Origin of the sequence: Pseudomonas sp. R1-15 (assembly GCF_051132085.1) — a bacterium.
Classification (GTDB): Bacteria; Pseudomonadota; Gammaproteobacteria; order Pseudomonadales; family Pseudomonadaceae; genus Aquipseudomonas.
The window spans coordinates 2591413-2649083 of sequence record NZ_CP071660.1 but is presented as its reverse complement, the minus strand read 5'-3'; the positions used below and the strand labels follow the sequence as shown (position 1 = coordinate 2649083).

General features: G+C 63.3%; 27 protein-coding genes and 1 pseudogene (2 of these 28 only partly in view). 10 read left to right on the top strand and 18 right to left on the bottom strand.

Going from position 1 to position 57671, the window contains the following annotated elements; translation table 11 throughout:
- From J3P97_RS12015 to leuD, 3 genes are all read left to right on the top strand, one after another.
- Window positions 1-809 carry the 3' portion of a sugar ABC transporter permease gene (locus J3P97_RS12015; protein WP_434568680.1) on the top strand. Its footprint begins 328 nt before the window's first position, so only the last 809 of its 1137 coding nucleotides appear in the window; its start codon lies off the left edge, out of view; its stop codon occupies window positions 807-809.
- Window positions 810-934: 125 nt separating this feature from the next.
- Entirely contained in the window at window positions 935-2356 is a 1422-nt protein-coding gene (gene leuC / locus J3P97_RS12010; protein WP_434674258.1) for a 3-isopropylmalate dehydratase large subunit, read from the top strand.
- Window positions 2357-2358: 2 nt separating this feature from the next.
- Window positions 2359-2964, top strand: a complete 606-nt coding sequence (gene leuD / locus J3P97_RS12005) for a 3-isopropylmalate dehydratase small subunit (protein WP_434674257.1) — start codon at window positions 2359-2361, stop codon at window positions 2962-2964.
- 510 nt (window positions 2965-3474) lie between these two features.
- Here leuD and J3P97_RS12000 read toward each other — a convergent pair.
- The 3 genes from J3P97_RS12000 to treA all read right to left on the bottom strand — a co-directional run bounded on the left by J3P97_RS12000 (window position 3475) and on the right by treA (window position 7730).
- Window positions 3475-4422: an IS110 family transposase gene (locus J3P97_RS12000; RefSeq protein WP_434623735.1), complete on the bottom strand. Its 948-nt coding sequence runs from the start codon at window positions 4420-4422 to the stop codon at window positions 3475-3477.
- Window positions 4423-5124: 702 nt separating this feature from the next.
- Entirely contained in the window at window positions 5125-6048 is a 924-nt protein-coding gene (locus J3P97_RS11995; protein WP_434651952.1) for a LysR substrate-binding domain-containing protein, read from the bottom strand.
- A gap of 62 nt (window positions 6049-6110) precedes the next feature.
- Window positions 6111-7730 (bottom strand): alpha,alpha-trehalase TreA, encoded by a 1620-nt coding sequence (treA, locus tag J3P97_RS11990; protein ID WP_434674256.1) that lies wholly within the window; start codon window positions 7728-7730, stop codon window positions 6111-6113.
- 133 nt (window positions 7731-7863) lie between these two features.
- Here treA and J3P97_RS11985 point away from each other — a divergent pair, with 133 nt between their 5' ends.
- Complete coding sequence (locus J3P97_RS11985; RefSeq protein ID WP_434674255.1) at window positions 7864-9165, top strand: SDR family oxidoreductase; 1302 nt, start codon at window positions 7864-7866, stop codon at window positions 9163-9165.
- Between the two features lie 21 nt (window positions 9166-9186).
- On the opposite strand, the gene J3P97_RS11980 is transcribed toward J3P97_RS11985, so the two are convergent.
- On the bottom strand, window positions 9187-11187 hold the full coding sequence (locus J3P97_RS11980) for a sigma-54-dependent Fis family transcriptional regulator (protein ID WP_434674254.1): 2001 nt from the start codon (window positions 11185-11187) through the stop codon (window positions 9187-9189).
- A gap of 195 nt (window positions 11188-11382) precedes the next feature.
- Between J3P97_RS11980 and J3P97_RS11975 the strand changes: the two genes are divergently transcribed.
- The 3 genes from J3P97_RS11975 to J3P97_RS11965 all read left to right on the top strand — a co-directional run bounded on the left by J3P97_RS11975 (window position 11383) and on the right by J3P97_RS11965 (window position 14201).
- On the top strand, window positions 11383-12405 hold the full coding sequence (locus J3P97_RS11975) for a Gfo/Idh/MocA family oxidoreductase (protein ID WP_434674253.1): 1023 nt from the start codon (window positions 11383-11385) through the stop codon (window positions 12403-12405).
- The gene (locus tag J3P97_RS11970) at window positions 12402-13193 is read left to right on the top strand and encodes a TIM barrel protein (protein ID WP_434674252.1); all 792 of its coding nucleotides are present in this window, start codon (window positions 12402-12404) and stop codon (window positions 13191-13193) included. Before J3P97_RS11975 ends, J3P97_RS11970 begins: the two co-directional genes overlap by 4 nt.
- An 81-nt stretch (window positions 13194-13274) precedes the next feature.
- Window positions 13275-14201, top strand: a complete 927-nt coding sequence (locus tag J3P97_RS11965) for a sugar ABC transporter substrate-binding protein (RefSeq protein WP_434674251.1) — start codon at window positions 13275-13277, stop codon at window positions 14199-14201.
- Between the two features lie 158 nt (window positions 14202-14359).
- Here the strand turns inward: J3P97_RS11965 and J3P97_RS11960 are convergent, their stop codons facing one another.
- Both J3P97_RS11960 and J3P97_RS11955 read right to left on the bottom strand, forming a co-directional pair.
- Complete coding sequence (locus J3P97_RS11960) at window positions 14360-15790, bottom strand: diaminobutyrate--2-oxoglutarate transaminase (protein ID WP_434674250.1); 1431 nt, start codon at window positions 15788-15790, stop codon at window positions 14360-14362.
- 35 nt (window positions 15791-15825) lie between these two features.
- A complete protein-coding gene (locus J3P97_RS11955) occupies window positions 15826-16041 on the bottom strand; it encodes an MbtH family protein (RefSeq protein ID WP_434674249.1) in 216 nt (71 codons plus the stop codon).
- Window positions 16042-16238: 197 nt separating this feature from the next.
- Between J3P97_RS11955 and fhuF the strand changes: the two genes are divergently transcribed.
- Window positions 16239-16976: a siderophore-iron reductase FhuF gene (gene fhuF / locus J3P97_RS11950; protein WP_434651971.1), complete on the top strand. Its 738-nt coding sequence runs from the start codon at window positions 16239-16241 to the stop codon at window positions 16974-16976.
- A gap of 9 nt (window positions 16977-16985) precedes the next feature.
- Here fhuF and J3P97_RS11945 read toward each other — a convergent pair whose 3' ends face one another.
- The 10 genes from J3P97_RS11945 to J3P97_RS11900 form a co-directional block, all read right to left on the bottom strand.
- Window positions 16986-18629 (bottom strand): cyclic peptide export ABC transporter, encoded by a 1644-nt coding sequence (locus tag J3P97_RS11945; RefSeq protein WP_434674248.1) that lies wholly within the window; start codon window positions 18627-18629, stop codon window positions 16986-16988.
- On the bottom strand, window positions 18626-22408 hold the full coding sequence (locus J3P97_RS11940) for a non-ribosomal peptide synthetase (RefSeq protein ID WP_434674247.1): 3783 nt from the start codon (window positions 22406-22408) through the stop codon (window positions 18626-18628). Before J3P97_RS11940 ends, J3P97_RS11945 begins: the two co-directional genes overlap by 4 nt.
- Window positions 22405-31437 carry an amino acid adenylation domain-containing protein gene (locus J3P97_RS11935; RefSeq protein ID WP_434674246.1) on the bottom strand — a complete coding sequence of 3011 codons (9033 nt, stop codon included), beginning with the start codon at window positions 31435-31437 and terminating at the stop codon, window positions 22405-22407. The genes J3P97_RS11940 and J3P97_RS11935 overlap by 4 nt, the downstream gene beginning before the upstream one ends.
- 11 nt (window positions 31438-31448) lie before the next feature.
- On the bottom strand, window positions 31449-40913 hold the full coding sequence (locus J3P97_RS11930; protein ID WP_434674245.1) for an amino acid adenylation domain-containing protein: 9465 nt from the start codon (window positions 40911-40913) through the stop codon (window positions 31449-31451).
- Between the two features lie 43 nt (window positions 40914-40956).
- Window positions 40957-45771 carry an amino acid adenylation domain-containing protein gene (locus J3P97_RS11925; protein WP_434674244.1) on the bottom strand — a complete coding sequence of 1605 codons (4815 nt, stop codon included), beginning with the start codon at window positions 45769-45771 and terminating at the stop codon, window positions 40957-40959.
- Between the two features lie 70 nt (window positions 45772-45841).
- Window positions 45842-46795, bottom strand: coding sequence for a TauD/TfdA family dioxygenase (locus tag J3P97_RS11920; RefSeq protein WP_434674545.1), 954 nt, complete (start codon window positions 46793-46795; stop codon window positions 45842-45844).
- Between the two features lie 156 nt (window positions 46796-46951).
- Window positions 46952-47890: an ABC transporter substrate-binding protein gene (locus tag J3P97_RS11915; protein ID WP_434674243.1), complete on the bottom strand. Its 939-nt coding sequence runs from the start codon at window positions 47888-47890 to the stop codon at window positions 46952-46954.
- Window positions 47891-47945: 55 nt separating this feature from the next.
- A complete protein-coding gene (locus J3P97_RS11910) occupies window positions 47946-48995 on the bottom strand; it encodes a FecCD family ABC transporter permease (RefSeq protein ID WP_434604611.1) in 1050 nt (349 codons plus the stop codon).
- Window positions 48992-49975, bottom strand: coding sequence for a FecCD family ABC transporter permease (locus tag J3P97_RS11905; RefSeq protein WP_434568700.1), 984 nt, complete (start codon window positions 49973-49975; stop codon window positions 48992-48994). Before J3P97_RS11905 ends, J3P97_RS11910 begins: the two co-directional genes overlap by 4 nt.
- Window positions 49972-50775 (bottom strand): ABC transporter ATP-binding protein, encoded by an 804-nt coding sequence (locus J3P97_RS11900; RefSeq protein ID WP_434604609.1) that lies wholly within the window; start codon window positions 50773-50775, stop codon window positions 49972-49974. Before J3P97_RS11900 ends, J3P97_RS11905 begins: the two co-directional genes overlap by 4 nt.
- A gap of 290 nt (window positions 50776-51065) precedes the next feature.
- Here J3P97_RS11900 and J3P97_RS11895 point away from each other — a divergent pair, with 290 nt between their 5' ends.
- Window positions 51066-53279: a TonB-dependent siderophore receptor gene (locus tag J3P97_RS11895; RefSeq protein ID WP_434674242.1), complete on the top strand. Its 2214-nt coding sequence runs from the start codon at window positions 51066-51068 to the stop codon at window positions 53277-53279.
- A gap of 193 nt (window positions 53280-53472) precedes the next feature.
- A pseudogene (locus J3P97_RS11890) lies at window positions 53473-54685 on the top strand (multidrug effflux MFS transporter).
- Window positions 54686-54692: 7 nt separating this feature from the next.
- Here J3P97_RS11890 and fabF read toward each other — a convergent pair.
- Together fabF and J3P97_RS11880 are read right to left on the bottom strand one after the other, a co-directional pair.
- Window positions 54693-55979, bottom strand: coding sequence for a beta-ketoacyl-ACP synthase II (fabF, locus tag J3P97_RS11885; RefSeq protein ID WP_434604605.1), 1287 nt, complete (start codon window positions 55977-55979; stop codon window positions 54693-54695).
- On the bottom strand, window positions 55976-57671 hold the 3' portion of the coding sequence (locus tag J3P97_RS11880) for an efflux RND transporter permease subunit (protein WP_434674241.1). Its footprint extends 1367 nt past the window's final position; only the last 1696 of its 3063 coding nucleotides appear in the window; the start codon falls outside the window, past its right edge — the gene reads right to left on this strand; its stop codon occupies window positions 55976-55978. Before J3P97_RS11880 ends, fabF begins: the two co-directional genes overlap by 4 nt.

Genomic DNA, 57671 nt, shown 5'->3' with positions numbered 1-57671 from the left:
CCAACGGCTACATGACTGCCTACCTGCGCATTCCCTCGTTCATTGTCGGCTTGGGCGGCATGCTGGCGTTTCGCGGAATTCTGCTGGGCATCACCGGCGGGACCACGATCGCCCCGGTATCGCCGGAGCTGGTTTATGTCGGCCAGGGTTATCTGCCCCATGCGGTCGGCACAGGCCTTGGCGTGGTGCTGTTTGCCCTGACGTTGTTCCTGACCTGGAAACAACGCCGCAATCGCGCCTTGCACGGCCTGGCCGCCCATTCACTGGTGCGCGACGTGGTGCGGGTGGTGTTGATCGGCGCAGTGCTCGCCGGCTTCGTCTACACGCTGAACAGCTACGACGGGATTCCGGTTCCGGTGCTGCTGCTGTTGGTCCTGCTGGGGGTGTTCAGCTACGTGACCAGCCAGACCGTGTTCGGCCGGCGTGTCTATTCCGTGGGCAGCAACATGGAAGCCACCCGCCTGTCCGGCATCAACGTGCAAGCGGTGAAGCTCTGGATCTTCGGCATCATGGGCGTGATGTGCGCCCTCGCCGGCATGGTCAATACCGCGCGCCTGGCGGCCGGCTCCCCCTCGGCCGGCAACATGGGCGAACTGGACGCCATCGCTGCCTGTTTCATCGGCGGCACCTCCATGCGCGGCGGCTCCGGGACGGTCTACGGTGCGCTGCTCGGCGCGCTGGTCATCACCAGCCTGGACAACGGCATGTCGATGCTCGACGTCGACAGCTACTGGCAGATGATTGTCAAAGGCAGCATCCTGGTCCTGGCCGTATGGGTAGACGTCAGCACCCGCACTGGACGACGTTGATGGCCGCCCCTTGGGTGATTGATCACGACTCGTGTGCAACGCCTTCACTTTTGCGTGCTTGATGCTTTCAGGGCGGGGCATATGCTGTTCACAGCAAGCCCCGCCAGGACAAGAAGCGCGCGAAAATGAACAGCCCGAGAACGCTTTATCAGAAACATATCGACAGCCATACCGTTTGCCCGCTGGATGATCAGGGCCATGTGCTGCTGTACATCGACCGTCAGGTCGCCAACGAATACACCAGCCCGCAAGCGTTCAGCGGCCTGCGCGAAGCCCACCGCAACGTCTGGCGCCCCAGCGCAACCCTCGCGGTGGTTGACCACGTCAACCCGACCACGCCCGAGCGTATCGCGGCCATGCCGGACGCGGGCGGCGCCCGGCAGGTGTCCTACTTTGCCGAAAACTGCCGAGACTTCGGCATCGAACTGTTCGATGTGCTCGACAAGCGCCAGGGCATCGAGCACGTCGTCGCTCCCGAGCAAGGCTTCATCCTGCCGGGCATGGTCATCGCCGCTGGCGACAGCCATACCACCACCTACGGTGCGCTCGGGGCGTTCGGTTTCGGCATCGGCACTTCTGAAATCGAACATTTGCTGGCCACCCAGACGCTGGTCTACAAGCGCCTGAAAACCCTGCGCGTCACGGTCGATGGCGCCCTCGGCGCGGGCGTCACCGCCAAGGACGTCATCATGGCGCTGATCGAAAAAATCGGCGCCTCGGGCGCTACGGGCTACGCAATCGAATTCACCGGCCCGGTCATCAGCGCACTGAGCGTCGAAGCGCGGATGACCATCTGCAACATGGCCGTGGAAGCGGGTGCGAGAGGCGCGTTCATGGCGCCGGATGACAAAGTCTTCGCCTACCTGCAAGGCAAACCCCGTGCGCCTCGAGGCGAGCTGTGGGAACAGGCCGTGGCCAAGTGGCGAGACTTGCGCAGCGATGAGGGCGCGGTATTCGATCGGGAAGTGAGCCTCGATGTCGCTGCGCTGGAGCCGATGGTGACCTGGGGCACCAGCCCCGACCAGGCAGCGCCGATTGGCGGCCAGGTACCGGATCCGGCGGCGCAGCCCGACCCGATCCTGCGCCAGGGCCTGCAGCGGGCGCTGGACTACATGGGGCTGAGGCCAGGGATGCCCCTTGGCGAAGTGCAGATCAGCCATGCCTTCATCGGCTCCTGCACCAATGCGCGCATCGAAGACCTGCGCGACGCGGCACGGGTCGTCCGCGGCAAGCGGGTCGCGGCCCATGTGCGGGCGATGATCGTGCCCGGCTCCACCGCGGTGCGCGACCAGGCCGAAGAGGAAGGACTGGCTGCGATCTTCCGTGACGCCGGTTTCGAATGGCGCCAGTCCGGCTGCTCGATGTGCCTGGCGATGAACGACGACGTGCTTGCACCAGGCGATCGCTGCGCATCCAGCACCAATCGCAATTTCGAAGGACGCCAGGGCGCAGGCGCGCGCACTCACCTGATGAGTCCGGCCATGGTGGCCGCCGCCGCGATAACCGGTCACCTGACCGACGTCCGCTCACTGCTCCCGGAGGCCTGAAGATGCAACCCTTTGACACCGTAACCGGCATCGCCGCCCCGCTGCTCGCCGCCAACATCGACACCGACGTCATCATGCCCAAGCAGTTCCTCAAGGGCATTGACCGCCAGGGGCTGGACCGGGGCCTGTTCTTTGACCTGAGATGGCGCGAGCCTGGCGTTGCCAATCCGGATTTCGTGCTCAATCAACCTGGCTGGCGCGATGCGACGTTCCTGGTGGTGGGCGAAAACTTCGGCTGTGGCTCAAGCCGTGAGCATGCGGTCTGGGGCTTGAAGCAGGTAGGGATCAGGGCGCTGATCGGTACGAGTTTCGCCGGGATCTTCTACGACAATTGCCAGCGAAACGGGGTGCTGCTGATTGAGCTTGCCGAGGTCCAGTGGAAAAAGATTGCCGAACTCGTTGGCCGTGCGGATACGGCCGCTATCACCGTCAACCTTCCCGAGCAGCGCATTGAGCTGGCGGACGGCAGCGTTATGCCGTTCGAGATCGACAGACTGCGCAAGGAGTCGTTGCTGCTGGGGTTGGATGCCATTGGCGCAACGCTCCAGCGTGCCGAGCAGATTCGCCGGTTCGAGCGTCGGCACCTGGCCGAGAATCCCTGGTTGTAGGGGTTGGGTTTGACCTGGTTTGGTAGGTTCGGGCTTCCCCTGTGGGCTGTGAAATCTGCGCCTGTCGAAAATCCAATGTGGGAGCGAGCCTGCTCGCGAAGGCGGCGTGTCAGCCACTGAATGTTGGATGGTCTGGCCCCTTCGCGAGCAGGCTCGCTCCCACAGGGGGTCCGTGTATACGTGAGGTCTGTGTCTGTCGAAAATCCAATGTGGGAGCGAGCTTGCTCGCGATGGCGGCGTGTCAGCCACTGAAGATGTTGGATGGGCTGGCCCTATCGCGAGCAAGCTCGCTCCCACAGGGGTTCCGTGTATACCGTGAGATCTGTGTCTGTCGAATATTGCAATGTGGGAGCGAGCCTGCTCGCGATGGCGGCGTGTCAGCCACTGAAGATGTTGGATGGGCTGGCCCCATCGCGAGCAAGCTCGCTCCCACAGAGGTTCCGTGTATACCGTGAGGTCTGTACCTGTCGAAAATCCAATGTGGGAGATTCTATGGTGCGGGACTAGCCCCTAAATGCCTTTTGGTAAGTATTCGCTCTGGTTCTTCAACAGAGCGAATACCACTCGGGCAAGCTTGCGGGCCAGCGCTACCAATGCCTCGGTTGTGCTGAGCCCTCGGGACCTCAAACCCTCGTAAAATCCCTTCCACGCCGCCGTGCGACTCGCCGACATCGCGGCGTTGTGCATCAATCGGCGTGCCTCCGGATCACCTCGCTTAGACAGGCAGCGGCGTCCCTTCTTTTTTCCCGAGTCCGATATGCGCAGGTCCAGACCCAGAAAAGCGATGAAGGCATCGGCATTTCTGAAATCTCCACGTTGAAACGACGTGAGCAAACGGGCACCGCTTAACAGACCGATGCCTTCGACTTTCATGCAGCGCTTGAGCTGACTGCCCAAACCGGCTGCATCCAACTGCGTCTGGATTGTTTTCTCAAGCAAAATCTCGAGTCTTTGCATTGCCTTTATCTGGTTCTCAAAGGCCGTTTTGAGCAACGGTTCGTTTGACCAGCTTTGCTTGAGGCTGACACGCGCCTGAACCAAGGCTGCCCGTCGCCGGAAAAGGCTTATAAGCCTGCAATACAGGGGCGATGGCGGGGACCAAGGGTGCAACTGGTGGCCTTCGTTGTTCAAGTAGCGAGCCAACAACCGAGCATCCAGCGCATCGGTTTTAGCGCGCACTTTCACACCTTTGCGGTAATGACTGAGTTCGTAACCGCCGATCATATAAATCACACAGCCATGCGCATAAGCCAGATCGGCGAAGTCCTGGTGATAGATATTAGTGGCTTCGATGGCGACATCCACTGGCGCAGGTAATGCCTTGAGCCACTTTTTGATATCAGCTTTGGTGTTGGGGATCGTTTCGAGTCGATCGGATTGGGCGTGATAAATCACCAACTCATCTTTGGCGACATCCACACCTACGATCGGCTGGGCGGTGGCGACGGGCATTGCCATTGAAAATCCTCCGGGCTAAGGTTTGAACACTTGAAGGGTTCACCCAGAGGCGCAGGCTTGTTCCTATCGTCGGTCTAGGCCAGATGCATTCTTTATCGGCGCTTGGGTGAAAGGAGGAGGGGTGAAATCTCCCACGGTCTGTACTGCGGCTAACAGTCAGAATCGAGCCTAGTCCCTCCTCCTCCCTTCAAGTCCTACCATACAAGCGAGCTTGCTCGCGAAGGCGGCGTGTCAGCCACTGAAGATGTTGGATGAGCCGGCCCCATCGCGAGCAAGCTCGCTCCCACAGGGTTCCATGTATACCGTGAGATCTGTGTCTGTCGAATATTGCAATGTGGGAGCGAGCCTGCTCGCGAAGGCGGCGTGTCAGCCACTGAATGTTGGATGGTCTGGCCCCTTCGCGAGCAGGCTCGCTCCCACAGGGGGTCCGTGTATATCGTGAGGTCTGTGTCTGACGAATATTACAGTGTGGGAGCGAGCTTGCTCGCGAAGGCGGCGTGTCAGCCACTGAAGATGTTGGATGGGCTGGCCCCTTCGCGAGCAGGCTCGCGCCCACAGGGGGTCCGTGTATACGTGAGGTCTGTGTCTGTCGAATATTACAGTGTGGGAGCGAGCCTGCTCGCGAAGGCGGCGTGTCGGCCGCTGAAGATGTTGGATGAGCCGGCCCCTTCGCGAGCAGGCTCGCTCCCACAGAGGACGCCGCTACGTCTGACCAACCGACAAATCCCGGAAGCACTCCTCGAGAAACTCGACACATACCCGCAATTTGGCCGACTGACTGAGCCGGGTCGGGTATACGGCCCAGACATTGGCGCTTTGCGAATAGTCTGGCAGCACCTGGACCAGCCGCCCCTGCTCCAGCAGCGGCTTGACGTCCCACATCGAGCGCAGCAGGATCCCGCCGCCGCTCAACGCCCACTCCAGGACGATCTCGCCACTGTTGGATGATAACGGGCCGCCGACGCGTACCGTTGCCTCCTCGCCATCCCGGGTCAGCGTCCATAGGCCGAACGCGTTATTGCGCTCTTTGAGCACCAGGCAATCATGGGCGTCAAGCTCTTCCAGCAAATGCGGGATGCCCCGCCGTTGCAGATACTCCGGGCTTGCGCAGAGTATCCGCCGATTGCTCGCCAGCTTGCGCCCCAGGTGTTGGTCCGGCAGGTCATCACCGACGCGGATCTCCAGGTCGAAGCCTTCGCCGACGATATCGACGACGCGATCGAATACGTCCAGGCGGATGTCGAGCCGGGGGTACGCCTGCGACAGTTTGCCGATGGCCGGTGCGACGTGGTTGCGGCCAAAACCGAAACTGCTGCAGATGTGCAGAGCCCCGCTGGGCTGATGTCGCGCCTGGGCGATTTCACCGACAAACTCCTCGAAATCCCCCAATAGCTTTTCGGCCCAGACCCGCACGCGCTCGCCATCGTCGGTCAGGGCGATGCGCCGGGTGGTACGGTGCAGCAAGCGGGTGGCGAGCGTCGCTTCCAGCACCGAAATGCGCTTGCTGATATAGGCCGGCGAATAGCCCAGCGCTTGCGCGGCACTGGCAAAGCCGTTTTTTCGAACGACGGTGAGAAAGACCTTCAGGTCCTCCGGTAATGGAAACTGATCACGACTCGTGTTCATAAGCCCCACGGCAGCGCTATTCTTCGCAGATTTTGCGAAGAATAGCATCGATCCCGCCCGGCTCAACCGCCGTATTTATTCATCAGCTTCAGCGTTACCCCGTTCGTCCAGCCGAAGCCGTCCTGCAGTTCGTATTCGCCGCCCCCACCGCCGTCGCCCTGTCCGGACACGTCGTACTTCTCGACCAATTTGTCCTCTTTGAGATAAAGGTCTTGGACCTGCTTCAGAAAGCGGTTGCCAACATCCCGGGCCAGTTCCGTTTGTCCGTAGCGGTCCAATCCTTCGACCGCCACCCATTGCAACGGCGCCCAGCCATTGGGCTCGTCCCACTGCTGGCCGTTATTGACCTGGGTGGTGGCGATGCCGCCCGGACGCAACAAACCTCGACGCACCGCATCGGCGGCACGATCGGCGCGTTCGGCAGAGGCCAGGCCGGTGTAGAGCGGGAACAGCGTTGCGGCAGTCAATCCCGGCCGTTGCCGGTTCTGCTGCCAGTCGTAGTCCACGTAATAACCACCCTCGGCGTTCCACAAGTGCGTCTCGATGGCGCGCTGGCGTTGCTCGGCACGCTGCCCATAGGCCTGGACGCAAGGCGTGTTCGCCACCGTCTCACAGGCCTTGGCGATGGTGCGCTCCAGGTGGAACATCAGGCTGTTCAGGTCCACCGGCACAATCGACGTGGTTCGGATGGTCGCCAGGTTCTTGCCGTCCCCCAGCCAGCGGGAGCTGAAATCCCAGCCGCTTTCGGCCCCGGCGCGCAAGTCGCGCCAGACCTCCTCCTTGGGTCGCTGTGGCGCCTGTTCGGCGGTCTTCGTGTCTTGCAGCCATGACTCCTGCCGAGGCGTAGCGTTGGCATCCCAATAACGGTTGAGCACACTGCCATCGGCGAGCTTGACGACATGCTGCACCGCCTCACCGGCCTTGAGGGCCTGCGCCCCGTCCATCCAGTAGGCATATTCCTTTTGCAGCTGGGGAAGGTAGCGCCCGTAGGCCTGCTCGCCTTCGATGTGCGCCTGCAACTCGACCATGTAAGCAAAGAACGGTGGCTGCGAGCGGCTCAGGTAGTAGCTGCGGTTGCCATTGGGGATATGGCCGTAGGTGTCGATCATGTAGGCAAAATTGTCGGTCATCTGGCGAACCTGCGCCTTGTCGCCGCTTTGCTCCAGACCGAGCATGGTGAAATACGAGTCCCAGTAATACATTTCGCGGAAACGTCCGCCTGGAACTACATACGGTTGCGGCAACGGCAGCAGGCTGCTGTAGGGCGGCACGTGGGTGTAGGTTCGGCTGAGCACGGGCCAGAGATTATCGATGTGCTCCTTGATCGGCGCACCCGGTTCGGGGGCAGGACTTTCAGCCTGGCCGGATTCGATGAAGTTGTCCTTTATGAAGGCATCGAGATCGAAATCGGCGCCCTCCCGACGGGCCAGGTAATCGGCACGGATCTTCGCCGGGTCACGCTTGGGCAACGCATCGACGAAATGCTTCTGGTCGGTGAACACCTGCTGACGCTGCACGGCTTCGAACAGTTCGGGGTACATCTGGTCGGGCGGCTGATTGGCCCGGTCCCGGGCGTCGGCATAACTCCACATGGCGGCAGGTTGGCTTGAACAGGCCGTGCACAGCACGACAGCGAGAGACAGGCTGGGGAAATACAGCGGTCGCATCGGCGGCTCCATCATTTGTCGTTCCTGACCAACGAGTGACAGAACGAGGTGGAGCGCGGTTCACTCGAAATGCCTTTCCTCACCTCGACGGAACCCCTGCCTGACCCCTGCTCTCTATCGCAGGACCAACAGGACGGAGGTGTTGATCATGATTGCCCCAGCAACCGGCATGCGGCACGGTGAGCGTTACGCCGTTGAAAGCATCGAGCGCGCGCCTCACTTCCCGGGTTTTTTCCTTGATGGAAAGTATTACCTGGGCCCTGAATTGAATACGGCAGTGGGCTGGCTGGAAGGCCAGACCTTCCTCTACGACCAGCTCGACCCCGAGGGCGAGCCGGTGTACCCCGGCAGAGTGGCCGGCACCATCGAGGACCTGACGCTGATAATGGCCGATGGCGTGCGCCTCAAGCTGACCCCCTTGCAGCCCGACATCGACCGGCCCACGGGCCCCGCCGCTACCGCCGCTCAGACAAAGTCGTATCCCTTGGCGGAAAAACTCGTGGTTATCACCGGAGCGTCCAGCGGAATCGGCCGTGCCACCGCCCTGGCGTTTGCCCGGCAACGGGCGCGCCTGGTGCTGGCGGCACGTGATCGGGAGGCGCTCGCCGAAGTTGTCGACGAATGCCAGGCCCAGGGCGTCGCCGCATTGGCGGTGTGCACCGATGTCACCCGCAGCGAACAGATGCAGGCGCTAGCCGCCGAGGCCGCCGCGTTTGGCGACGGCCGCATCGACATCTGGATCAACAATGCCGGCGTCGGCGCGGTGGGCAGTTTCGAGCAAACGCCGCTTGAGGTACATGAACAGGTTCTGCAAACCGACCTGCTCGGCTACCTGCGGGGCGCCTATGTGGCATGGCCCTATTTCAAGGCGCAGAAGCGCGGGATCCTGATCAACACCCTGTCGCTGGGCAGTTGGGTCGCCCAGCCCTATGCCGCTGCCTACTCGGCAAGCAAATACGGCTTGCGCGGCTTGTCCGAAGCCTTGCGCGGTGAACTCGGCGAATACCGGGACATCCATGTCTGCGACATCTACCCCGCCGTCATCGACACGCCGGGCTTTCGCGACGGCGCCAATTACACCGGCCATGCGCTCAAGCCACCGCCTCCCGTCTACGACCCGCAGCGGGTTGCCGAAGCGATGGTCAGCTGTGCGCTCAACCCCAAGCCCAGCACCACCGTGGGCAGCGCGGCGGTACTGGCGAGAGTCGCCCATGTCCTCTTGCCCGGCTTCCCGCAACTGTCCGGTTGGTTGACGCGTCTGGCCCTGAACCGCAGTCCGGCGTTGGCTTCATCCTCGGGCAACCTGTTCAACCCGCCCAGCGGGCCGCGTAAAATCGAAGGCGGCTGGCGCAAGCCTGCGCGACGGCCATCGCCCGTGCTGGTGGCGGGCGCGGCGCTGTTGCTTGGCGGGTGCCTGGTGGCATTGGGTCGAGAGCGTGACCGCAGGTGACCGCACAGCGAGGCGATCGGGTCAGTCCTGCGCCGAGCGGAACGCTTCGACGTTGAGCCCGAACCGGCTCATCTTGTTGTACAGCCCGCCCCGGGACACATTCAACTGGCGGGCGGCCAGGCGGATATTGCCGCGCGTGTCCCGCAGGGCGGCGATGATCGCATTCATTTCGTGGGTATCCAGATCGACGGCCGCCCTGGGTTCCGGAGTAGCCTCGCGGGCCGAGGGCCGTCCGCCCTGCCTGACTTCCAGGGCCAGGTCATTGGCTTGGATGAGTTCGGTGGTTGCCAGGTTGGTCGCGCGCTCAATGACGTTTTCCAGCTCACGGACGTTCCCCGGCCAATGATAGGCATCGAGAACCTCCAGCGCCTGTGGTGACAGGTCTCGTATCGGCTTTCGCAGCGACCGGGCACACCGCGCAAGAAAATGTCGCGCCAGCAAGGGCACATCCTCCCGCCGCATCCGCAGCGGCGGCACCGTCAGGCTCAGCACATTGAGGCGGTAATAAAGGTCCTCGCGAAAGGCCCCGTCGGCGACGGCCTGGCTCAGGTTGCGGTGAGTGGCGGCAATGATCCGCACGTTGACCCGCAGCGATTTTTTCGCCCCCACCCGCGTCACTTCGCCTTCCTGCAGGACGCGCAGCAGGCTGACCTGCGCATCAAAGGCCATATCACCGATCTCGTCGAGGAAGATCGTCCCGCCATCGGCCAGTTCGAATCTGCCCGCCGAGCCACCGCGAGCCGATCCGGTGAACGCACCTTCGACATGGCCGAACAGTTCGCTCTGCACCAGATCCCGGGGAATGGCCCCGCAATTGACCGCCACGAACGGACCGCCACTGCGTTCGCTGGCGTTATGGATGGCCTGGGCAAACAGCTCCTTTCCGGTGCCACTCTCACCGAGAATCAGCGTGGTCGAGTCACTGCGACTGGCGATCCGGCCCAGTTGCAAGGCGTCCTGAATGGCCCGTGAACGACCCTGGATGATTTCGAAGGTGTAGCTGGCCTGGGTGCCGATGAGGCGCCGGGTAATCTCACGGATGCGCCGATTCTCGCGCAGCGAAACGATACGACCGCCCTGCTCCAGAGGGCAGACAGATACCAGGCAGGCCAGATGACTGCGGTCATGCAGCTCGAAGGTGCAATCCAGGTCCCTTGCCCCTTCGCCATCCCTGCGCAGGATCTCGCCGCTTTGCTCGGTCTGCCCAAGGCTCTGGAACGGCTTGCCCAACCAGTCACGATCGACGCGGAACAATTGCCGGGCGTAATGGTTGAGGGCCTTGATGCAACCCGTTTCATCGAGTACCACCAAGCCCTCGTTGAGCACTTCAAGGACTGTCTGTTGTTCTTCCAGCAGTGCCTGCAGCGCCATTTGCCGGGAGACCGCTTCAGCCGCGGCCTGGACGGTGCCCAGGGTATGGAAGTGAAACCAGCCGGGCTCGGCGGTCAGGGTCAGCATCGCCAGGGTCCGGCCATGAGCATCGCGGATAGGCGCGGCGGCACAATGCATACGCCGCTGGCGCAGGCCTATGCCGAAATTTTCCTCGGCCAGCACATACACCAGCCGGTCCTCGACCAGCGCCAGCCCGGTGCAATTGGTGCCCTGCACCGATTCGAGCAACCGGCTGCCGATGGGCGTGAGGTCCAGCCCGCAGAAATACAGGGTCGTGCCTTCGGCATCGGTCAGGTTGATATGCCCGTTGGGGTTGTAGGCGAGCAAGCCGCGCATGACCTGTGCGGCGGCGGCAATCAACAGGCGATTCGCCGTCAGCGTGGCGGTCAGCTCGGCGGGCGCGACAAAACGGTACTCGCCGTCCTCCGGATCCAGCCCGGCATCGACGCTGCGCCGCCAGGAATTCCAGATCACTTGCCTGACACCGGCGGGACGCTCGGTGCTGGCGTTCAGGCATGCTCGCCAGGCCTCTTCCAGCGCAGCGTTTGATCCTCCATTCAACGACGCGGGGCCGAGGGCGGTCAGATAGTCACGGTCTTCAACGCTCAGGGCCATGGGTTGTGCATTCATTGTCGGCTCTATGTTCAGGTTTTCGACATGTCAGTGTAGACATGTCCACGAAATGAACATCCCTCTTTCAAGATCGCAGAAAAAAACCTTTAAATTCAGCTCGTTGAATATTGGCACAGCAGTTGCTCCCCGCTGTATAGCGACACCGGCGTTCCAGCCAGCGAGTCGCGAACAACAATAAAAGGGAGTCATTTCATGAGCACCTCGAAAACCATTCGCCTGGGTCTTATCGGCGCTGGCCGCATGGGCAGTTTTCACGGCCTGACCGCCGCCCGGCACATCCCCGGCGCCTGCCTCGCCGCCATCGCCGACCCTACTCCCGGCCAGGCCGCGCGCCTGGCGGCGGAGCTGGATGTGCGCAAGACCTACGCCGACCCGCAGCAACTGCTGGACGACCCGGACATCGACGCCGTGCTGATCGCCGCCCCGGCACGCAGCCATGCCGAGCTGGTGATCAGCGCGGCCCGGGCCGGCAAAGGGGTGTTCTGTGAAAAACCCATGGCGATCACGCTGGACGAAGCCGACCGCGCCATAGCCGCCACTGCCGATGCCCGGGTGACGCTCCAGGTCGGTTTCAACCGGCGCTTCGCCAGGAGTTTCCGCACAGCTCATCTGGACGTGGTCGCCGGCCGGATCGGCACACCCCAACTGCTGCGCTCGCTGACCCGCGACCCGGCGCTGAACAACCCCGCCGCCTCGCCGCAATGGGTGATCTTCCTGGAAACGCTGATCCATGACTTCGATACCCTGCGCTACCTGAATCCGGGCGCCGAGGCGGTCGAGGTGTTCGTGATGGCCGATGCCTTGATTGCACCCGCCTACAAAGAGAAAGGTTTCCTCGACACGGCAGTGGTCACGATCCGTTTCGACAATGGCGCCATTGCCACCGCGGAGGCCAACTTCCAGGCCGTCTATGGCTACGACGTCCGGGGCGAAGTGTTCGGCAGTGCCGGCATGCTGACCATGGGCAGCGTCAACGACTCCGACTTGCTGCGGTATCTGGCCAATGGGGTCCAGGCCGATACCCAACGCCTGGACACCGACTTGCTGCGTGATGCGTACGTGGCCGAGCTCAATCACTTCGTCAGTTGCGTGCGCAGCGGCGAGAAACCGCTGGCCAGCGGTGAAGATGCCCGGGCCGCCCTGGCCATTGCACGGGCTTGCATCGAGTCCTTCCAGCAGGGTAAAGCGGTACGTGTGCAAGGAGCCTCGTCATGAGTTTCATCCCCTTCAAGCTGGCGGTCAGCGCCGAGATGGTCTTTCTTGACCTGCCCTTTGTCGAACGGGTCAAACGCATCCACGCGCAGGGTTTCAGCGTCGAGATATGGAACTGGTCGAGCAAGGACATCCAGGCCCTCGCGGCGACTGGCGCGGATTTCACCTCGATGACAGGTTACATCTCGGGCAACCTGACCGATCCCGAGGCCGTCCGGCAACTGCTCGACAGCGCCGGGGAATCCTTGGCCGTCGCAGCCCGGTTGAACTGCCCGAGCCTGAACCTGCACGGCACCGGCCTGGGTGATCAGGGCTTGCCGGTCAAATCGGTAGCCCGTACCACCGGACGCATGTGGTTGAGCGCCTGCAAGACCCTGGAAAAGATCGCCCGCCTGGGCGAAGACGCCGGCCGGGTGTTCCTGCTGGAAAATCTCAACACCGAAGTCGACCATCCCGGCACACCGTTCGCCCGCGCCGACGATACCCTGGCGCTGATCGAAGCCGTGGGCAGCCCGCACCTGAAAATGAACCTGGACCTTTATCACGCGCAAATCGGCGAAGGAAACCTGATCGAGCTGATCCAGCGCGCCGGTGACGCCATCGGCGAAATCCAGGTCGCCGATGTTCCGGGTCGCATGGAGCCCGGCACCGGTGAAATTCACTATCCGGCCATTGCCCGGGCGCTGTTCGGCATGGGATACAGCGGTGTCGTCGGCCTTGAAGGCTGGGCCAGTGGTGACAGCGAAACAGCACTGGAGCGTTTCAGACAGGCTTTCACCCTGGATGGGTGAGCGCCTCGCGGACTCCAGACGCGCAGCAATATTTCCATCACTTGATGACGTTCACTCCATAACAACAAAAGGAAAACCATCATGCGTCGTTGCTCACTGCTTTTCGCCACATTGCTCGTGCTGTTCAGCCAATGGGCCGCCGCCGATTATCGCATCGGCGTCAGCATCGCCAGGGTTGACGACAACTTCATGACCTACGTGCGTAACGGCCTGGACGAGGCCGCCAGAAAAGAAAACGTCCAGATCCAGTTCGAAGATGCCCAGGGCGACGTGGTCCGCCAGCTCAATCAGGTCCAGGGCTTCATCAACCAGAAAGTCGATGCGGTCATTGTCCTGCCGGTAGACACTTCCGCCACCGCCAACATCACCCGCGCCGCGGTCGAAGCCAAGACGCCGCTGGTCTACGTCAACCGCCACCCGGACGAGCGCACCTTGCCCAAAGGCGTAGTTACGGTGGCGTCCAACGACATCGAAGCCGGCCAACTGCAGATGCGCTACCTGGCGGAAAAACTCGGCGGCAAAGGCAACCTCGCGATCATCATGGGCGACCTCGCGCAAAACGCGACCCATGACCGCACCGAAGGGGTCAAGCAGGTGCTCAAGGACTTCCCCGAGATCAGGGTCGTCGAGCAGCAGAGCGCCGAATGGCAGCGCAGCAAAGGGATGGACCTGACCAGCAACTGGCTGCTCGCCGGCAGCCGTTTCGATGCCATCGTCGCCAACAATGACGAGATGGCCATCGGTGCGGCCATGGCCTTGCAGCAAGCCGGCAAAGCCAAGGGCGAGATTTCGATTGTCGGCATTGACGGTTTGCCTGATGGCCTGGCGGCGATAAAACGCGGGATGCTGGTCGCGTCGGTATTCCAGGACCCCAAGGCCCAGGCGACCAGCGCGGTGCAGGCGGCGCTCATGATGATCAAGGGCGAGCCGGTTGAACCGGAAATCTGGGTACCGTTCCAGTTGATCAAGCCTGAGCAACTGGCGGTGTTCGAGCAGCGCTACAAGTAGCAGTAATCACCTGAGAAAAATGATGGCTCCGTGGCGAGGGAGCTTGCTCCCGCTCGGTTGCGTAGCAGCCGCAAGACTTTTGGGGCCGCTGCGCAGCCCAGCGGGAGCAAGCTCCCTCGCCACGGGTCGATTGCCTCACGTCAACAGCCAGCGCCTGCTCAGGCGATGTGCAACGCCCTGCCCTTGGTCTCGGCGATGGCATTGTTCAAGGCCACCCGGAACAGCTCGACCAGCACATCGATTTCCTCAGCCTGGATGATCAGCGGTGGCAGGAATCGCACAACGGCGCCATGGCGCCCGCCCAACTCCAGGATGACGCCCAAGCGCAGGCACTGGCGCTGGATGGCCTGGGCCAGTGCCGTATCCGCGGCGGGCACACGGGTATCGCTCGGCGTATCGCTGACAACCTCTACGCCCACCATCAAGCCACGACCACGCACCTGGCCCAGGCAAGGGTAATCGCCCTGCAACTGACGCACCTGTTCCATCAGGCGCTGCCCCATGACCTCGGCGTGCGCTGACAGGTGTTCGCTGATGATATGGCGCAACGTCGCGGCGCCCGCTGCCATCGCCATCTGATTGCCACGGAACGTGCCGGCATGGGCACCGGGTTTCCAGGTGTCCAGCTCTTCGCGATACACCATCACCGCCAGTGGCAGGCCGCCGCCGATAGCTTTGGACAAGACCAGAATGTCCGGCTCGATGTCGGCGTGCTGGAAAGCGAACAGCTTGCCGGTACGCCCCAGGCCGGTCTGTACTTCATCGATGATCAGTGCCACGCCGTGTTTGCGGGTCAATTGGCGCAAACCCTGGAGCCAACGGACCGGTGCCGGGATCACCCCACCCTCGCCCTGCACGATTTCCACGACCACCGCTGCCGGTGGCAGCACACCCGACTCCGGGTCGCTCAACAGTTGTTCGATAAAGTGCAGCCCGGCATCGATGCCGGCTTCGCCGCCGATGCCGAACGGACAGCGGTAGTCATAGGGGTACGGCAGGAACTGCACGTCGGCCATCAACGAGCCCAGCCCCTGTTTTGGCCCCAGGTTGCCCATCAGGCTCAGTGTCCCCAGGGTCATGCCGTGGTAACCGCCGGAGAACGTCAGGATCGGTTTGCGCCCGGTGGCGATCCGCGCCAGCTTCAAGGCCGCCTCGATGCCGTCGGCACCGGTCGGTCCGCAGAACTGGATGCGCGCGTGACGGGCAAAGTTTTCCGGCAAGGCGTTGAACAGGTCCTCGACAAAACGATCCTTGACCGGTGTCGTCAGGTCCAGGGTGTGCAAGGGCAGGCCGGAATCGAGTGTCTGGCGCATGGCCGCGATGGCCACCGGATGGTTATGGCCCAGCGCCAATGTCCCCGCACCCGCGAGGCAGTCCATGAACAATTGGCCTTGGGTATCGCGCACATAAAGACCATGGGCTTCTTGCAAGGCCAACGGAATGCGCCGCGGGTAAGAACGGGCGTTCGACTCCCGGGCCGCCTGGCGTTGCAGATACGGGTTGGTGTTCAGTTCACGCGGCGCTTGCTGGCGAAACTGCTCCAGCGTGAAGGTTGCGCTGGAGGATGAACGGGGCTGGACACTTTCCATTTTGACTCCCTGAGTAACCACTCGGTTGTGGGCGATCAGCCCTGTCCTTGTACCTGCATGGCCTGACGCAGGCTCAGCGGGCGCATGTCGGTCCAGACTTTCTCGATGTAAGCCAGACACTCTTCCTTGCTGCCCTGCATGTCCGCGGTGCGCCAGCCGTCGGGCACGCTGCGGTAGTCCGGCCAGATCGAGTACTGCTCCTCTTCGTTGACGACAACCAGAAACCGCGTATCCGGGCTATCCAAACTCATTGCTTGCTCCTTTGACTGGCATGACGGAAAAGATCGCTACGATACAATACTAATGGTAGCGATTCTCATTAATATTATAAAAATCTTACGTTGCGCACATATTTCATTGCTGGCGGGCAGTCGCAAGACAGCAGTACGCTGTTTATACTTCGCCCCTGAACGATAACCTCTCTCGATTCGCGGTCACGGATGAGTCAATGATTCCCAGCCTTGCTCCGCTGTTCATCGGGCCGCTCGCAGCCTTTGAAGAGAAACTGCAACTGCGCAGCCTCCCGCGCACCGATCTGCCGGCCGCCGTGTTCTTCCAGCACGAGACGTTCAGTGCATTCGTCGACGATCTGCTGGCACGCTACAAGACCGATGAGCGCCTGGCCCTGGTGTCGCTGTGGTCCAAATGGTATTTCAGTACCTTCCTGGCGCCAGTCATGGCCGCCAACCTGCTCCAGCAGCGCGAGCTGCCGCTCGCCCTGGCTGATGTCGGCTTGAAACTCGGCGATGACGCCAGGCCCCAGGCCCTGCATTTGCGCGACGATGGCCAGATACTCCCCCGGTGCACGGCCTTCGAGCGGTTCCATACGCTCGTCGAATGCCATCTGGAACCGGTCATCGAGATTCTTGCCAGTGTCAGCCGGGCATCGCCCCGGTTGTTCTGGAGCAACGCCGCCAACACTTTCGAATTCGTCACCACGCGGATCGAACTGCACCCGCTGGCTGATGCCTCCAGCACCCTGCCGGCCAGGGAGATCCTCACAGCCCGGCTACGCCCCGATGGCCGCCGCAACCCGCTGTTCGCGCCCGTGCGTTACCACGACATCGGCGAGGACGAGCCGCAGCGCCTGAGGCGCATCTGCTGCATTCGCTACCGCCTCCCCGGCGTTGGCTATTGCAGCAGCTGCCCCCTCGATGAATCCAGACGCCAGGTTCAAGGCGCCTGAGCGCAGCCGTCATTTCACCAACTGAAAGGGGTTCTCCGTGGCCCGGTCGTAATCAACGAGGTGGCCGTAGTCGAGGCGATAGACCCGGTCCGCCACATCGAAATAACGATCATCGTGAGTGATCGCGATGACAGTTTTGCCGGCGGCCTTCAGCTCGGGCAGCAACTCGTTGTAGAACACATGGCGGAAGACCGGGTCCTGGTCCGCCGCCCACTCATCCAGGAGGAACACTTCCCGGCCTTCCATCATCAGCAACAGCAACGCGAGGCGTTTGCGCTGCCCCTGGGACAAGGCAGTGGTGGACAGGCGCCCGGCGGCGAATTCGACCTTGTGGGCCAGCCCCAGGCGCTCCAGATAATGGTCCACCCGGGCTTCGAGCCCTTCATGGTCTCCCGCCTCGCCCAGCACATCGGCGAATAGATAGAAGTCGGCGAAGATCGCGGCGAAATGCTCCCGGTGCCACTCACTGGTAGTGGCATCCAGTACCACGCCATTGAGTGACACCTCCCCGGAAGCGGGCACGTAGAGGCCGGTCAGCAGCTTGGCCAGGGTCGACTTGCCGCTGCCATTGCCACCGACGATGAAAATCAGCTCGCCACGGCGAATCGTCAGGTCGATCGGACCCAGTTCAAATGCAAACTCCTCGTTCTTGCCGGCATAACGGTAATGCACGTTCGCCAGGCGCAGTTCGCGAAACGGCTGCGCCGCTTGCGTCGGCGTCTTGAATTCCACCGTCTCGCCCAGCGCCAACGTGTCGATGGCCTGCAACGCGACATGACCGCGGATCACTGCGGGAATGGCGTCGAGGATCATCGAGATGGGCGTGCGCAGGAACATGATCGCCAACACATAGCCGACCACCACCTGCTGGTCCAGCAACCCCAGCCCCTGGCCTAGGAAAAACAGTGTGCCGATCAACATGAACACCAGCAGTGTCGTCCAATTGAGGTTCACCGCCCAGAGGGTGTCGGCGCGCACCGAGGCGTCCAGCGAGGCGCGCGCGATGGGTTCCAGCTTGTGTTGATAAAGCAGATGCCGGCGCTCGCGGCTCAGGCCCAACTCGCAGCGCCCCTGGATCGTGGCTTCGAACTGCTCGGTCAATTGGTCGTCCTGTTGCCGGACAGCCTGCATCAAGGTCTTGACCTTGCGCCCCAGCAACACATCGAGACCAACGCCAGCGGCGATCACCGCCAGCGTCAGGCAAAAGAACGGCAAGCTCAACCAGCCCATGTAGGCCAGCCCCGCCAACAGCAGCAGACCGTTGTACAAGGAGATCGGCAGTTGCTTGAACGCCGTGGCGACGGTGGTAACATCCTTGGTCAGCGCGTTGTAGATACGTGGGCTGCCCAGCCGTTCGACGCGTTCGAGCGCGGTGCCCAGCACCTTGCCCACCAACCGCAGGCGCAGCTGGTAGACCAGGCGATGACCGATCTGCACCAGCAGCCATTGCGAGATGACCCCGCTGATGAACAACAGCACCAACAGGCCACCGAACAGCAGCAAGCCCCGACCGAGGTCATCCAGGCCTTGTTCCAGGCAACGGTTGATGTAGCCGATCAGGCCGATACTGGTGGCCGCGCTCAAGGCACTGCACAGCACCGCAAGGAAGATGCGCCATCGCGCATCATGCAGCAGTTCTTTCAATAACATCATGGGACCGGCACCACCTTGGCAGAGTTTTGCAACAGTAAAGGCAGCAGGTTTTCGACCAGTCGCGGCTCGCCGAGCATTTCATGATGCCCCACGTCCAATGTCCACTGGCTGACTGGTTGCAAGGCATGGCGTTGCCACGGCGCGCGCAAATCGCCGTGGGCATTGCCGCGCCAGAGCCACACCGGTACATCGATGGTCGGCAAGGCCTGCTCGTACAAGCGGGTCTTGATCGCGCGATATTGCGCCATCAACGCCAACAATTCCGCGTCGGCCGATTCCCATTGCAGATGCGCGCGCACCTGTTCGTCGTCCAGTAGCCGGGCGACACCCTCGGCATAGTCAAGGCCGGCCAACAGGCCCGTCAACCGCTCCCGTAGCGACTCGCCGAGCGGCTGGGCGTGGCTGCGGCAATAAAAAGCGAAATCAGCAATCAACTGGCCGGCTTCATCACCCTCGCCGGCCAGGCTGCGCTGCGCATCGTGATCAAGCACCACCAACCCGGCGACACTGAAACCACTTGCTTGCAGATGCGGCACCAGCAACACGGCCAGGCGCGCGGCGAGGCTCCAGCCCAACAGCACCAGCGGACGCTCTTTGAGCTGCGCCGGGATACTCGCCACGTATCGGCGCAGCAATGCATCCATGTCGCCTTCGGCCCAGCCGCTTTCAAGCGCGGCGAGGCCAAACACCGCGACGTCGTCGCGCAGGTTGTCCACCAGCGGCTGGTAGGCCTGCAGATGCCCTTGCGCCCCATGCACCAGCAACAGCGCCGGGGCATGCGGATCGGCAGTGTTCAGGACCTTCCACGGACCAACGCCGATCTCGCCCAGGCCTTGGACGAGGTCACGCACGGTATGGCGTTCGAACAGCAGGTTGGTCGGCAGGTCGAGGCCCAACCGTTCGCGAATCAGCGACACCACCTTGATCGCGGCCAGCGAATGCCCACCGACATTAAAGAAGTTGTCGGTGACGCCAAGGTCATCAACTCCCAATACTTCGCACCAGATGGCGAGGATCGCCGCCTCCAGCTCGCCGACCGGTGCCACGCGGGTATTGTGCAAACGCTGCCGGGCGCGTTCGAGCAGGTTCTTGCGATCGAGCTTGCCATTGCTGTTCAACGGCATGGCCTTCAGCGCCAGTACAGCGCTGGGCAGCATGTAGTCCGGCAACTGGCGGGCCAGGCTGGCGCGCAACTGATCCGTTCCTTGCGAATACGCCTCCTCCGTGACCACGAAGGCCAGCAATCGGGCGTGGTCACCTTCGCCGTCCAGCAGCACAGCAGCCTGCGAGATACCTGGCTGGGCCAGCATTGCCTGCTCGACCTCGGCCAACTCGAGGCGAAACCCACGGATTTTCACCTGTTGATCGTTGCGCCCCAGGATGCGCACGGCCCCATCGGCCTGGCGCATGGCCAGGTCGCCCGTACGGTACAGACGATGACCAGTGGCAGGCTCGACAGCAAAGGCGTTGCCGCCGACATTGCCGACATAGCCTCGACCAACGCTGGCGCCGCTGATGCACAACTCGCCGGCCTGGCCTGACGGTACCGGCCGCTGCCGCTCGTCGAGCAGGTGGATACGGTTGGCACCCAACACCTGGTCCAATGCGCAGCCACTCACCCCCTGTTCCAGATCGATCGCCCGCCACAACACCCCTACCGTGGTCTCGGTCGGACCATAGTGATTGTAAACACGGCAGGTCGGTCCGGCCTGCGCCAGGCGGGTCAACAGCGCCTCGCCGATCGGCTCTCCGCCCAACACCAGGACCTGGCGTGGAAGGACGTCGGCGGCCTGCTCGCCCATCAGTGCTTCGAGGTGCGAAGGTACGATCTTGAGCACGTCCAGTGGGTAGCGCCGAAGCTCATCGGCAAACGCCCGCGCATCGGTCACGGTCGTCTGCGCCAGGACATGCACGCAGCCGCCCCGCAGCCACGCCGGGAACAGCACGGTGTTGCCCAGGTCTGCGAGCAACGAGGACACCAGCCCGTAATGCCCGCCCTCGGGCAATTGCAACGCGTGGATCACCTGGGTGGCGTAGTGACGCAGTTGCCCTTGTTCGATCTGCACACCCTTGGGCTTGCCGCTGGTGCCCGAGGTATAGAGCACGTAGGCCAGGTCCTGCGCTGTGCCGGAGACTGGCGAGGCGAACGCCGGCCCGTTGCTCGCCTGCGTCCAGCACAGGGTCCGCACCGATGTCTCGGGCAACAGCCCTTCCAGATGCAGCAACAACGCCGGTTGGGCGTCGTCGAGTATGCCGGCCAGACGCAGCGGTGGTTGCTGTGGGTCCAACGGCAGATACGCGGCCCCCACCTTGAAGCAGGCCAGCATCGCAATCAGCATCTGCGCGCCACGCGGCAGATACAGCCCAACGACCTGCTCGCGGCCCACGCCAGCCTCGTTCAGGCTGCCGGCGACACGATCACTCAGGGCATCCAGGTCAGCGTAGGAAAATACCTGCTCGGCATACCGCAGCGCCGGATGCGACGGTTGTGCCTGGGCATGGCGGCGCAAGGTCGCGATGATATCGAGGTCCGGTCCAAGGGCAGCAGTCTGCGCCGAGGCCAGCCGTTCTTCAGGCAGGCGCGCGTCAACGTCAGCGATGAGCCCGTCGGGCGATTGCACCACTTGGCCAAGCCAATGGGCAAAACGCTTGAGCAGCGTCTGCATCTGCCCCTCGCGATACAGGCCGAGGTCGTAGGCCAACGCCAGCTCGCCGTGGCCCTGGGCATCGAGCGTCAATTGCAGTTGCAGTTCGACCGGTGTGTCGAAAGACAGCCACTGCGACATGTCCAGTTGCGGCACGGGCGAGACCCGCAGGCCTGCCTGGAAGCTGGCCCGCCACTCGGGCAACAACTGTGCCTGGCCGACATATTCCTGCCAGTCCACGGCGCTCTCCAGTTGCCGGGCCAGTTGCCGGGCCAGGTTGGTCAGCGTGCTGTGTTCGGACACTTGCAGGACCATCGGTAAAGTCTGCTCGAACAGCCCATACGCGCCGGACAATTCCTCGTAGTTGTCACGAGGATCGTGTTGCAACCCCAACTGTCCCTGCTGCTGCCCGTTGAGCCTGCCGAGCAATGATCCCCAGGCGGCCAGCACCCACTGCTCGACGGCCACGCCTTCACGATCGGCCAGTGCCGTGAGCGTCGTCGGCAAGCGCTGCTCAACTTCCTGGCGGACGACCGCGTGACGTCCGCTGGCGATGCCATAGCGCTCGACCAGGCGCATGCCGGGAATGTCCTGCAAGGCCAGGTTGCGCCAGAACTGCGCGCCCTGCTCGGCGTCTTCATCCAGTTGCAGGCCGTTGATCCACTCGACATAGTCGGCGTACTGCATGGGCTCGTCGTCAAGCGCTGCGGCACGCCCGAGCAAGTGTTCCTGCAAGCCGATCAGGCTGCGCTGGTCCAGTGAGTAGACCGGGACTGCCAACAGCAACAGATCGTCGAGCTGCCAGGCGAGAATGTCGGGTTGCTCGGCGTCGCAACGACGCCGGGCCGCCTCCAGCCACGACTGTCCATCGTGACCGTCGGCTGCCCGCCCCTGGCGCCAGTCCAGCCGCAGTGCATCAGGTTCGATAACCCGCTGGCGCAGGCCGGTGGCGCCCAGTGGGCGCTCGTAACGCAGGCGCAACGCCTGATGCTGCGCCAGGGCGTCGCGCAAGCGTTGCTCGACGATGCCCTCGGGCACGCCCGCCAAGCGCATGCGGACCCAGCGCCAGGCTTGCGGATTGGCCTGGGCCAATTGTTTCTGTTGCGGTGAAAGCGTCAGTCCAAGATCCATCATGGGGTCAACTCTGCGGAATGCTCTTCGGTCTGCGCAGGGGCAGCCATTACCTGGTGACGACCATAGATCTCGCCCATGGCCACGACAATCTTGCGCTCGCCCTCGAACGGATCCCGGGCATGCGCCGCCAGCATGTTATCGAGCATGACCACATCGCCCTGTTGCCAATCGAAACGCACGGCGCAGCGGTCATAGGCGGCATTGATGGCATCGATGGCGGCCGGCTCGAGGTCCGAGCCGTCACCGTAGAACACCTGCCTGGGCATGGCGGCTTCGCCATCGCGCAGGAACTGCTCGCGGATATCGGCATCGAGAAACGCCGGGTGGTACAGCTGGATCTGGTTGAAGAAGCTCTCTTCGCCCGTCAATGGATGCAGGATCACCGCCGGGCAAACCTGGCGGGTGTGCAGGTCGTTGGCGCCGCGCCATTGGAATTCGATGTTGCTCTCACGGCAGATCCGCTCGACCTCGGCCCGATCCTCGGTCTGGAAGAAATGCTGCCAGCTGACGTCCAGGCTGGCGCTGAAATTGCGCACGTACATCAGCTGTTTGCGCCGCAGGTTTGCCTGCAACCAGGCCGGCAGTTCGCGGTAGACCTGGCGGCTGTCGACGATCGGCGTCGCGCCACCGGAGGTCGCTGGCGTCTCGCAGTAGAACCACTGGCGGCGCGGCCAACGGTGCTGATGCGCACTCTCGTTATGGAACAGGATCATCCGGTCCTTGGGGTATGGCGTGGACTTGTAGATGTTCTTGCCACCCTCTTTCTTCGGCAGGTCGCCGTACTGTCCATACAACTGCGGGCACAGCGCCTGACAGAACGCCTCGAAATCCGCCGGTGTCGGCAGGTCGAACCCACGGAACAGAATACCCCCATGCTCGCGCAGCCAGTTTTCGACCTTGTCGCGGTTGGCTTCGGCCCAGATAGCCGGGGCCAGTTCACGGTCACGCAGCGAGACCAGCAGCGGAAATTTCGCCTCCTCTCGCAGCGGCCGGGCTTCGATGGACTCACGGGTCGCCGCCGATCCGCTCTGGCGCATCTTGCCCAATTTGCTCATTTTGCGTTGCAGCGGGTTGTCCGTGGACATTGCAGCGGCTCCCTTTACAGTCGGAATCAAGGTATCGATGGGATTGTCCGGCGCGCCGAGGGCCAGCTCCAGCAGTGACTCGAAGGCATGGCGCAAGCGCTCGACGGTGGCCTGGCGGAACAGGCTGGTGCGGTACACCCAGCGCAGGCTGATGGCATCAGAGTCTTCGCTGGCGAACAGAGCCATGTCGAACTTGGAATGGTGTTGCTCGCCGGCCAGCGGCTCGACCTGAAGATCGCCCAGCTGACGCTGCTGGCGTGGTGTGTTGTCGAGCACGAACAAGGTCTGCAACAGCGGGTGGACATTGGCCACGCGCGGCAGCTCGAGGCACTCCACGACCTGTTCGAACGGCGTGTCTTGCCAGGCGAACGCTTGCAGGCAAACCTCACGCACCTGGAGCGCCAGCTCACGGAAACTCAACTCCGGTTGCAGGCGGACACGCAAGGCCAGCAGGTTGACGAAGAAGCCGATCAGCGATTCGGTGGCCGGATGGTCGCGGTTCGCAACGTCCGTACCGATCACCAGATCGCGACCCTGCGTCTCGCGTTGCAGAACCGCGGCATAACAAGTCAGCAGCACCATGAACGGCGACGTGCCACTGTCCTGGGCGAACCTCTTAAGCCGACCGACCATGGCGGGCGGCAACTGGAAATCCACTGCGGCCCCGGCGCCACTGTCACGCTCCGGACGCGGGAAATCGAACGGCAGCGGCACTTGCGCCGGAATGCCGGCCAGGGTCCGTCGCCAGAAGTCCAGGCCTTCACGCTGACGCAATCGGACCGCGGCCGAACCTTGCCATACGGCGTAATCGACGTACTGGATCGGCAACGCTTCATGGCTCGGTAGCACGCCGGTGCTATAGGCCTCGTAGCCCTCGATCAGCTCATCGACCAGAATAGCGCCGGACCAGCCATCGGAGGCGATGTGGTGCATGATCATTTGCAGCACATGATCCTGTTCGCCGAGGCGATACAGGACCACCCGCAGCGGAGCCTGGCGAACCAGGTCGAAGGGGCGCAGTGCCCTGTCCCGGGCTTCAACCGGCCACTGCGCTTGCGTCGACGCGACGGTTTCCAGGGCCACTGTCGATTGCGAGTGGATGCGCTGGCGCGGTTCGCCGTCCCGCTGGTGATAAGTGGTGCGCAGGATGGCGTGGCGGCTTACCAGCCGCTGCAATGAACGGTCCAGAGCCTGAATGTCGAATTGCCCGCGCAAACGGACATTACTGCTCATGTTGAAACTGCTGTCGGCAAGGTCCATCTGCTGCATCAACCAGACCCGCTGTTGCGCCGAGGACAAGGGTTGCTCGACCTCATGATCAACCGGCGAGATCGTCAGCGAAGCCAGGTCCTGCTGCCCCGCAAGCCCTTCGATTCGCTCAGCCAGTTGCGCCAGCACCGGCGTCTCGAACAGCCAGCGCAATGGCACGTCAAACCCCTGCTCGCGCAAGCGCCCACGCACCTGAGCGGCCATCAACGAATGCCCGCCCATCTGGAAGAAATGGCCATCAACCGGCACGTGTTGCACGTGCAACACCGAGGTCCAGATCTGCATCAGCAAGGCCTCGCTCGCCGACAATGCGCGCTCGGTAGCGGGGGCACTGTCGACCACCGCGAGCAGGCGCGGCAGCTGCTTGCGATCGACCTTGCCGTTGGTGTTGAGCGGCAGCCGCTCCAGCGCTTGCAGGTGCGTCGGCAACATGTAGATCGGCAAACGTGTCTGCAGATAATCGCGCACAGCCGCCTCGTCAGGTGCGTTTTCAGCCTCCGCAACCCAGAACGCCGCCAGATGCTCGCCTTGCACGGCCACGACCGCCTGCAGCAATTGGGGATGGCTGAGCAGAACCGCCTCGATTTCTCCCAGTTCGATGCGGTACCCGCGCAACTTTATCTGGTCATCGGTACGCCCGAGGTAGTACAGCTGGCCGTCGGGCTGCCAGCGCGCCAGATCGCCAGTGCGATACAAACGCCCGCCGTTACCCCCGAACGGGTCGGCAATGAAGCGCTCGGCGGTCAGCCCCGGCTGCCCGGCATAACCGCGGGCCAGGCCGTCGCCGGCGATATAGAGTTCGCCCACGCAGCCAGGCGGCACTTCGCACAGGTGTTCGTCGAGAACATGACAGCGCGTGTTCAGCAGCGGTCGGCCAATCGGCGCGACGGGCAGTTGCAGCGCATCGATCGGCGTCTGGGTCGACCACACCGTGGTCTCGGTCGGGCCATAGACGTTGATCAGTTGCGCCACGCACTGCTTCAGCTCGTGGGCCAATTCGGCCGACACTGCCTCGCCACCGGCCAGGGCCATGCGCCCCTTGAGCACCTGGCGATCGCCTTGCAGCAACATCGCCCAGGTCGCCGGTGTGGCCTGGATCAGGTCGACATTTTTTTCCTCGATCAAGCGCGCAAGCAGCAGCGGATCCTGGCGCTCGTCATCGTCGGCGAGGACGACCGCACCGCCACGCACCAGCGGCAGGCACAGCTCCAGGCCACAGATGTCGAAGGTGACCGTGGTCAAGGCCAGATAGCGCTGCACATTTGCCAAGGGCAGCGCCTGTTCCATGGCCAGCAGGAAGTTGGCGAAGTTGCCGCGACTGATCTGCACGCCCTTCGGTTGGCCGGTCGAGCCCGAGGTATAGAGGGTGTAGGCCAGTTGCCCAAGATTGGCCGCCACTTCCGGCGCCTGGGCCGCGAATTGCCCCAGCGGCAGGTCCGCCCATGGGCACACGCGCAACGGCGCCGGCAGATCGACGCTCGGCGAATCGCAGAGCAGCAGATGCGGCTGCGCCCGGTCGAGGATTTGCGCCTGGCGAGCCGGTGGATGGCCGGGATCGAGCGGCAGGTAAGCCGCCCCGGCCTTCTGAATGCCCAGCATGCACACCAGCAACCGCTCATCCCGAGGCAGGCAGAAGGCAACCATCGATTCGGCGCCCACGCCTTGGGCCAGTAGCCAATGAGCGAGGCGGTTGGCCTGGGCATCCAGCGTCCCGTAGCTTATCTGCCGATCAGCGCAGTACACCGCGATGCGCTCGGGATGCGCAGCGGCTTGCGCTTCGAAACGCGTCACGAAATCCGCTTCGCCGGACAATTGCAACGGCTCACCGGCAGTCACCAGGGTCGCAACGGAGCGCAGCGGGATTTCCAGCAAGCGTGTCTGAAGATCAACACCCGCCAGGCTGGCGAGCAATCCCTGATAGTCCTCCACCAGCCGCCGGGTGGTGCCCGGTTGCAGCAGTGCGGTCGCGTATTCGACGATCAACCCGGTACTGGCCTCGGCACCACGCCCTTGGGTAAACAGGTTGAAGGTCAGGTCGAACTTGGCGCTCACCACCCCGCCCGGCAATGCCAGGGCCTGTGCGCTGACGCCAGGCAGGTTCAGGCTGCGGGACTGCTGGTGGTCGACCTGGTAGTTGAACATCGTCTGGAACATCGGCGTGCGATCCAGGCTGCGCTCGACATTCAGCACGTCGAGCAATTGCTCGAACGGCAGCGCCTGATGGGCCAGGTCCTCGCTCAGTCTGCCGTTCAAGGCCTGGACGAACGTTTGCAGGCTCCGGCGAGCATCGACCTGCACCCGGTGCGCCAGCGTGTTGACGAACAGGCCGACCAGCGCCTGGCTCTCTGCCGACTCGCGTCCGGCCACTGGAACGCCGACGGCGAAGTCACTGCGTCCGCCATGACGCCAGATCAGCAATTGATACGCAGCGAAATACACCACGAACGGTGTGACGCCTAGTGCCCTTGCCCGCGCCTCCACAGCGGCACTCAGCGTACCGGGCAAAGCGAACTCGTCCCGCGCACCGGCGTATGCCTGCACTGCCGGCCGAGTGGGTTGTCCGGGCAGTTCCAGAGGCTCGTTGCCCAAGCCTTCCAGGCGTTGCCGCCAATAAGCCAACAGCGTCTTGCCGTGGTCCCCTTCCAACTGCTGCCGCTGCGCATTGATCAACGGCAGCAGAGCGCTTGTCGAAGACAGCGTCCGGTCCTGATAGAGCGACGTCAGATCCTCGACCAGCAGGCCCATGGACCAACCGTCCACGGCAATGTGATGCACATTGAACAGCAAGCGGTAGTCAGCGGGTGCGACACAAAACACATCGACCGCCAGCAAGGGCCCCTGCGTCAGATCGAACACCCGCTTGGCCGCACTGGCGATGGCCGCATCCTGCTCCGCCCCGGTCAGGCCACCGATGTCATGGACATTGAAGATCGCCGCGGGCGTATCGTCCAGGCGCTGCCAGACTTGCCCTTGCTCTTCGAAGAAGCGGCAGCGCAACGCATCATGACGGGCGACCAGCGCGTGACAGGCACGTTGCAGACGCGGCACATCCAGATCGCCGCGCAAGGCCAGCAACTGGGTGACGTTGTAGGCGGTTTCAGCCGGATCGAGCTGCTGCATGAACCACACCCGTTGCTGGGCGTGGGACAGCGGCTGTGGTTGCTTCGCCACGTCACTCGGCTCGACCGCCGCGACGACAGGCGCCACGACCGGCGTCAGCGCCTTGGCCAACTGCCGAGGGGTTGGGTTCTCCAACAATTGCCGAGGCATCAGGCGCAGCTCGGCCTGACGCAAGCGCGCGATCAGTTGCAGGCTGAGGATCGAATCGCCGCCCATGGCAAAAAAATCCGCATCCGCGCCCAGCGCGGGTTGGCCGAGCAGCTCGCGAAAGGCCGTCAGCACCGTGCGCAAGGCGGGCTCGGCGCGGCAATCGATGCACAGCGCCATGGCCGCCAATGTCGGATGCTGCAAGACATCGCGAGGTTGCAGCCTCAGCCCTTCTCGTGAAGCCAGGCCGATCAATTGCAGGCTGAGAATCGAGTCGCCGCCGAGGGCGAAAAAATCATCCCCGCGCCCGACTTGCGCGCAACCGAGAATCTGGCACCACAGTAGTGCCAGGCGCTGTTCGGTCGCACCGCTCGGTGGCTCGGCGGCTTCAGCGCTCGGCTCATCCGTTGCGGGCTCGGGCAATGCGCGCCGGTCGAGCTTGCCATTGGCGGTCAGCGGCAGTGTCCCCAGGGCCAGCCAATAGGCCGGCAACATGTGTTCCGGCAGTTGGCGCTTGGCCTCGGCTTGCAGCATCGCCAAGGCTTCGGAGGTCATCGAAGAGCCGATCCCGGGAGTGAGGTATGCCACCAGTTGCGTGCGTCCTTTCACTTCGCAGGCAAGCACCGCCCCCTCGCGCACCTGGGGTTGGGCGTTGAGCCAGGCACTGACCTCGCCCGGTTCGACACGAAAACCACGGATCTTGACCTGATCGTCCTGGCGCCCGAGGAATACCAGCCGCCCGTTGCGGTCCAGGCGCACCCGGTCACCGCTGCGATAGAATCGCTGCCCCTGGGCCGTGCAACCGAACGCGCGCGCCGTCAACCCGGGTTGCCCGAGGTAGCCCTGGGCAACCTGGGGCCCGCCAATCAACAGCTCACCGGCAACCCCGAGCGGTACGGTTCTGTCATTGCCATCGACGATGCGCAACTCGCAGCCGGACAAAGGCTGGCCCAACGGCAAGTATTGACCCGCTTCGAGTGCGTCGGACCCGGTGATTTCCCCGCAGATCACCCCAACCGTGGTTTCCGACGGGCCGTAGTGATTGAAGATACGCAGTTGCGGCGCCAGTTCATGCACCTTGGCGAACAGGGCCTGATCGAACCCCTCGCCGCCGAGGATCAGTATGTCCTTGGGCAAAACCCGACGGGCATCGTCCAATGCCAGCAAGCCGCGCAGATGCGAAGGCGCGATCTTCAGGCAATCGACGGGATTCTGATCAAGAAAGTCAGCCCAGCCGGGTGGATCGAACGCCAACGAAGCCGGCGGCAAGACCAGCGGGTCGCCAGCGGCGAGCGCGGCGAATACCGAGGTCAGCCCCAAGTCCGCGGCGACGGTCGCCAGGGTCGCCCAACGGCTGCCGGGTAAGGCGTGCAAGCGCTGGCCGACTGCGCTCGCGTAATGCGCCAGGTTGGCATGGCTGACCAGCACGCCTTTGGGTTGGCCGGTCGAGCCCGAAGTATAGATAAGGTAGGCAGGCAATTGCGGCTGGCTGAGGCTTTCGCCCTGCCCGGCATTGGCATCGGCCGACCAGTCGGCGTCGCTCATCACCAGATGCGCGAGGCCCACGCCGGCTTCAGGTGCGTGCGCCAGCGTCACCCACAGGCTCGCCCTGCTGTCTTGCAGTAACTGCGCGAGGCGCTGCGGAGGTTGCGCCGGGTCGAGGAACAGGCAGGTCGCGCCACGCTGCCAACAAGCCAGGGTCGCCAACAGCTGTTCAGCGCAGCGCGGCATGCACAGGGCAACCACCTGCCCAGGTCCGATGCCCTGCCCGGCCAGCCGCGCGGCCATCGACCGACTGGCGGCGCCGAGCGTGGCGTAATCAAGGGTCCGCCCAGCGCTGCAGAGTGCCGCAGCGGACGGCGTCTGATTGGCCCAGTGCAACACTTGCCGGTCCAACGGCAACGGCGCCGTATCTGGGGCGGGGCCATGCAACTCGCTGGGTGGCGAAACCAGTTGCAGATCCGCCAGGCGTCGCTGCGGATGCACCGAGCCCTCGTGCAGAATCGCCAGCAAGTCGTCGAGCATCTGCTCGACCGTGGCCGCATCAAACAATTCGTCGCTGTACTCCAGCTCGCAGCGCAGCCGCGCGTCAGCGCTACGTACCATGCGCAGCGTCAAGTCGAAACGCGCATGCCGTTGCGGCGGGTCGAGCACCTCGACCGCCACACCGGGCAAGGACAGGGTGCGGCTTTCGGGTAGATCAACCTGAACGAACATGACCTGGAACAGCGGGCTCGAACGCGGACGCTCAAGGCTTTCGAGGATATTTTCGAAGGGCAACTGCTGATGGTCGAATGCGGCCGCGACCGTATCGCGGGTCCGCAGCAAGGCGCTGCCGAAGTCCGGGTTGTCCTGCAGACGCTGGCGGACCACCAGGGTATTGAGCAACGGGCCGATCAGCGGCACCAGCTCCGGACGGTCACGTTGGGCCGCCGACGTGCCCAGGCACAGATCGGTCTCGCCGCTGTAGCGCGACAGCAGGCAGGTAAAGGCCGTCAGGCCGTAGATATACAGCGTCACCCCCTGGTTGCGAATGGCCGCCTCCACCGTTGCGGTCAGTTGCGGCGATAGCTCCCGGGCCAGGATCGCGCCACTGTGGCGACGTTGGGTGGCCGCAGGGCGCGGCCGGTCCAGTGGCAACGCCAGGGGCGCCGGCGCGTCCGCCAGTTGGTCGCGCCAGAAGTCGATGTGCTGCCGGCAAATGTCGCTGTCCAGCCACTCGCGTTCCCACGCGGCGTAATCGGCGTATTGAATGCTCAACTCGGGTTGTGCGGCAGGCTGGTTCGAAGCGAGCGCCCGATAGGCCTCGGCCAGTTCAAGTGTGAGTTGCTGGGCCGACCAGGCGTCATAGGCGACGTGATGGATGGTGAAAAACAGCCAGGTGGATTGCTCCTGGGCGTCACTGAACGCTTGCCAGCGCCAAGGCATCGACTGAGCCAGGTCAAACGGTTCGGCAAGTTGGCGGGCGTACTCATCGGCGCACCATTGCGCCTGGTCAGACGCCGCCAACGTCAACCGCTCGACGGCTGGCAAGCGGACCTGTTGCGGCTCGCAATGAGGCTGCAATTGCCCGTTGGCATCCGTGGTGTAGCGAGTGCGCAGGATCTGGTGGCGATCGACGACTTGCTGCATCGCCTGCTGCAGACGCTCGCCGTCCAGACGCCCGTCGAATCGCAGCACCGAGCACAGATTGTAGAGGGCCCGGCTGCTCAGGGCTTCAGCCGACAGGAAGCGCCGCTGCGCCTGCGCCAGCGGCCTGTGCTCGCCTTCGCCGAGCACGGCGGGGACGATCGGCAGGCGCCAGCTGTCGATGCCCTTCTCGGCCAGGCGCTGGCGAAAGACTTTTTTCTTGTCCGCGGGCAAGGATGCCAGCCGCTGCGCAATCTCCAGGAAAGCTTGTTGCGTCATCGTACTCATCCTTACTCTTCCATCTCTGATAACAGGCGCTGCATTTCGTCCAGGGCTTCGTCGGTCGAAGGCCCCTGGGGCTTTTCGATCTGCTCGGCGAGCGCCGCGATCGTCGGGTTCTGGAACAGGCTGCGCAGCTCAAGCTTGACGCCGAAGCGGCTTTCGACCTGGGTCATCAAACGCATCGCCAACAACGAATGCCCGCCCAGCTCGAAGAAGCTGGTGAAGACCCCGACTTGCGGCAACTCGAGCAGGTTCTGCCAGATGTCCGCCAGTTGCTGTTCCAGTTCATTGCGCGGTGCCACGCCCTGGATCGCCACGGGCTGCGGTGCCGGCAATGCCTTGCGGTCGATCTTGCCGTTGGCGTTGAGGACAAAGCGCGGTTGTTCGATGAAGCCGGCCGGAATCATGTAGCCCGGCAGCACACCTTCGAGATACCGACGCAGCGCCGCCTGATCAACCGGGTTCGGCGTTTGCAGCCAGGCGAACAGGCTCTGGCTGCGCGAATCGATCATCACCACGGCTTCTTCGACGCCTGGGTAACGGCGCAGCAGCGATTCGATTTCGCCCGGTTCGATGCGGAACCCGCGTACCTTGACCTGGAAATCACCGCGACCGACATAGGCCAGTCGCCCGTCGTCGCGTCGGCGCACCAGGTCGCCGGTGCGGTACATGCGGCTGCCGGGTTCGCCGGTATAAGGGTCGGGCAAGTACGCCGCCGCCGTGATGGCGGGCGCGTGTTGATAACCACGGGTGACCCCGGAGCCGGCGATATACAGTTCGCCAGTGGCGCCCAGCGGAACCGGGCGGAGCATGTCGTCGAGCACGTAGCAACGGGTGTTGAGCAAGGGCGCGCCGATGTCGGCGACGCCGGACGGCACGTCTTGCAACGCCTGGGTGGTCGACCAGACGGTGGTTTCCGTCGGGCCATAGGCGTTGATCAACGTCACGCCTCGGCCGCGCAATTCGTTCACCAGTTCACCCGGCACCGCCTCGCCACCGATCAGCCCACGCAACGGTGGCCAGTCAGCCTGGCCGGTCTCCAGCAGGATCTGCCAACCGGCCGGTGTCGCCTGGAACACCGTGGCCCGACGCAGCAGCGCGAACAGCTGGTGCCCATCGACCACCTGCTCGCGCCGCGCCAGCAGGATCGCGGCGCCGTTGACCAGCGGCAGGAACAGCTCCGGCTTGCACATATCGAAGGCGTACGTGGTGCTGGCGAGCCAGACATCCTCGGCACCAAGCGGCAGCAAGCGATCGAGACCGGCCAACAGATTGCTCAGGTTGCCACGGGTCACCTGCACACCTTTCGGTGTGCCGGTCGAGCCCGAGGTGTAGATCACATACGCGCGCTGCCGCGGGTCCACCGCCAGCGTCAGGTTGGCGTCGCTGCTGGCATCCAGCGGCAACTGATCGAGCAGGACGTGATCGACGCCGGCCAAGGCCTCGGCGCAGAGACTTTCGCCGAGCACTAGGGCTGGACGCGCGTGATCGATGATGAAGCGCAGTCGTTCACTCGGGTGTTGCGGATCCAGCGGCAGGTACGCCGCGCCCGCCTTGTGAATCGCCAACAGGGTTGGCAGCAACCACGGGCCGCGACTCAGGCAAACGGCAACCAGATCATCAGTGCCGACATTGCGCGCACGCAGCCAATGGGCCAATCGATTGCTGATGGCGTTGAGTTGCGCGTAGTTCAGTTGTCGGTCCTGGCAATCGACGGCCAGCGCTTCAGGCGTCAGGGCAGCTTGCCGTTCGAAGCGGGCAATCACGTCCATTGCGGCGGTCAAGGATTGCGCGGGCCGGTTCCACGGCCGCTCGGCGAGCGCATGGTCGGCATTCGCCAGGTCGATGTCCCAGAGGCGCGCCTCGGGTTGCTCGAGCATGCCTTCGAGCAGGTAACGGAACTCATCGGCGTAACGCTGTGCGGTATGTGCCAGGAACAGGTCGGTGTTGTATTCCAGCACGCACTGCCAATCCTCGCCCTGCTGTTCGATATGCAGGCCGATGTCCACCAGGGCGCTGTCGCTTTCGACGTTCAGGCGCTGTGACGGCAGCCCGGCGAAGCGCTGTTCGAGCGCTGCGTTGGCATCCCGCTGGATCAGGTTGAACAACGCCTGGAACAGCGGCGTGTGGCTGAGATCGCGGCGCACCTGCAACGCTTCCACCAAGCGCTCGAAAGGCACGTCGGCATGCTGTTGCGCCGCCAGGTGAGTGGCTTGCAATTGTTGCCAGAACTGCTCGACCGATTGTTGCGGGTCGATGTGGCTACGCAGGACCTGGGTGGTGGCGAAGTAACCGATCAGGTTATCCGTGTGGGCCTGATGGCGATGGGCGACCGGTAGGCCGACCCAGATTTCGCGCTGTCCGGAGTGCCTGGCCAACAAGGTTTTCCAGGCCGCCAGCAACGGAGCAAAAGCGGTCAAGCCGTGACGTTGTGCCGTTTCGCGCAGGCGCCGGACCAGCGCAATCGGCAGGTTGAAGCGCAGCCGCTGGCCGTTGTAGCCCTGCTCGGCGGGCCGCGGCATGTCGGTCGGCAGATTCAGCACGGGCGGCTCGCCCGCCAGGGCGTCACGCCAATACCCGAGCTGCGCTTCGATTCGCGCGTGCCCGGCCGGGCTCTGCCAGCTGGCCGCGATATCGGAGAATTGCAGCGGCAGCGGTGGCAGGCAAGCGTCGCCCCCTTCCAGCAAAGCCTGGTAGATCAGTTGCAGTTCGTTGAAGAGAATCTCCAGCGAGCGTGCATCAGCGATGATGTGATGCACGGTCACTTGCAGCACGCTGCGGTCGTGGCCTTGGTACACACGCACGCGCCACAGCGGCGGCGCGGTGAGGTCGAACGGACGCTGCGCCTCATGGCTCAGTTTTTGGGTGAAAGCGCTCGATTGCTCATCATTTTCCAGTGGCTCGAAGCTCAGCGGCATGACGTCGAGAGCCTCGACACGCTGGCGCGCACCCTCGGCTGTTTCGCTGAACAGCGTTTGCAGGCTGTGTTGACGAGCAACCAGTTGCGCCAGCGCCTGCTCCAGCACGGCCGGTTGCAAGTTGCCAGCCAGGCGCAGGGCCAGGGACAAGTGATAGGCCTGGGTATCGCCCTGCAGGCGATCAAGGAACCACAAGCGTTGCTGGGTGAAATGCAACGGTGCCAAGGTCTCTTCGAAAGCACGCAGGATGCCGTCGGCCTCGGTGCTTGCCTGGGCCAGCGTAGCGGCCAGGTCACGCAGCAGCGGTTGCTCGAACACGCTGCGCAATGGCAGGCGCCGGCCATGCTGTTCGGCGATCCGCGCGACCAGTCGCGCCGCCAGCAGCGAGTGTCCGCCCAAGGCAAAGAAGTTATCGTCGGCGCCCACCTCGGTGCATCCCAGCAGCTCCTTCCAGAGCTCGGCCAAAGTCAGTTCCCACTCACCCGCCAGCGCGCCATGCTGGCCGTCACGCTGTCGTGGTGCCGGCAGGGCCTTGCGGTCGACCTTGCCGCTCGGGCTCAACGGCAGCGTGTCGAGACGCACAAACTGGCTGGGCAGCATGTAGTCCGGCAACTGAGCGCCAAGGGTGTCACGCAGCAGCGCTTCATCCAGCGCATCGCCTGCGTAATAGCCCACCAGCCGCGCCGACTCACCGCTGCCCAACAACACGACAGCCGCCTCGCGAACCCCATGGATGCGGGACAACAGCGCTTCGATCTCACCCAGTTCGATACGGAAACCCCGCAGCTTGACCTGGAAATCCAGGCGTCCCAGGTAATCGAGACTGCCATTGCTGTTACGCCTGACCCGGTCGCCGGTACGGTACATGCGCGCGCCGGCCACGAAAGGATCCGGCAGGAACGCCGCGGCGGTCAGGCGCGCAGCGGCGAAATAACCCCGGCCCAGGTTGGCCCCGGCCAGGTACAGCTCACCGGGAACACCGGCGGCCACCGGTTGCAAGTCGGCATCGAGAATGTACGCGGCGGTATTGGCCACCGGCTGCCCGATCGGCACCTCGGCGCCGGCTTCGTTGCCGCTGCGCACTTCAAAGGTACTGTAGACGGTCGCTTCCGTCGGCCCGTAGCCGTTGATGACCTCGGCTCCCCTGCCCTCGATGGCTTCGGCCAATGCGCACGGCAAGGCCTCGCCACCGGAGATGGCGCGCACGCCTTGCCAACTGCGCGAAGTATGCGCCACCAGCATCCGCCAGGTGGCCGGCGTGGCCTGCATGACGGTGGGTTGCCCGGACAGCAACAACTGGTCGATGGCCTGCGGGTCCCGCGCCTGTTCGCGATCGGCCAGCAGAATACTGGCGCCTCGGGCCAGGGGCAGGAGCAACTCGACGATGGCAATGTCGAACGTCGCAGTGGTCAGCGCCAGGACCCGGTCCCGGGGCGTCATCGGCAGGACCTGCTCGACAGCCAGCATCAGGTTCATCAGGTTGCCACGGCTGATCGCCACGCCTTTGGGCTGGCCGGTGGAACCCGAGGTATACAGCACGTAGGCGAGCTGACCGGCGACGCAGGTCACTGCATTGAAGGTGTCGGTTGAAGCGCTGGCATCAATGTCGAGCAACGGCAGGCCGCTGTTCCACTGCGCCAACACACCGAGACTCGCCGCCGTGCCCAGGCACAACGTGGGCCGGGCCGCTTGAAGAATGTAGCGGCCACGCTCCGGTGGCGTGTCCTCGGCCAAGGGCACATACGCAGCACCGGCCTTGAGCACCGCCAACATGGCCATTGGCAGGCGCGCGTCGCGAGGCAGGCTCAGCGCAACGCGGTCTTCGATACCGACGCCCTGGGCCTGCAACTTCGCCGCCAACCGCTCGGCGGCCTGATCCAGTTCGGCGTAGGTCAGCTGTTTATTGCCTGCCACGACGGCAATCGCCGCGGGCTGGCGGGCAACCTGAAGCGCAAAGGCCTGGAGGATGTCCTGATGACCGTTCACCGTGCGACCATCAATCCGCGCAAGATCCCGCTCGGCCGGCTGCCATGCCAGCTCACCCAACGGCTGATCGGACTGCTCGATCAACGCGTCGAGCAACGCCAGGTACTGTGCGGCCATCGCTTGCACAGTCTGTTCGCGGAACAGGTCGCTGCTGTACTGCAAGCTCAGGGTGATGCCGTGCTCGCTGTCGCGCACATCCAGGTGCAGGTCGCACAGCGCGCTGTCCGGACGATTGTCCAGCGGTTCGGCAATGACGTCGGTGAGGTCGAAACGCTCCAGGGCATTGCCTGGGAAATAGTTGAACATGACCTGGAACAGCGGGTTGTAGCTCACCTGCCGAACCACGCCGAGTTGTTCGATCAGGTAATCGAACGGCAGATCCTGATGGGACTGGACCGACACGGACAGCGCCTGCAATTCGCTCATCAGTTGCAGCAGGCTGCGCTCCCCGGAAAGTTTCCTGCGGTACACCAGCGTGTTGACGAAGCAACCGACCAGAGGCTGCAACACCGCATGGTGCCGGTTGGCCGCTGGAACACCGACCAGAATGTCGTCTTCGCCGCTGCGACTGCGCAACAGCAACTGGAAAGCGGTCAGCATCGGGATGAAGTTGCTCCAGCCGTGCCGAGCGCTGAAGGCCTTCAGGCGGGCTGCCAGATCTTCGGGCAAGCGTCGCTCGACGCGCCCTCCGGCCTGGCTGGCCTGGGCAGGTCGGGCAAAATCGGCCGCCAGGTCGAGCACTGGCAGTTCACCGGACAGTTGCTCGCGCCAGTAGGCCAGCTCTTGCGCGCACGCCTTGCTGCCCATCCACTGGCGCTGCCAGACAGCGTAGTCAGCGTATTGCATCGCCGGGGCGAGCTGTTGAGTCGCCTGGCCCTGGCGGCGGTTGCGATACTGCTCGCACAAAGCGTCGATGATCAGTTGCAGGGACCAGCCATCGGCAACGATGTGATGGCAGTTCAGCGACAGGACCAATACCTGCGGCGCCAGGCGATACAGCCGGGCGCGCAGCAACGGCGCCGCTTCCAGCGCAAACGGGGTCATTGCATCCTGACGCAGCCGATCGTGCAGCGCGTCCTCGCTTGCCACATCGATCAGCGGCAAATCAACTTCGGTCTGCGCCAGGATCACCTGGCTCGGCCCTTCGGCCCCGCTGACAAAGCCGCTGCGCAGCACCTCGTGCTGGTCGACTACCGCTTGCAACGCCGCACGCAGATCAGCGACATGCAACTCGCCGGTCAGGCGTACCGCGCCCGCCAGGTTATACGCCGGGCTCTGCGGATCGAGTTGCTGCAAGAACCAGAGACGTTGCTGGGCAAACGACAGCGGCAGCTTTTCCGGCCGCGGCAGCAGGGTTGGCGACGGTTTTACCGTACCGGCCTGGCTTTCCAGCCAATCGGCCATGGCGGTGATGGTCGGGCGCTCGAAGACCACGCGCAACGGCAAGTCCTTGCCTGTGAGTTTGCCGATCAGGCCAATCAGTTGAGTGGCCAGCAGCGAATGGCCGCCGAGTTCGAAGAAATTGTCCTCGACGCCCACCTGTTCGAGCCCGAGCACGCTTTGCCAGGCTTCCACCAACTGGCCTTGCAACGCGCTGCGGGGTGCCACATAGCGGGCCTGGCTTTGCGCGGCGAAATCCGGAGCGGGCAAGGATTTGCGATCGATCTTGCCGTTGCCGTTGAGCGGGAAACGCTCCAGCAACACGAATGCACTCGGGATCATGTAGGCCGGCAGATTGCCCAGAACATGCTCGCGCAACGCCTCGATGCTGCACGCGACCTCAGCCACGACATAGGCCACCAGCACCTTGGAGCGCTGCTGGTCATCACGGGCCACCACCACCGCTTCCCGTACCCCTGGGTAACGGGTCAGGCAGGCTTCGATCTCGTCCAGTTCGATACGGTGGCCGCGGATCTTGACCTGATGGTCGGTGCGTCCGACGTATTCCAGGTCCCCATTGGGCAGGAAGCGCGCCAGGTCGCCGGTGCGATACAGGCGCGAACCGTCGTTGGCGATCGGATCCGGCAGGAACACCGCCGCCGTGCGCGCCGGGTCGGCCATGTAGCCGCGCCCGACGCCGACACCGGCGACGAAAATCTCGCCCACTGCGCCAACCGGTATCGGTTGCAGATCAGCATTGAGCAGATACAGGCGATTGTTCAGCGTGGCGCGCCCGATCGGCACGTTGATGCTTTGTTCCGGCAAACGCTCCAGCAGCGGGTGGAAGGCGACGTCATCGGAGCATTCGGCCGGACCGTAGGCGTTCATCAGCGGGATCGCCGGATAGCGCTCGAACCAGCGTCGCGCCAAGGCTGGCGGCAAGGCCTCACCCGTGGCAAGAACCCAGCGCAGGGGCGACGTCTCCAGGCCGGCGTCAAGCAGGCTTTGCATCAATGACGGCACCGCTTCGAGGATGCTGACGCCATGCCGGCCGATGGCCGTTGCCAGCGCCTCGGGGTCCTGTACCACACAGTCACCGAGAATCACCGTGCGTGCGCCCAGCACCAGGCCCGCGAGGGTTTGCCAGACCGAGATGTCGAAGCACTGCGGCGCGGTCTGGGCGATCACGTCATTCGCATCGAGCCCCAGCCCCGGCAGTTTGCCCAGAATATTGTTGAGCATGCCCGCCTGGGCCACCATGGCGCCCTTCGGCGTGCCGGTGGAGCCGGAGGTGAAGATGCAATAGGCCAACGAGTCGCCGTGCACCGCGATGTTCAGGTTTTCATCGCTGTAGCCGCTCAGCACCGAGGGGTCATAACGCACGGCCTTGGGCCGCTGTTCGAGCAGATCCAGTGCCTGCATGGCCAACTCACCCTGCCCCGCGCTGTGCACCAGCAACGGCGTGCGGCTTTGGCGCAGCACCTGGGCCAGGCGTTGGGCCGGGTTGCGTGGATCGAGCGGCAGCCAACCGGCACCGGCCTTGAGCGTGGCGACAATCATCACCACCAGGTCCAGCCCGCGCTCATCGAACACCGCGATCAGATCGTCGCTGCTCACACCTTGCGCACGCAGGTGCCGGGCCAGCCGGTTGGCGGCGCGGTTCAACTGATCGAAGGTCAGGCTGTGCTCGCCATGCACGACGGCAATGCGCTCGGGCGCCTGGCGAACCCGTTGTTGAAAGCGCTCGATGAACAACGGTTGCAGCAGCTGTTCATCGGCCGCCAGGCCTCCACCGGCCCAGACCTGGTGCTGATGGCGGATTTCACTTTCATCGAGCATCGCCAGTTGATGCAAGGGCGTCGCGGCGTTCGCGCCCAAGGCCTCGCCCATGTTCAACAGCAGGGCACGGAAATGCCGCAGCATCTGCTCGACTTCTTCACGCAGGAACCAGTCAGTCTGGTAGGTCAGTTGCAGGTGCAGGCGTTCACCCGGCACGATGACCACCGTGATCGGGTAATTGGTGTGGGTGCGGTTGGCCATGTCGCTGATCAGGTAGTCCAGCTGCCCCTGGCGCACGTCGGCGGCAATGGGCGCGTTCTCGAACACGAACAGACTCTGGAACAGGTCCTGGCGCTGCACGTCGCTCCAGCGCTGGATGTCGGCCAGGGACACACTCTCGTGTTCACGCAGGCTCAGGTTCTCGGTCTGCAAGGCTTTCAGCCACGGGCCAAGCGCGTCATCCGGGCGCCAGCTCCAGCGCAGCGGCAAGCTGTTGATGAACAGGCCGACGATGCTTTCCATACCTTGCAGGTGGACCGGACGACCGGCGACGGTGATACCGAACACCAGGTCGTGATCGCCGCTGTAGCGCGCCAGCAACAAGGCCCAGGCGCCCTGCACCAACGTATTGAGGGTAAGACCGTGCTGCGCCGCGACGTTTTGCAGCGCCAAGGTCTGCTCAGGCTGCAGAAACTCGACACAATCCTCGACCGGTTCACTGGCGCCCTGGATGCGGCCGACATGGCCGAAGCCGAACTCGTTTGGCGTGTCGAAACCCGCCAGGCGTTGTTGCCAGAAGGCCTGGTGATCCTCCGGCTTCTGGGTTTCCAGCCAACGAATGAAATCGCGATAGGGACGGGGCGCCGGCAGGTTCAATCGACGGCCTTCCTGAGCGGCACGGTAACCGTTGAGGAAGTCCATCATGATGATCGAGAAGCACCAGGCATCCATCAGGATGTGGTGGTAGCTGCGCACGAACTGATAGGTGTCGGGCGCCAACTTGTACAGCCTGACCCGCATCAGTGGCGCCTTGGTGAAGTCCAGCCCTTCAGCGCGTTCCGCGCTGAGCAACTGCTCCAGACGCGCGTGCTGTTCGGCGTCGCTCAGGTGCGACCAATCCTCATAAGTGATCGGCAGTTCGACCTGCTTGTGCACCACTTGCATCGGGCGCTTCTGCTGCTTCCAGACGAAGGAGGTGCGCAGCAGTTCATGGCGTTCCACCACTTGCGCCCAAGCCTGGCGGAACGCCGCCAGGTCGAGGTTCGGCATGACCATGACGTGCCGGTATTGCAGCAGATACATGCCCTTGCCCGGGTGCATCAGGCTGTGGAACAGCAATCCTTGCTGCATGGGAGCCAGCGGGTAAATAGCTTCGATGTTGCGCGAAAGAGCTTTGACCTTGTCGTTCATGCTGACGGTATCCGAACCTGTAATGTTTGGGGACGCAGAGGTTTCACTGTTCGAGTTGTTCGAGCAGCCCCAGGAATTCATCGTCGGACAAGCCGGAGTCGGCGAAATCCGAAGCCGTGGCGCGGCCAACCGAGGGCGCCTGGCAATGCTCCAGCAAGGCTGTAAGGCGCTGCTGGAACTGCCGCGCCAACTCGCCCACCAGCGCCGGGTCATGGACCTGCGGCGCATAACGCCACTCCACATGCAACTGCCCTTCGTTGATCAGCGCCGTCACGTCCAGCCAATGCGTGCGACGCGTGCTCCCGGCGCGCATGCCTGGACACACCGGCCGCGCCAGGCGCCAGAGGCGTGAAGCGCCGATCCATTGGTCGACCCGCCCCAGGTAGTTGAACGTCAACAGCGAGGCCGCAGCCAGGCCGTGCGCCGGATCCTGGCGCAACAGACCGTAGCCGATGCCTTGCTCGGGTACGCGGCGCAGGGCTTCCTTGGCCGCGATGATCGAGGGCTCCAGATCCCAGGAAGTGTCGACCGCCAGTGGATAGCGGCTGGTGTGCCAACCGATCGAGCGGGACAAATCGGGGGCCTGCTCCCAGCCGCTGCGGCCATGGCTTTCCAGCTCAAGGGTGACGCGCTCGCGACCCTGCCACTGGCCGACGACGCCGGCCAAAGCCGCCACCAGCAAATCCTGGACCTGGGTGCCGTAGGCGGCGTGGCAGTCGCCCAGCAACAACTGCGTCTGCTCCGATGAGAGTTGCGTGTCCAGCGTGCGGCTTGCGCCGTAGGTATTCGCCTGTTCGGGGACAACGCCCTCTGCACGCAGTTGTTCGTGCCAGTAATCAACCTGGGCCAGCAAGGCCGGCTCGCGGCGGTGCTGCTGCAGGGCCTCGCTCCACGCATGGAAACCCGCCGAGACGGCCGGCAACGCCAGGTCCGGTTGCAGGTAGAGACTTTCCAGCTCCTCGAGCAGCACCTGCCACGACACTGCATCGACGAGCAAGTGATGCGCCGTGCACAGCAGCTCCCGGCTCTGGGAGAAATACACCCAGCGAATCAACGGCGCCGTTGCCAGATCGAAGCCTTGCTGCCACTGCTGCAACAGCGCTTCGCTCAGGGGTTGCTCCTCGACATGGAACAACCCGTTGACCTGGGATTGAGAGAACGCCTGGTAACGTTGTTGCCAGCCCTGCGCCGAGGCTTCGAAGACCAGGCGCAAGCTGGCGTGACGCTGCAACAGCGCGCCCACGGCCTGGGTAAACCGCGCCGGTTCCAATGGCTGGTCCAACGCCAGCAGCAACGACTGGTTCCAATACCCGGGCTGGTTTTGCTCCTGGGCGAAAAACCATTGCTGGATCGGCGTCAGGGCAAATGCCGCAGTGGGCTCGAGCTCGGAAGGCTTGGCACCCTCCTTCGCCGCGCCAAGGTCAACCACGTGTTCGGCCCAGCCGCGTACGGTCGGGAACTCGAAAATCTGCTTGGGCTTGAGCTGCAGGCCCTGCTGCTTGGCGCGGGCGATAATCTGTAAACTCAGGATCGAGTCGCCACCAACGCTGAAGAAGTTGTCATCGACCCGCAGCTCCGGGTTATTGAGCATCTCCCGAGCGATGTCGAGCAAGCGCTGTTCGAGACTGCGCTGCGGTGTCTGCACCACTCGCGCCAAGGCGCGCACGGTCTGTTCGGCGAACAGCTGCTTGGGCGTCATCAGGATGTTCTGCTGGCGCGCCAGGGCAATGATCTGCAAGCCGAGGATTGAGTCGCCGCCCAAGGCAAAGAAGTTGTCATCGGGCCCCAGGTCGGAATTGCCGAGCAGCCCGCGCCAGATGTCCAGCAATGCGCTTTCAACCGCGTCCAACGGCTGATCGAGCGATGTCTTCGCCGGCGCCTGGGCCGGCGCCTGCTCGTCCCATCGCAGCAATGCCTGGCGATCGACCTTGCCGTTGGGCAGCAAGGCGAAACCCTCGAGACAATGCCATTGGGCCGGTTGCATGTAGTCCGGCAGTTGCGCTTGCAGGGCAGCTTGAATGTCGGGCAGCGCGGCAGCTGGCGCGACCAGAAAAGCTACCAGGCGATTGCCGGTCAACGGCGAAGGGCTGTTCAGCACCTGCACATCGCCGACCTGCGGCATCGCGCGCAATCGAGCCGCGACTTCGGCCGGTTCTACCCGGTAACCGCGGATCTTCACCTGCTCATCGAGCCGACCGAGAAACTCCACCTGCCCTTGATGATTGATTCGAACCCGATCGCCGGTGCGATAGCCGTGCCGGCCAAAGCGGGCCCGGTCTGCGTCGGTCGCGCTGAGGTAGCCCAGCGCAACGGTCGCCCCCTGGACGTACAGCTCGCCACTGACGCCTGTCGGCAAGAGTGCGCCGGCGGGCGAACGCACGCTGACCTGGACATTCGGCAGGGGTCGACCCAGCGGCGCTGCGCCGCGGGTATCGACCTCATGGGTCAACACCCCGACGGTGGTTTCGCTGGGGCCGTAGTGGTTGACGATGCGCAAGTCCGGCTGCAAGGCGCGCAAGCGTGAAACCAGTGCCTGGCCCAGGGCCTCGCCGCCGGTCACCAGGCACTGGCGCGGCAACAAGCGCTGCGGATCATTGGCGACCAGCAAGGCGTTGAGGTGCGACGGCACGATTTTCAGCAGGTCCACGGGCTCGCGCTCAAGCACCGCAGCCAGCTCCTCGGCATCGAAAGCCAGCTCCTCGGCCAGCAGGCGCAGGCGCCGACCACTGAGCAGTGCACCGAACAACGCCGTGTGCCCCAGGTCGGTGGCGCAACTGGCCAGGCTTGCAAGGCTGGCATCGGCGGACAGGTCCAGGCGTTCAATGCACCCGGTTACGTAATGAATCAGGTTGGCCTGGCTGACCGCCACGCCCTTCGGCCGTCCGGTGGAGCCGGAGGTATAGACGACGTAAGCCGGCAGGTCTGCGGCCACGGCTGCGCGCAATGGCGATTCGCTGGCCAACAACGCGGTTGGCAACGACAGCCACCGTACCGGTTCAGGCAGCCATTCGGGACGCTGGCCCTCGCCCACCCAGACCCGGGGCGTGGCATCCTCGCAGATGTCCTGCAAACGCGACTGTGGCCACTGCGGATCGAGGGCCAGGTAGGTGGCGCCGCACTGCCAGGCCGCGAGCATGTGCATCACCAGCTCGCGGCTGCGGGGCAGGCACAAGGCGATGCGAGCACCCTCCAGGTTCGCGCCTGTCTGCAAGCGCTCGCCACGGGCAACCACCGCTCGGCCCAGCTCGGCATAGCTCAATGTGCCTTGTTCGTCTTGCAGGGCAATCGACTCAGACTTGTGGGCGCACTGCTGGGCGAACGCCTGCCAGGCGTTGCTGACCGGGACCGGTAGGTCCTCGCCACTGAGGATCGATCGTTGCACGGACGGTAGCCAGTCGAGCTGGGCAAAAGGTACGTCCGGCTGGTCGATGACCGCGTGGACCAATGCAACGAACTGGTCGCAATAACCCTGGACTGTTTCGTGACGGTACAAAGCCTTGCTGTAACGCCACCGACAGAGGAAACCCTCCTCCTCATCCACCACAACCATGTTCAGTTCATGGGCCGCTCCACGCTGTTCCGACAACACCGGGTCCACGTACTGGTGAAAAGGCGCGGCACGTTCCTTGTTGAGCGTGAACATGTGCTGGAACAGCGGCGCCTTGCCCGCCTGACGCTCAAGGTTCAACTGCTTGACCAGGCGCGAGAACGGGTAGTGTCGGTGCGCGAGGGCCTGCTTGACGGTGGCGTCTACCTCACGGGCCCAGTCTCGACTTGAAAGGTCTGGCTGCAAGCGACAGCGAACCGGCAGCGAGTTGACCAGATAGCCCGGCAAATTGAGGTGTTCGCGTCGCAAGCGCAGACCGCCGGCCGTACCCAGCACAAAATCGTCTTGCCCGGACAACACCCCGAGAAACTGTTGAAACAGCGAGAACCACCAGACGTAAGGCGTCACGCCCCATTCACGGGCCCGGGCCCTCGCCCTCGCCGTGGTGGCGGGATCGAAGCGAACCGGCAGCTCCATCCCTTCGAATGAGCGGTTACCGCCAAAGGCGAAATCCGTCGGCAACTCCAGCGTTGGAGCTTCGCTCAGTTGTGCCTGCCACCATGCCAGCTCCGCATCTTCGGTCGCCTCGCTACGCACGTGCAGCTCACTGTTGTAGTTGCGATAGGCATCAGGATTGATTGCAGGCAACGGCTGACCATCGACCTGTGCGAACAGCTCGTTGAGCACGATATGGAACGTGGCCGGATCGGCAGCGATGTGATGGATCACCAGCAGCAGCGTGAGCTCGGTATGACCGTCCCGGGCGTTGCTCAGCACCACACCTCGGCTAACTTCACCGGCCTGGAGATTGAAAGGCCGGTCGGCCAGTTCGGCAATGCGTTGCTGCAAGGTATCGGTGTCCGCCGCCTGCAAGGCAACCCACTGCAACGGCTGGATATTTTCGCTACGACTCCACTGCACCAGGTCGCCGTTGCGTTCACCGTAGGCCGTGCTCAACACCGGGTAACGCCGCTGAATCGCGGCCCAGGCGTCTTGTAGGCGCCGAGGCAAGTCCTCCGTTACGAACTGCGCCTTGATTCGTCCTGCGTAAGCAAGGTTATAGGCACAACTGTCGGGTTCCAGTCGCTGTAGAAACCAGAGAGCCTGCTCATTGTCGGTCAGTGGCCGCGCATCAAGATAATCGGGATGCAGGGCCAGCCATTGCAACACTTCGTGCTCTCGCGAACGGAGCTCAGCTTCAAGTTCATCCGTCAAAGCACCTTGCGACCCGGGCACGATGTCCAGTTGACCTTCGGCTTCCGATAGGCGAATTCCACGCAGCCAGCAGCGATGCATCAGGCGATCGAGCATTTGATGTCCTTCATTTTGCTTGTTTGGAATAAGCCACCCAATGCGGCGGCTTAATGCAAGAGCGTCGGGCTCAACCCGCCGAAGCAGGCTCGGCCATGGCGACCACGACCTTTCGCGCGCCCTGGAATGTCGAGCGGCCGTGAGCCACCAGCATGTTGTCGAGCATCAGCACGTCGCCCGCCTGCCAGGGGAAAGTCACCTGGCAGCGCTGCAGTACGCCGCGCACATGCTCCAGGGCTTCCAGCTCGATGGGTGAACCGTCCCCGTAGAAAACATTACGTGGCACACCCTCTTCGCCAACGATGGAAATCAGCGTCTCGCGTACCGGCGCAGCGAGATTGGAGATATGAAACAGATGCGCCTGGTTGAACCATACCCACTCCCCGGTCACCGGATGCTGGGCCACGGCCTGGCAGACCTGGCGCGTGGACAGCTCGCCGTCGTCCGTCCATTGGAACTGGATGTGGTTGGCGCGACAGAATTGTTCCACCTGCGAGCGATCTTCGGTGCTGAACGCCTGCTGCCAGGGCAAGTCGAGGCCGTTGCCGTAGTTGCGCACGTACATCAGGCGTTTCTCGGCGAAGCGCTGGCGGATCGCCGGATCGAGTTGCTGGTAGACGCTGCGGCTATCGGCGATCGGGGTTTCACCACCCACAGGAGAAGCCTGTACGCAGTGGAACCAGATCTTCATCGGCCAATTGAGCGAATAGGACTGCTCGTTATGCAGCGGGATGACCTGGTGGGCAGGGTATTCAGTGGAGGTGTATACGCGGTTATTGAGCTTGGTGCGCGGCGTGGAGGCGTAGTCGTAGGTCAGCAGCTCATGGCCAAAACCGCGGGCAAACTCCTCGAAATCAGCTTCCCCGTTGAAGGCAAACCCGCGGAACAGGATGCCGCCGACATGCGGCAACTCGGCCTCGACTGCCTGCAGGATCTGCGCTCGGCTATCCTGCCAGCGAGCCCCCGTGGCGGGCGCTTCGAAAATGAACGGCAAGGTCTGCTCGTTGCCCGGTACGCCTTCCATGGATTGAACCTGTGCACGCGCCAAACCAGTTTCCATTTGTAATCCCTCGCCATTCCGATGAGCGTATTTTTCGAGAGCACAAACTAATACAAACGAGTAACAACCGCAATAGAGAATGATTGTCATTAATGACGATAGTATGACAGCTGCTACGATTCACTTGCCCTGGAGCACACTCTCGCGCTCAGCGATATGGGACATCAGCAGGTAAGCGGACCCCAGCAGGCCTTGCATCGTATCGGCATAACGACTGCGGTTCAGGTAGAGAAACTGACGGTTCTTCACGGCGAACAGGTTCCGCCATTGAGGGGACTGGCGGAAAGCTGCGGTGCTGGTTTCCGAATCGAGCAGCTCCTCATAGGTGTCGATAATGAAATCACTGTCGAAGTCACCGATTCGCTCCAGGCTGTAGGGCACATTCTGCCGCGCCTCACGATACGCGGCGACACGCCCCAGCCCGAAATCAGCGATAACGTCATCCATCCCGCCACGGCCGATCAACTGGAAACCATCGGTATAGACTTCCAGCGTGGTGACAGTGATGCGCGCAGGGTCCTTGACGCGCTTCTTGAACTCGCTGACCACCCATTGGTATTCGCGAAGCATTTCTTCATAGCGCTGTTGCTTGCCGACCAGGTCGGCGAGTTCCTTGGCGTAGGTCTTGATATCGCTCTCTCGCGACGGCAACAGAACGACCGGGGCGATCTTGCTGAGCTTGTCCTTGAGGTCGGCGTGATAGGACAGGCCGATGATCAGGTCAGGCTTCAACGCCGCAATGGCTTCGAGGTCAGGCGACTGGTGCGAGCCGATGTATTGAATGCCCGCCACATCGAAGCGCTCCTGCGCGCCACGAAACAGCACATCCGAAAACAGCTTTTTGCGCCCTGTCGAGCCGCAGGGCTTGATACCCAACTCCAGCAACTGGGTGGTCAGGCTGAAATCATGCAAAGACACGATGCAACGCGGCGAAACGGGCACTTCAACCCGGCCGAAACTGTTCTCGAACACCTTGGTTTCAGCCGCGCCAGCAGGCATGGACAGCAATGCCAACGACACACACAGCATGCCGAGCAACCCTTGGAATACTCCCTTCACCCTTCCCCGCACGCGCTTGCCTCCAGATAACTTCAATATGAGCGTCGCTGTGTTCTCAGCGACTCCGTTGACGCGCCAACAAGACGATCAGATAAGGCGCCCCGATGATCGCGACCACCAGCCCTGCCGGTAACTGCAACGGTGGGAAAAGCCCCCGCCCCAGTGTGTCGCCCGCCAGCACCAGCAGCGCCCCCGTCAACGCGGATAAAGGCATCAGGGCGCCGTGGCGATCACCCGCCAGTTGGCGCGCCAGGTGCGGGGCCACCAGGCCGACAAAGGTCATGGTGCCGACATTCGCCACCGCTGCCGCCGTCAGCATGACGCTGCAAAGCAACAGGAAGGCCATGACACCCGTCACATTCAGGCCTCGGCTGAGGGCGACTTTTTCACCCAACTGCAACAGGTTCAACTGGCGATGAAAAAACAGCAGCGGCGCCCCCGCCAGCAGCAACCAGGCGGCGAGACTATGGACCTGGGCCCAGCCGGCCCGATGCAAGCTGCCGCCCAGCCACATCAAGGCTGACTCCACCTGGTCGATATTGCCGTATGTGATGAGCAGGTCGGCAACCGCACTGAGCATGGCGGTCAGCCCGACGCCGACGAGGATCAGGCGCAGCGGCGAGATGCCCTGGCGCCACGACAGCAACGCGACGAAGAACGCCACGGCCAGCCCACCGGTCAGTGCCGCCAACGGATACAGCTCCAGCGGCAGCAGCGTGGGCCAGAGCACGATGATCAACAACATGGTGACGCTGGCGCCCGACTCCACGCCTACCAGGCCCGGCGCCGCCAGGGGATTGCGCGTCAACGATTGCATCAACAGGCCGGCCAGCGACATCGCCGCCCCGGCGAGGATCGCCAGCAAGACCCGCGGCAGGCGCAACTCCCACAGCAGATTACGCGTCGTCGGGTTGGCCTGGTCAGGGGCTGCCAGCGCTTGCCAGGCCTGGGCAACATCCAGTGAATAACTGCCGACCGTCAGTGCGTACAGGGCCAACGCAACCAAGGCAAGCAGCAACACCAGCACCGAAATCAGGTCGATCGGCCGGGCCACCCAGGGCAGCAACGGCAGCATTCTGGGCAGGGTCAGCCCCAAGCGCATCATCGGACTTTCCTCAACACCAGAACCACGAAGATCGGCCCGCCGATCAGCGCCGTGACGATCCCGGTATTGAGCTCGAAGGGACGCACCACGGTCCTCGCGGCGATGTCCGCCAGGATCAGCAGCAGTGCGCCAAGCAAGGGCGCGGCCAGCAGCAACCGACGGTAGTCATCGCCGAACAACAGGCGCGCGGTGTGAGGCACCACCAGCCCGACAAAACCGATCGGCCCCGCCAGGGCCACGGCGCAGCCTGACAGCAGAACCACCGAAGCCAGGCCGAACAGACGCATCTTCAACAGGTTGACGCCCATGCCGGCGGCGGCCTGCGGACCCAGCCGATGCGCGTTCAACGCGCGGACGTTGACCAGGCAGAGGAACATGCCCAACACGGCATACGGCCAGACCCACGCCTGCATCGAGCCTCCGGTCACCCCGATCGAGCCGGTGAGCCAGCGCCGCAGGCTGTCCAGCCCCTGCTGATCAAGCAACAGTAAAATCGAAGTGATAGCACTGAACAACGCCGCGATCATCGCCCCGGACAACGTCAGTCGAATCGGGTTGTGGCCCCTGCCCGCCAGCAGCAGAACACCAACGGCGGCGACCAGGGCGCCGCTGAAAGCAAACAGCGGGATCATCGACAGATCGTGGCCCGGTAGCACCAGCAAGCCGAACACGACGAACAATGCCGCGCCGCTGTTGATGCCGAGGATCCCCGGGTCGGCCAATGGGTTGTCGCCCACCGCCTGCATGATCGCACCGGCCAGACCGAGACTCGCGCCCACCAGCATGGCCACCAGCAGGCGTGGCAGGCGGCTGCCACGAATGACGCTCTGGTCGGGGCTGTCTGGCGAATAGGCGACCAAGGCCTGCCACGCCTCGCTCCAGGGGATGCTCTTGGCGCCCACCGCCAGATGCAGCAGCGCGGCCAGGGCAATCGCAATCAGCAGGCCCAGCCACACCGGCAAGCGCAAACCGTGGATCACATCGCCTCCCGCACAGCCGACGGCTGGCTACGGGTGGTTTGCGGGACACATAACGGATCGCCGGAATAAGGGTCGGTAATGATGTGCGCGTCCAGGTCAAAGACCGCCTTGAGGTTTTCCCGGGTGAACACCTCGGCAGGCGCGCCCTGGGCCAGCAACCGACCCTCGCGCATCATCACCAGGTGATCGGCGTAACGCGCGGCCTGGTTGAGGTCGTGCAGCACCGCCACGATGGTCTTGCCTTGCTCACGCAGATCCACCAGCAATTCGAGCAATGTGATCTGGTGCGCGATGTCGAGAAAGGTCGTCGGTTCGTCCAGCAGGATCACCGGAGTGTCCTGGGCCAGGGTCATGGCAATCCAGCAGCGCTGCAACTGCCCGCCCGACAGGGTGGCCAGCGAGCGATCCAGCAAAGGCCCGATACCCGCCAGGTCGATGGCGCGATCAATCGCCTGCTGGTCCTGGTCGGACCATTGGCGCCACCAGCTCTGCCAGGGGAAGCGCCCCTGCATCACCAGCTCCCGCACGCTCATGCCGGCCGGCGACGTGGTGCGCTGGGGCAACAACGCCATTCGTTGCGCCAATGCGCGGCGAGAATACTGTCCCAACGATTTTCCGCCCAGGTGCACGTCACCCGCGCTCGGCCGCAACATATGCGCCAGTACATTAAGCAGCGTGGTCTTGCCGCAGCCGTTGGCCCCGATCAACGCGGTGAAACAACCTTCGGGAATATCCAGGCTGACACCGTTGAGAATCTGTTGCTCGCCATAGCTCAGCCGCACGTTGCTGGCTTTCAGCATGACCGTCCCTCCAACGCCCTAGAGGGCCTGATCGTTTCGTCCATCGTACAGATCCTCCCGGATCATTTCCCCCTGACAACACAGGGAAATCCACCAAGGGCCAAAAAAGTGGGGCACAGAATATGTCGAAACCAAAATAATTTCGCTATAAGCCTGACAATATTAATGCAAACCCTTATCATTCACAGTCAGATTATGGCCAGTAGACACTAACCTCGTTCGTCTGCCCGATGCCGCTGGACCGGGACAGCAGGCCTGCGAAGACAAAAACAACCCCAAGGACTTCCTCGATGCTCGTCAGAAAAACAATAGTTGGCACCGAAAAACGTTACGTCTCGCGTCATCCTGCGTTTCACCTGAGCACGCTGGCACTGGCTTTGGGGAGCATTTTTTCAGCACAGGCGATGGCCGCTCAAGAAGAGGCCGCCGACAAGGCCCCTCTTCAACTCGGCGAAATCAACATCAACGCCGCCGCGGTGGAAAACCCGACGGCGCCGCTGGCCGGCAAAGTCGCCTTGCGTAACGGCAGCGCCACCAAATCCAACGCAGCCATCACCGAAACGCCGCAATCGGTTTCCGTGGTGACCGCCGATGAAATGCGTGATCGCAAGTCCGACACTCTGGCAGATGCCCTGAGCTATACCCCGGGTTTCACCAGCCAGCCAAGCAGCTTCAACCGCACCTCCGACCGGTTCCGCATGCGCGGATTCGACGTCGAATCCGCCACGGGCGGTTCGCTACGCGACGGCATGCGCTTGCAGTACAACTCTTACGACGGTGTGCAGGAACCCTATGGTCTGGAACGCGTGGAGGTCGTGCGCGGCGCGGCTTCGGTGTTGTACGGCCAACTGTCGCCCGGTGGCTTCGTCAACGGCGTGAGCAAACGCCCGACCGAAACCCCACAGCACGAGCTGGGCATGCAATACGGCAACCATGACCGCAAACAACTGACCGCCGACTTCAGCGGGCCGCTCGGCGACAGCGAAGTCCTCAGCTACCGCTTGACCATGCTCAAGCGCGACAGCGACACCCAGCAGGACTACATCAACGACGACAAGCTCTACATCGCCCCGGCCCTGACCTGGCGCCCCAATGAAGATACGTCGCTGACCCTGCTCTCGTTCTATCAGAAGAGCGACACCCGTTTCTCCGCCCCGCTGCCCTATCAATTGGTCAAGGGCGTGGGCAACGGGCCGGTCACCATCGGCCGCCACGATTTCATCGGCGAGCCCGATTACGACGACATGAATGGCGAGATGTCCGCCATCGGTTATGAGTTCGAACACCGCTTCGATGAGCACACCCGTATCAGCAACAAACTCCGTTACTACGAAGCGGATGTGAAGTGGAAATACATGCAGGCACAGACCAGCACGGCAGCCATCAACGGAGCAGCCAATACCGGCGTCCTTCGTCGTCAGTACAGTGACCGGCGCGAGCGTTCCCGGGCACTGGCCAGCGACACCAACATCGAGACGCGCTGGAACATTGGCGGTATTGAAAACACCTTCCTCGTCGGCGCGGATACTTATGATGCGTCGTATGACTCGCACAATTTCCGCGCCAACTCGACATCGATCAATATCGGTGACTACAACTACGGCCAGCCAGTTGTTGTAGACAAGCGCCGGAACCGTGACCGTGGTTCGCAGATCGATACCTTCCAGACCGGCATCTACCTGCAAGACCAGATCAAGTTCGATGATCACTGGCTGCTGCTGTTGGGCGGTCGCCATGACTGGGCCGACCAGGACCAGGAAGGCTTCGCCACCGGCCAGAAGCTGAGCCAGGACGACGAATCCACCACCTGGCGCGCCGGCTTGGTGTACGAGGCCGATAACGGCTTGGCCCCTTACATCAGCTACAGCGAATCGTTCTTCCCGGTAGCGGTTGCCGATGCTCCTGGCCAGACGTTCGAGCCGACCGAAGGCAAGCAGTATGAAATCGGTATCCGCTACCAGCCTCCTGGCAGCAATACGCTGTTGAGCGCAGCGGTTTATGAGCTGACCCAGGAAAACGTCGTCAAGCGCGACCTCGCCGGTAACAACCCGCAGCAGATCGGCGAACAGCGCTCCCGTGGCCTCGAACTGGAAGCCAAGAGCGACGTCACGCCTCAACTGACAGTCATCGCGACGTATGCCTACACCGATTCACGCATCACCAAAAGCGTAATCCAGAGCGAAGTCGGCCAGCGCAGCGAAGATACGCCTTACCACCAGGCCGCGCTGTGGGCTGACTACAACTTCGCGCTCTTCGGCGTGCCACAGCTGAAGGTGGGCGGCGGCGCGCGCTACAAAGGCACCACACAGGCGTCGGGCATCGATTCACAATTGCCCGCCTACACCCTGTTCGATGCCATGGCCAGCTACCAGATCGACAAGAACTGGGACGTCTCCCTCAATGCGAACAACGTGACAAACAAGAAATACGTTTACTGCGAAGCAGCCATCTGCCGCTACGGCGACGAGCGCGAGCTGGTGACCTCCGTCAACTTCCGCTGGTAAAACCCCTGGCTCGGTCGGCGCCGACAAGCGCCGACCGAGCCATTTCGCGCTGAACGAAAACCTTTTCAAGCCCGCTGCCCCCCCTTCATCGCACCCGCCACTCTGAACTCTCTTTTGACTTGACGCATCAGATGTCGATCGTCATATTACGATCATCATAAGACAGACAATAACCGGCCAAGAGGGTTGATCCATGGAAACTGGAAGTGCATCAGCGATTGCGCAAGCGCAGCCAGAGGCATCGCGTCCAGCCCTGACCGGTCGAGTCGTGGCCCTGCTCGCAGGCCTCGCGGCGATCGGCATGCTCTCCACCAACATCATCCTCCCCGCGTTCCCGGTCATTGGCGATGACTTGGGCGTGACCGCCCGCGAACTGGGCCTGACGCTCTCCAGCTACTTCGTCACCTTTGCCCTGGGCCAGTTGGTGGTCGGGCCGCTGGCCGATCGTTATGGGCGCAAGAAGCTGGTGCTGGGCGGATTGTCGGTGTTCATGGTCGGGACCGTCATCGCAGGGCTCGCCACCACGCTCGATGTCATGATCGCCGGGCGCATCGTCCAGGCATTGGGCGTGTGCGCTGCCTCGGTGCTGTCGCGCGCCATCGCTCGGGATCTGTTCGAAGGCGAGACGTTGGCCCGCGCCCTGTCGTTGACGATGGTCGCCACCGCCGCCGCGCCGGGTTTTTCACCGCTGGCCGGCAGCCTCCTGACCGTCACGCTCGGCTGGCGCGCCATCTTCATCCTGGTGGGATTGGCCGCCGTGGTGCTGGCGTTTTTTTATGTTCGTGATCTTGGTGAAACCCATCCCGCCAATCGCCGGGCGCCGCACTCCACCGGCAGCGTCGTGCGCGCTTACGCAAGGCTGATGGCGGACAAGCGCTTTATCCTCCCCGCCCTGTCGATGAGCCTGCTGCTGAGCGGCTTGTTCGCTTCTTTCGCGGCCGCCCCGGCGATCCTGATGAAAGGCATCGGCCTGACGTCAGTGCAAGCCGGCCTGTATTTCGCCTCGACGGTGTTCGTCGTGTTCGCCGCCGGCATGGCAGCCCCGCGCCTGGCGCACCGCTACGGCACGCGCACCATCGCCTTGCTGGGCATTGCCTGCGCCATGCTCGGCGGTGGCCTGCTCGTGGTCGGGCCGGCTGACCCAGGCCTGGGCTGGTATGCCGTCTCGATGGTGACGTTTCTCTGGGGCATGGGCCTGGCGAACCCGCTGGGCACCGCCATCACCATGGGGCCTTTCGGCAAGGAGGCCGGCATGGCCTCGGCGTTGCTGGGATTCTTGTCCATGGGCGCGGCGGCGCTGACCACTTGGCTGGCCCGTATTGAGCTTTTCGCCCATCACCACGCTGGGCGCGATCCAGGCGCTGACCTGCCTGATCGCGCTGCTGCTGTTCTTCTTGCGCCGCTGAGCCGACGTCAGTCTTCCCAGCGACGGAACAGCACGCTGGCGTTGACGCCACCAAAGCCGAACCCATTCGACAGGGCGTGGGTGATCGGCATCTTCCGCGACGTCAGCCCAACCAGATCGAGCCCGCTGGCTGCCTCATCCGGATGAAGCAGGTTCAGCGTCGGCGGCACGATCTGATCACGAAGCGCGAGCACGGTGAAAATGGCTTCGATGCCTCCGGCGGCGCCCAACAGATGCCCGGTGGCGGATTTTGTCGAGGTGATCGCCACACCGGAGTCCACGCCGAACACCGCGCGAATCGCTGCCAGCTCACCTGCGTCGCCAACCTGAGTGGAGGTCGCGTGAGCATTGATGTGCTGCACCTCGGCGGGGCTGATACCGGCTTGGCGCAAGGCTTGCTCCATGGCGCGGCGAGCACCGTTGCCGTCCTCCGGCCCTGCGGTCAGGTGATAGGCATCGGCACTGGTGCCATAACCGACCAGCTCAGCCAGGGGCTTGGCGCCACGTGCCAACGCATGCTCCAGCGACTCGATCACCAGCAAACCGGCGCCTTCGGCCATGACAAAACCGTCGCGATCACGATCAAACGGCCGCGAGGCCTCTTGCGGGCGCTCGGCGAACCCGGTAGACAGCGCGCGAGCTGCCGCGAAACAGCCCAGTGTCACGCGGTCTATCGCCGCCTCGGTACCACCGCAGATGGCAATGTCCGCCTCGCCACTCCTGATCAGCCTGGCCGCGTCGCCGATGGCCTGTACGCCGGCGGCGCAAGCCGTGACGGGTGCGCCCAGCGGCCCTTTGAACGCATGCCGGATCGACACCTGCCCGGCCGCCATGTTGGCCAGGAAAGCCGGCGCGGTGAACGGCGACAGACGACGCGGGCCACGACTGTCCGTGGTGCGCACGGCATCGGCAATCGTGGCGAAACCACCCACGCCCGAGGAAATGATCGTGGCGGTCCGCTCCTGATCGATGGCCTCGACGGGATGCCAGCCGGCCTGCTCCAGGGCTTCGTGAGCCGCCACCAGGGCGAACTCGATGAAGCGGTCCATCTTCTTGCGATCCTTGGGCGCGATGAGGCGCTCCGGGTCGTAACCGGCAATGCCGTCCTCTTCAAGGGTCGGCACTTGCCCACCCACCGCGACGCCGGTGCCTTCGGTGACGTCGGCGGACAGATTGCGAATGCCGGAATGCCCGGCCAGCAATCGCTGCCACACCTCATCCACGACGCAACCCAGCGGCCCGACCATGCCCACACCGGTGACGACGATTCGTTTCAGACCTTGGTGATTTTTCATGCTGCCCTCTTCGTCTCGGGACGGATCTTGAACCAGATGGAATACATCGCCGGCAGGAATACCAGCGTCATGATGGTGCCGACGAACGTGCCACCGATCAGGGTGTAGGCCAGCGTTCCCCAGAACACCGAATGGGTCAGCGGAATGAACGCCAGGATCGCCGCCAGCGCCGTGAGCAGCACCGGCCTGGCTCGCTGCACCGTGGCTTCGATCACCGCGTGGAACGGATCGAGGCCTTCATTGGCGTTGTGATGGATCTGCCCGATCAGGATCAACGTATTGCGCATCAGGATGCCCGACAGCGCGATCAGCCCGACCAGCGCATTGATGCCGAACGGCTGATTGAAGATCAGCAGCGTCGGCACCACGCCAATCAAGCCCAGCGGTGCGGTAAGGAAGACCATGATCATCGCCGAGACCGAACGCACTTGCAGGATGATGATCAGCAGCGTCATGGCGACCATGATCGGCACCAGCGGCACGATGGCCTTACCGGCCTTGCCCGACTCCTCGATCGCGCCCGCCTGCTCGATACGGTAGCCGCTGGGCAATCTGTCGATCACCGGTTGCAGTTGCTTGATGATTGCGCTGGAGACATCCGGAGGTTGCAGGCCTTCGGCGATGTCGCCGCGCACGGTCATGGTCGGCGTGCGATCACGTCGGCGCAGGATCGGGTCCTCCATGCGCACATCGACTTCGCCCACCTGGGACAGCGGAATCCGCTGGCCCGTCGCGCCCACCAGGGTAAAGCCCTCTATTTTTGCGGGGTCGAGGCGGATATCGCCGGCAGCGCGGCCGACCACCTGCACCGAGCGGATGTCCTCGCGGACCGCCGTGATCGGCACGCCCGTGAGCAGGAACTGCAGTTGCTGGGCGACTGCGCTGGACGTCAGCCCCACCGCCTGCAAGCGGTCCTGGTCGAGGTTGAAATGCAGCGTCGGCGCCAGCGGCCCCCAATCGGTGTTGACGGTCCTCATCAGTGGGCTTGCCTGCATGATGCCCTCAACCTGGCTGGCGATCTCGCGCAGTTTCGCCGGATCCGGCCCCATCACCCGATAGGCCACGGGGAACGGCGAGTAAGGGCCAAACACCAGCTGGGTCACCCGCACCCGCGCCTCTGGGGCAAGCCCTTCGGCGACCGCTTCACGCAGACGGAACTTGAGGGCTTCGCGCGCCTCCTGGCTGTCGGTCAGGACCACGATCTTGGCGAAGGACGGGTCGGGGAGCTCCGGCGCCATCGCCAGGTAGAAACGCGGCGCGCCTTGACCGATATAGGCGGTGACGATCTTCGCCTCTTCCTGCTGTTGCAGCCAGGCTTCGACCTTCGCGGTGGTGGCGCTGGTCTGCTCGATGGAGGTGCCATAAGGCATCTGCACTTCCACCAGCACCTCTGGGCGGTCCGAGGTCGGGAAGAACTGCTTCTTCACCAGGCCCATGCCCACAATCGCTACGAAGAACGTTGCGATCACCGTCCCGGCCACCCACCACTTGCGTGCGATGACACGGCTCAGTATCTGGCGGAAGCGGTTGTAATGGCGGGTGTTGTAGATGGCCGCGTGACCACCCTCGACCTGCTTGATGTCGGGCAGCAGCTTGACACCCAGGTACGGCGTGAACGCCACCGCGACCACCCAGGAAGCGATCAGCGCAATGCCGACGATCCAGAACATGTTGCTGGTGTACTCGCCGGCG

Bases quoted from the DNA above. Each gene is read 5' to 3' on its own strand.
- J3P97_RS11975 (WP_434674253.1), top strand. From the start codon at position 11,383: ATGAGCACCTCGAAAACCATTCGCCTGGGTCTTATCGGCGCTGGCCGC.
- J3P97_RS11985 (WP_434674255.1), top strand. From the start codon at position 7,864: ATGATTGCCCCAGCAACCGGCATGCGGCACGGTGAGCGTTACGCCGTT.
- fabF (WP_434604605.1), bottom strand. From the start codon at position 55,979: ATGAAAAATCACCAAGGTCTGAAACGAATCGTCGTCACCGGTGTGGGC.
- J3P97_RS11955 (WP_434674249.1), bottom strand. From the start codon at position 16,041: ATGAGTTTGGATAGCCCGGATACGCGGTTTCTGGTTGTCGTCAACGAA.
- J3P97_RS11910 (WP_434604611.1), bottom strand. From the start codon at position 48,995: ATGATGCGCTTGGGGCTGACCCTGCCCAGAATGCTGCCGTTGCTGCCC.
- J3P97_RS11995 (WP_434651952.1), bottom strand. From the start codon at position 6,048: ATGAACACGAGTCGTGATCAGTTTCCATTACCGGAGGACCTGAAGGTC.
- J3P97_RS11925 (WP_434674244.1), bottom strand. From the start codon at position 45,771: ATGCTCGATCGCCTGATGCATCGCTGCTGGCTGCGTGGAATTCGCCTA.
- J3P97_RS11940 (WP_434674247.1), bottom strand. From the start codon at position 22,408: ATGATGGATCTTGGACTGACGCTTTCACCGCAACAGAAACAATTGGCC.
- J3P97_RS11970 (WP_434674252.1), top strand. From the start codon at position 12,402: ATGAGTTTCATCCCCTTCAAGCTGGCGGTCAGCGCCGAGATGGTCTTT.
- J3P97_RS11945 (WP_434674248.1), bottom strand. From the start codon at position 18,629: ATGATGTTATTGAAAGAACTGCTGCATGATGCGCGATGGCGCATCTTC.
- J3P97_RS11930 (WP_434674245.1), bottom strand. From the start codon at position 40,913: ATGAACGACAAGGTCAAAGCTCTTTCGCGCAACATCGAAGCTATTTAC.
- J3P97_RS11965 (WP_434674251.1), top strand. From the start codon at position 13,275: ATGCGTCGTTGCTCACTGCTTTTCGCCACATTGCTCGTGCTGTTCAGC.
- J3P97_RS11895 (WP_434674242.1), top strand. From the start codon at position 51,066: ATGCTCGTCAGAAAAACAATAGTTGGCACCGAAAAACGTTACGTCTCG.
- J3P97_RS12000 (WP_434623735.1), bottom strand. From the start codon at position 4,422: ATGGCAATGCCCGTCGCCACCGCCCAGCCGATCGTAGGTGTGGATGTC.
- J3P97_RS11960 (WP_434674250.1), bottom strand. From the start codon at position 15,790: ATGGAAAGTGTCCAGCCCCGTTCATCCTCCAGCGCAACCTTCACGCTG.
- fhuF (WP_434651971.1), top strand. From the start codon at position 16,239: ATGATTCCCAGCCTTGCTCCGCTGTTCATCGGGCCGCTCGCAGCCTTT.
- J3P97_RS11935 (WP_434674246.1), bottom strand. From the start codon at position 31,437: ATGACGCAACAAGCTTTCCTGGAGATTGCGCAGCGGCTGGCATCCTTG.
- leuC (WP_434674258.1), top strand. From the start codon at position 935: ATGAACAGCCCGAGAACGCTTTATCAGAAACATATCGACAGCCATACC.
- leuD (WP_434674257.1), top strand. From the start codon at position 2,359: ATGCAACCCTTTGACACCGTAACCGGCATCGCCGCCCCGCTGCTCGCC.
- J3P97_RS11980 (WP_434674254.1), bottom strand. From the start codon at position 11,187: ATGAATGCACAACCCATGGCCCTGAGCGTTGAAGACCGTGACTATCTG.
- J3P97_RS11900 (WP_434604609.1), bottom strand. From the start codon at position 50,775: ATGCTGAAAGCCAGCAACGTGCGGCTGAGCTATGGCGAGCAACAGATT.
- treA (WP_434674256.1), bottom strand. From the start codon at position 7,730: ATGATGGAGCCGCCGATGCGACCGCTGTATTTCCCCAGCCTGTCTCTC.
- J3P97_RS11920 (WP_434674545.1), bottom strand. From the start codon at position 46,795: ATGGAAGGCGTACCGGGCAACGAGCAGACCTTGCCGTTCATTTTCGAA.